The sequence below is a fragment of the Staphylococcus lugdunensis genome (assembly GCF_001558775.1).
Lineage (GTDB): Bacteria > Bacillota > Bacilli > Staphylococcales > Staphylococcaceae > Staphylococcus > Staphylococcus lugdunensis.
This window is the reverse complement of record NZ_CP014022.1, coordinates 57,672-115,342: the sequence shown is the minus strand read 5'-3', so window position 1 is coordinate 115,342 and position 57,671 is coordinate 57,672. Positions and strand designations below refer to the sequence as shown.

Below are 57,671 nucleotides of genomic sequence, written 5' to 3'. Positions count from 1 at the left end.
CTCTGCAAAGGCGTTCCATTTTCTTTTAACTACCTTTAGTTCTCCCTTCATTTGAAAATTAAAATACGCAAAAAACTGACGACAAGTTCTAAGTTTTGTCGTCAGTTTAAAATAATATCTATTGAATATATGAATAATTTTATACTTCGTTATTACTATAATTATCTGTAAAAGTTACTTTGAATGTTGATCCTTTATTCGGTTCACTCTTGACACTAATAACACCATGGTGTGCTTCAACAATATGCTTCGTAATTGATAAACCTAAGCCTGTACCACCTGAATCTCGACTTCTTGCTTTATCAACACGGTAAAAGCGTTCGAAAATATGCTTTTGTTCTTCTTTACTAATACCAATACCAAAATCTTGTATTTCTAAATATACTTTTGATTGTTGACGATAAACTCGCACAATAACTCGATTATTCTCCAAAGAATAGTTAATAGCATTTGATAGCAAGTTCGTAATGACTTGTGCAATTTTATTTTTATTCGCTTTGAAAATAATATCTGGGCTAATTTCATCTATAATTTCGATATTTTTGTCTTTCGCCTGATTTTGTAAGTTATCTACAGTATTGTGTGCAAGTTCCGATAAATTGACATACGCTGTCTCTAATTCACGTTGTTGTTCTATATGTGACAAATCTAATAAATCCATAACTAAAGACTCGATTCGATTAGATTCTTTTAAAATAATATTTAAAAACATATCTAAAGATGCCACGTCATCTTTTGCACCTTCTATCAATGTTTCAGCAAAACCTTTAATAGAAGTGATTGGAGTCTTAAGCTCATGTGATACATTAGCAACAAATTCTCGTCTTAAATTTTCCAATTTCTTTAAGTTAGTTATATCATGTAAAACAACTACCATACCTTGCAAATGTTTTTTAGATTTTGACAGAATTGGCACGCAAGAAACATCAAAATATTTATGATGTACATTATTGATATTAACTTCAACTTGATTATACATGCTTTTTTCGGTTTTAAATGCTTCTAGAATCAGTTGTTTTATCTTATCATCAATAAAATCATTATAATCCTTGTTTTCAACCTTTTCTTCTAAACCAAAAACTTCATAATATGAATGATTGGCTACAACAATTTCACCATACTTATCAATCATTAATACAGAACTTGGTATATTTTCTAATGTAGTTTTTAAACGGTTTGATTGGATTTTTTGTTTATTATTTAATTTTTGTAAACGGCGTGCAAGTTCATTTGTTGTAACAAACAATGCCTTTGTTTCTTTGACGTTACTTTCAGGTACTCGAACATGATAATATCCATCAGCGAGTAACGAGGTCGCATATGTAACTTCGTTAATCGGTCTAATATATGTACGTTTAATACTTCTAACTGCTAAATAAATTGCGATAAGTACAACAACACCAATTAACGCTATATATTTCCAAAGCTCTTTCTGTAAATTAACCATCTCATCATCTATTCCACTAATGTATATAGCCTCATTGCTAAATTTATTTTTAAAAGTATAGTGGTAACCCTCATCAGCGCGGTCATAAATAATATTAGATGGATTGGCTGCATTATCAATTGCAGGGTTAATATCATAATGGCTTTTTGTTTCAAATATAATTTTATTTCCCTCTGTTATTTTGACAGAAATGTTTTCATTTTTTGCGATATTTTTAATTTCTTCAGTTTTACCTTGTTCTTCTAATTTTGAATAGTTTTCAGTTTTCTTAGTTAAATCAGCAACTTTTTTGTCCGTGAGCGTCTGATATATTGAATGATGCATAATAGCGCCTAATCCGATAAAACTTATTATTGTTATTGTACATAATAGTAAGAGTAACCGTTGATGAAATTTAAGCATTAAGCTTTAGGACGCTCCAATTTATAACCTAAACCTCTAACCGTCTTAATCAATTTTGGTTGTTTAGGATTTTCTTCTAATTTATCTCTTAAATGACTAATATGTACATCCACAATTCTAGAATCACCAGCAAATTCATAATTCCAAACTGAATTAAGCATGTGTTCTCTAGTAATAACTCTTCCTTGTCGTTCAATAAGGTAGAGTAAAAGTTCAAATTCTTTAGGTGTCAGTTCTAATAATTCATCATCTTTATAAACTTCAAAAAATTCTGGACGAATGCGTATATTTTCAATTAAAATATCTTCTTCGTTTGCTGCATCATTTGCAGATTCATTAACAAACTGAGAACGTCTTAAAATTGCTTTAACCCTTGCAACTACTTCTCTAGGTGAAAACGGTTTTGTCATATAATCATCAGCGCCTAATTCCAAGCCTAAAACACGATCGAATTCATCATCTTTAGCTGTTAACATTAAAATAGGAACTAAGTTTTTGTCTGAACGAATCGTCTTACATACTTCAATTCCATCTTTTTTAGGTAACATAACATCCAGTACAATTAAATCTGGTTGTACTTTTTCTACCTTTTCTAGTGCTTCTTCACCGTCATATGCGACTTCGACGATATATCCTGCCGTTTCTAAGTTGTATTTTAGTAATGTTACGATTGATTGCTCGTCATCTACCACTAAAATTTTTTGTGACATGATGTGCCTCCTATATTGTAATTGCATTTTCACATTCATTATAACTGAAGTTTAAAAAAAAATAACATATCAAACATTAACTTTACATAATTTTTACATTAATTTAAATATAACCTAATATTAAGAGATTATGTACCCATTTAAAAGATAAAATCGAAATCCATTTTATAAATGAATTTCGATTCATATCTACAAACCAAGTCTTATTTTAAATTTTTAATTAATTCATCAGCAAATTCAGAAGTTGAAACTTCTGTTGCACCATCCATTAAGCGAGCAAAATCATATGTTACTATTTTTGAAGCGATAGTTGACTCAATGGCATCTGTAATTTTATCAGCTGCTTCTTGCCAGCCAAGATGTTCTAACATTAAGACAGAACTTAATAATTCAGATGATGGATTAACTTTATTTAATCCTGCATATTTAGGGGCAGTACCATGTGTAGCCTCAAATATAGCATGTCCAGTTTCATAGTTGATATTAGCACCTGGTGCAATACCAATACCACCAACTTGTGCTGCTAAGGCGTCTGAAATATAATCTCCATTTAAATTCATAGTAGCAACAACATCATGCTCTGCAGGACGCGTTAATATTTGTTGTAAGAAAATATCCGCAATAGAATCTTTAATGATAATCTTACCTTGTTGTTCAGCTCTTTCTTGAGCTTTATTGGCAGCCTCTTTACCATCATTTTCTACAATCTCATCATATTGCTGCCAAGTAAATACTTTATCAGCAAATTCATTATGCGCTAAATCATAACCCCATTGTTTAAATGAACCTTCAGTAAATTTCATAATATTACCTTTATGAACTAATGTGACAGATTTACGACCATTATCAATGGCATATTGTATAGCGGCTCTGACCAAACGCTCAGTACCTTCTTTTGATACAGGTTTAATACCAATTCCAGATGTTTCAGGAAATCTAATGTTCGATGCACCCATTTCATTTTGTAAGAAATCAATCACTTTCTTAACTTCTTCAGTACCTTCTTTAAATTCGATTCCAGCGTATATATCTTCTGTGTTTTCTCTAAAAATCACCATATCTACATCTTGTGGTCGTTTTACTGGAGATGGTACACCTTTAAACCAACGAACTGGGCGGAGACATGTAAATAAATCAAGTTGTTGACGTAAAGCTACATTAAGTGAACGAATACCTCCACCAATTGGTGTTGTTAATGGTCCTTTAACAGCTATTAAATATTCTTCTATCGTTTTTAAAGTTTCGCTAGGTAGCCATTCTCCTGTTTCGTCATAAGCCTTTTGCCCAGCTAATACTTCTTTCCACACAATTTGTTTTTCACCGTTATAAGCTTTCTCAACTGCGGCATCAATCACGCGGCTAGCTGCTTTCCATATATCTGGTCCAATACCATCCCCAATAATAAATGGAATAATAGGTTCATTTGGAACTTGTAACCCATCTTGTGTTTTAACAATTTTTTCTGCTGACATAATTTGAACCTCCATTATAAAAATTCACATTAGTAATTAATTAACTGCTATCTTTCTTCAATAGGGATATATTTTCGATCTTTCTCACCAATATATTTAGCTCGCGGTCTCATAATACGATTATCTCTATATTGTTCTAAAATATGAGCTGTCCATCCAGCTGTACGGCTGACAGCAAATATTGGCGTAAATAAATCATGTGGGATATCCATACTATGATAAACAGTAGCACTAAAGAAATCGACATTAGGAATAAGCCCTTTTTCTTCCTTCATTCGTTTTTCAATAGCAATTGAAATATCATATAATTCACTTCTTCCAGTTTCTGAAGTGATTTTTCGGCTCATTTCTCTGAGATATTTCGCACGTGGGTCGCCTTCTTTATATACACGATGGCCAAATCCCATTATTTTTTCCTTATTTGCAAATTTTTCATCTAAATAATCGTCAACCTGGTCTACAGACTTTACTTCAGATAACATGTTCATTACTCGTTCGTTCGCTCCACCATGCAAAGGCCCTTTTAAAGAACCAACGGCTGCTACAATACCAGAGTACATATCTGATAAAGAAGAAACTGCACAGCGAGCTGTAAATGCAGATGCATTTAATTCGTGATCCGCATGTAAAACTAACGCTTTATTAAACGCCTCAACTTCAATATCTGTAGGTAACTCTCCTCGTAGCATATATAAAAAATTCCCCGCATAATTTAATTCTGCTTTCGGTTTAAGCGGTTCTTTACCGTCTCTTACTCGAGCGAATGCTGTCACTAATGATGCTACTTTTGCTTGAATACGTATAGATCTTTCAAGAATTTTTTCTTCACTTTCTCCTTCAGCATTCGGATCAAAATGTGCAATGTATGAAACTGATGTACGTAAAGCTGTCATAGGATGAACATTATCAGTTACATATTCCTCAAAATGTTTATAAACTCGAGGATTTAATGTCATATAATAGTTTAATTTCTTCTTTAAATCTGCCAATTCCTCTTCAGTTGGTAAACGATAATTTTTTAATAAAAAGACGATTTCTTCAAATTCAGCATTTTCTGCTAAATCATCAATATCGTATCCTGCATAAGTTAATTGACTTCCAATAATTGAGCTGATTTTTGTTTCAGCTGCAATAACCCCTTCTAAACCCTTTTTTAATTCTGCCATATGAAATTCCCCTTTTCTTTTATAATGGCTTTCAACTAATATTATAGCTAATCAATTTTCATTTGTGAACGCTTATTCTTTATACATGTAAACGTGTAAAGATAATAGTTAACAAACTATTAATACTCTTATACCCCAAAATCAGCGCTGTTATAACAATTCTATACAAATTTATGTTGTTCATTAGTCTGATTTTATTGAATATTTCAATTTTTTATTATATTTGATAACAATTTGTTAACACGATTTTAAGGAAAATTTTATAAAATTTATGAAAAATAATTGTCGAATGAAGTTTATAAGTGCATAATAATAATATCTAAATGTAAGGGAGTTGTCTTATGGAGGATAAATTACAAAGAGAATTGAGTAACCGTCACGTGCAATTAATCGCCATTGGTGGTGCAATTGGTACTGGATTATTCTTAGGTGCCGGACAAACGATTGCAATGACAGGTCCATCCATCTTATTAACGTACATCCTCATTGGATTTATGTTATTCATGTTTATGAGAGGCTTAGGGGAAATTATTATTCAAAATACTGAATTTAAGTCTTTTGCTGATGTAACTAATAAATATATTGGACCTTTCGCTGGTTTCGTGACTGGTTGGACTTATTGGTTCTGTTGGATTATTACGGGGATGGCTGAAGTAACTGCGGTAGCAAAATACGTAAGTTTTTGGTTTCCGCAAATTCCAAACTGGGTCAGTGCACTTTTCTGTGTACTCATATTAATGACGTTCAATCTTTTGAGTGCAAGATTATTTGGTGAATTAGAATTTTGGTTTGCCATTATTAAAATTGCAACAATTGTCGGGTTAATTGTCGTTGGTCTAGTGATGATACTTATGGCTTACAAAACGCAATTTGGATCTGCTAGTTTTGCTAACTTATATCAAAACGGTATTTTTCCGAAAGGTGCATCTGGATTCTTTATGTCATTCCAAATGGCATTGTTCTCTTTCGTAGGTATCGAAATGATTGGTGTTACAGCCGGTGAAACAAAAGATCCACAAAAAACTATACCTAAAGCAATCAACTCTGTACCATTACGTATTTTAGTCTTTTACGTCGGTGCATTAGCAGTTATTATGTCAATTATACCTTGGGATAAAGTTAGTCCTGACGATAGTCCATTTGTTAGACTATTCGCGTTAATCGGTATACCATTCGCTGCAGGACTCATTAATTTTGTTGTTCTAACAGCTGCTGCGTCATCTTGTAATAGTGGTATTTTCTCAAATAGTCGTATGTTATTTGGACTTGCCGATCAACAACAAGCACCACCTATTTTTAGAAGTACTAATAAACAAGGTGTGCCACATATTGCTATTATTGGTTCATCTGTATTTTTATTAGTTGCAGCACTATTGAACTATATTTTCCCAGATGCAACTTTAGTATTCACGTATGTTACGACTATTTCAACTGTATTATTTCTTGTAGTTTGGGGACTTATTCTCTGGGCATATATCAATTATAGTAGAAGAAATCCAGAGCTACATAAACAGTCGACATATAAATTACCAGGCGGCAAATACATGGGATATATCATTCTATTATTCTTTGTTTTTGTTTTTGCATTGCTATTTGTAAATGTTGAAACAAGAAGAGCGATTTACTTTACGCCCGTTTGGTTTATTATTTTAGGACTTATGTATTATAGATATAAACAAATGGCGAAGAAAACTAAATAATAACCAAATATAAAGATTTGTAAATAAGTTATTTAACATTTAAAAACAACTTAAATGTTAATTTGCAGCTAGGATTCGGTTATTTAAATCTCAATTATTGACAGATTGGGATGTAAATCCCAAAATAAAAGCATAAAGATGATTGGAAATTAAAAATCATCTTTATGCTTTTTTAATATTCAATATTTCATATTATTATTTTGCTTGGTGAAATTTTTTTCGTATTTTTCTTTGTTGGGGACCACCCCACCTTGCTTTGCTTGATAAAATGTTTTTTGCATTTCTCTTTATTGGCACCCCGTCTTCAGCTTGTTAAAGACATTTATATCTCAGCCCGTTATTTCTTATACTATTTATCTCTATCATGCTCTATTTATTGTAAATCAAAACCACCCGTGTGAACGGGTGGTTTGTTCTGCGGCTATAAGCCTTTCATACTGGCCAGTCCTAAAAGGGCACTGATAAGTCAGCCAACTGCACTACTATTCCAGCAACCCTAAAGGGTTACTATTTTTTCTTTCTTTTTTTAATTTCTTCTCCTGTAAACGGATTTAGGTATTCTTCCATTGAGATTTGATCTGCAACGATATCCTCTTGTAATTGGTTTCGTATATAATTTTCAATTACTTTTTTGTTTCTACCTACAGTATCTACATAATATCCTTTGCACCAAAACTTTCTATTTCCATATCTATATTTCAAGTTGGCATGTCTATCAAATATCATTAAACTACTTTTTCCTTTTAAATAGCCAACAAATGATGATACACCTATTTTTGGCGGAATACTAACTAACATGTGAATATGATCTTTACATGCCTCTGCTTCAATTATCTCTACGCCTTTTCTTTCGCACAATTGACGCAAAATCATTCCAATATCTTTTTTTATTTTTCCATATATCACTTGTCTTCTGTATTTAGGAGCAAAGACGATATGATACTTACAATTCCATTTTGTATGTGCTAAACTGTTTGTGTCGGATGACATTAAATAGCATCTCCTCGTGTTGATTATTTTGGTTGGCTGACCAATATTAATTCTAGTACGAAGAGATGCATTTTTTGTGACAATGGTAGAACCTTTTCTGAACCATACGCATAGCGTATGGTTTTCTTTTTACAAAAAAGGAGCGGGACTGAATTCATCGTCCCGCCCCGGCAAGGTTGCTAGGATTGAAAAAAGCTTGGTATAAGCGTATTTTCAACCCAGTCAATTACTGCCAATATATAGTCCATAGTCTAAAATATAATTATATCCCAGACTCTATTACTATTTAATGTTTAAGTTATTAAAGTACGTTTGCATAGCCTTCAAAGATTTTTCCTTGTGCAGCATCAACTGTAATTAATATACCATCTTTAATTTCTTTAGTAGCATGTTCTACGCCAACAATCGTTGGAATGCCTTTTTCTAAACCAACAATAGCACTTGGAGAAGTAATACCGTTTTCTTCAGTGATTAAGCCAGCTGCTTTTTCAATGTATGGTACTAAAGTTTCATCAACTGAAGTAGTAATAATAATTGAATTGCTTAAGTCTTTTCCTTCTAAATCGCTGGCATCATCTGCAACAACAGATTGACCTACAACTGATTCACGGCCAACACCTTGACCTTTTGCAATTTCATCACCAACAAGATGTAACTTCATCATATTAGTTGTACCTTTTTCACCAGTTGGAACACCAGCAGTAATAATGATTAAATCCCCATTTGTTACGCGTCCTGTTTCAACAGCAGTTGCGACAGAGTTATTTAATAAATCATCAGTGGTTTTACGACCTTTTTTAATAACTGGATATGCACCCCAAACAAGTGCTAATTGGCGAGCTGTATGTGCACTTGGTGTAACAGCAATGATATCTGAATGTGGTCGATATTTAGAAATTGTTACTGCAGTCGAACCACTTTCAGTAGCTGCAACGATAGCTTTAACGTTTAAATTAAGAGCTGTATGTGCTACAGAAACCCCAATCGCGTTAACAAATGATGTTTCAACTAGTTTTGTACGATCTGATAATAATTTTTTGTAGTCTTGCGCAGCTTCAGCAGATACAGCAATATTTCTCATTGTTTTCACTGCTTCTTCTGGGTATAAACCAGCAGCTGTTTCACCTGATAACATTACGGCATCCGTTCCATCATAAATGGCATTAGCTACGTCACTTGCTTCAGCACGAGTTGCACGTGGATTACGTTGCATAGAGTCTAACATTTGCGTAGCAGTAATAACAGGTTTTCCTAATTTATTACATTTTCTAATTAAATCTTTTTGAACAATTGGTACAGATTCTGGTGGAATTTCAACACCCATGTCTCCACGTGCTACCATTAATCCGTCAGATACTTCTAATATTTCTTCAATATTGTCAATACCTTCTTGGTTTTCGATTTTAGGGAAGATTGTAATATTATGATTGTTTTCTCTTTCTAAAATTTCACGAATATCTAAAACATCGCTTGGACGTCGAACAAAACTTGCAGCGATATAATCGACATCTTCTTTAATTCCAAATAAAATATCATCTGCATCTTTATCTGTAATACCAGGTAAGTTTACTCTGACACCAGGGAGATTGACACCTTTTTTATTTTTTAATTCACCTGTATTTAAAATTTCACATCTAACTTCGCCGTTAGCTTTATCTATTTCCTTAACTTCAAGTTCAACTAAGCCATCGTCTAATAAAATGTATGAACCTACTTGAACATCATTAATTAAATTTTCATAAGTTACTGAAAATTTTTCTGGTGTTCCTTCTACTTGAGTCATACTCACAATAACTTCTTTGCCTTTTTCTAACATAATTAGGCCATCTTTCATGTCATGAGTACGAATTTCAGGACCCTTAGTATCAAGTAAGATTCCAATTGTTTTCCCAAGTTTTTTCGCTACTTTTCGAATCGTATCAATTCGTGCTTTATGTTCTTCATGACTGCCATGAGAAAAATTCAAACGGGCAACATTCATGCCAGCTTTCATTAATTTTTCTAACATTTCTTCTGATTCAGATGCAGGTCCTATTGTACATACTATTTTAGTCTTTCTCATTCTAATTGCCTCCTAAATTAAATAGATAGCTTTTTAGCTAGTTCATAAATATCATTGTTAAATTTATGATCTGAAATTTTGAAAATCTCATCGAATGGCGTAGCTGTAAGTTGGTTATGCGTAATACCTACGCCAAGACCAGATTTACCTTGAATTAACAAATCAACTGCATGACCGCCTAACCTTGATGCGAGTACTCGGTCAGTGCCTGAGGGACTTCCACCACGTTGAATGTGACCTAATACTGAAACACGTGTGTCAACGTTTATATATTTCATTAATTCATCCGCACATTCTTGGCCACTCATACAACCTTCAGCAACCATTACAATTGAATGTTTCTTACCACGTTTAATACCACTCTCTATTTTTTCGGCAACGTCTTTAATTTCTGTTTTAACTTCTGGCACCATAATCGTTTCGGCACCTACTGATAGACCAGCCCACAAAGCTAGATCTCCACAATCACGTCCCATTACTTCTACAATAAATGTTCGAGCATGGCTAGAAGCTGTATCCCTTATTTTATCGACACATTCAATGATTGTATTTAATGCTGTGTCAAAACCGATTGTAAAATCAGTACCATTAATATCGTTATCAATCGTACCTGGAACACCTATAGTTTGAATTTCAGGACATTCTTCGCTAATACGTTGTGCGCCTCGATAACTACCATCGCCACCAACGACAACCAGACCTTCAATCCCTCTCTTTCGAAGATTATCTATCCCAACTTTACGATGCTCTGCTTCTTTAAATTGAGGACATCTCGCTGAGTATAAAAATGTACCTCCACGTTGTATGGTATCCCCTACAGAGCCAAGTTCTAATTTATGGATATTATCATCTAGTAAACCTTGGTAACCTTGATAAATGCCATAAACCTCGATGTTGTTGTAAATCGCTGTACGAACAACTGCTCTTACTGCAGCGTTCATACCTGGTGAGTCACCACCGCTAGTTAATACTGCAATTTTTTTCATGACGACATACCTTTCTTAACTAGATTTCTCTTTAACTCTAAATTACCACACTTTTTGGGGTCATTCCATCAATATTATTAAGGTTTATTGATGTAAACGTTTTAATTGTTAAGTTTATATTAAAAGAGTGAAATGGTAACCATTTCACTCTTTTACACTTAATTAATCAACAAATGAACCAATATGTCTGAATTTATTGTATCGGTCTTCTGCTAATTGTTTTTTATTTAATTTTGACAATTCAGCAAGTTCGTTTTCAAATGCCGCTTTAATATGTTGTGCTTGAATCTCAATATCTCTATGTGCACCACCTAAAGGTTCTTCAATAACATTATCAATAATCTTTAATTGTAATAAATCATTAGCGGTAATTTTCATCGTTTCAGCTGCCATCTTAGCTAAACTACTATCTTTCCAAAGTAATGCTGCAGCGCCTTCTGGTGATATTACAGAATATGTACTATTTTCCAGCATTAAAATGCGATTGGCTACACCAATTCCTAGTGCACCACCGCTACCACCTTCACCTATAACAATAGCAATGACAGGGACTGATAATGATGCCATTTCGATTAAATTTTTCGCTATAGATTCACTTTGCCCACGTTCTTCTGCTGCCTTTCCTGGATAAGCACCTTTCGTATCAATAAATGTAAAGATAGGACGATTAAATTTCTCAGCCTGTTTCATTAATCGTAACGCTTTGCGATAACCTTCTGGGTGAGCCATTCCAAAATTACGATAAATATTATCTTTCGTATCTTTACCGCGTTGTTGACCAATCACAGTTACTGGCATTTCATTTAAGTACGCAATGCCTCCTACCATAGCAGGATCATCACGAAAGTTTCGATCACCGTGAAATTCTATAAATGCATCAAAGATATGTGGAATATAATCCAATAAAGTAGGTCTCTCTTGTAAACGAGCAATTTGAACTCGATCCCAAGGTTTCAAATTTGTATAAATCTTTTTAGTTTCTCTTTTTAATGAAGCCTCTAATAAATCAATTTCATCTTGTAAATCCACATCATTTTTTTGTTGAGATTCTTTTAATGATTCAATTTTGTTCTTTATATCATATAGTGGTTTTTCAAAGTCAAGCATCCTAATTCACCTCTTGATGCATTTTTAAGATTTGGGCTAATGTTTCTTTCATGTCTTTACGATGAACGACTTTATCAAGTTGTCCATGTTCTAATAAAAACTCAGCCGTTTGAAAATCTTCAGGTAATTTTTCATTAATTGTTTGTTCGATAACACGTCGTCCTGCAAATCCAATTAATGCTTTTGGCTCACTCAAGTTGATATCACCAACCGAAGCAAAACTTGCGGAAACCCCACCTGTTGTAGGATGAGTTAAATATGAAATATAGAGTAAACCTGCGTCAGAATGACGTTTTAATGATACGCTTGTTTTACCCATTTGCATTAAAGAAATAATGCCCTCTTGCATCCTTGCTCCACCACTTGCAGAGAATAAGATAAAAGGTAATCGATGTTCAGTACAATAATCAATAATGCGACATATTTTTTCACCTACTACCGATCCCATACTCCCCATACGAAACCTTGAATCCATTACAGCAATACCAAATGGTAGATTTTCTAATGTTGCAATGCCAGTGACAACTGCTTCCTGTAAATCTGTCTTTTGTTGATCTTTTTCAATTTTTTCTTCGTAACCTGGAAAATCTAAAGGATTTGCTGATGTCATGCCTTTATCAAATTCTTGAAAACTACCTTCATCAGAGACAGCTTCAATACGTTTATAAGCTGTCAAAGCAATGTGATGGTCACAATTGAAACAGACATTTAAATTTTCCGCTAGTTCTTTTGTATACATAATCTTTTTACATTTAGGACACTTGGTCATAATACCCGCTGGCACATCATTTTGCTTGGAATCCTGTACTGTTAAATATTTCTTTTTCTTACTACTTCTGTTAAAAAAATCTTTAAACATGCATAAACCTCCACGTCACTAAACATCTAAAGCACTATATTATATTTAAAGTTATCTGATATATCTTTAATATCTTATGTTTACTTGCTTATTGTATATCTGTTAGTTTCATCGTTTTATCATAAATTGCTTGTGGTTCAACTTCAATTCGAGCTACACCAGTTTCCATTGCAGCTCTTGCAACTTCTCTAGCAACAGATGGTGCTACACGCTTATCAAATGGATCAGGAATACAATAATCAGGTCTTAATTCATCTGGTTGAATAAGATTCGCAATTGCTTCTACTGCAGCTTTTTTCATTTCTTCATTTATATGCGTTGCTTCAACTTCTAATGCGCCACGGAATATTCCAGGAAAAGCAAGTACATTATTGATTTGATTTGGAAAATCCGACCGACCTGTACCAATAACCTTTGCTCCTGCTTCTTTGGCATCTTCCGGTTTAATCTCAGGATTGGGATTAGCCATAGCAAAAATTATGGCATCTTTAGACATTGATTGTACCATTTCCTTAGTTAATAAATCGGCAATTGATACACCTATAAAAACATCTGCCTCTTTAATAACATCTTGTAAGCTTCCTTCTATTTTATCTTTATTTGTAAATTTAGCAACAAATGATTTTGTTTCATTCATTCCATATGGTCGATCTTCATATATTGCACCTTTAGAATCACACATAATCATATGACGTACGCCATATGCATCCAATAATTTACAAATAGCAATGCCAGCTGCGCCAGCACCATTTAATACTATTTTAATATCAGATAGTGGCTTGTCTACAATTCTTAATGCATTTATAAGTCCAGCCAGAGTAACGATAGCAGTACCGTGTTGATCATCATGGAATACAGGTATATTGGTTTCTTTCTTTAAGCGCTCTTCAATTTCAAAACAACGTGGAGCTGATATATCTTCTAAATTAATGCCTCCATAGTTCGGTGAGATTAATTTGACTGTTTGGATTATTTCTTCAGTGTCAGTAGTATCTAAAGCAATTGGTACACCATTAATACCTGCAAAACTTTTAAATAGTACCGCTTTGCCTTCCATAACAGGAATGCTCGCAGCTGCTCCTATATTACCTAGTCCTAATACAGCTGTACCATCTGTAACCACTGCTACAGTATTTCTCTTAATAGTATAATCATAAACCGTTCTAGGATCTTCGTGTATTTCTTTACAAGGTTCAGCAACACCTGGAGAATAAGCTAAGCTTAATTCTTTTTTATTCGTTACTTTAACGTTGGGTGTAACTTGCAATTTACCTTGATTTTCTTTATGCATCTGTAAAGCGTCATCTCTTAAAGACATTACATCAACCCCTATTCATTTTTTGGATACTTATAATGAAGATGTTGAGACAAAACCACGATTAATCAAACACTCGACCTCTTCTTACGTATAGAAACAAATCATAATTCTAACCATCATTTTATGTATATAAAAATAGTAAACTCATGATTGTTTACATTTAATCATCAGTTTACTATATCATAATTTAATGTTTGTTAAAAGTTATATAATTCTTATGTCTTCTGGCTTATAGTTATCTATAAGCTGTTCGATTTTACCTTGTTCACGCTCAATGTAGCCAACATTTTGCATTTGTTTCGTAGTTTCATCAAAATAGTTCACATCAATACTTTTAAAAGATTTCTCAGTTTGTAACTGTTGTTTTAATCGTTGTTTATCATTGATATGGCGCAATACAATTTGCTTCGCATGGCTAATCTTGTGCTGCTGATAGTCTTCTAAGTAAGTAATTTGCTGAATAACTAATTGCTGCTTCTGATTACGTTGTTCAAACTTCCCACTGACAATATACATTTCATTTTCTTGTATCTGATTACCATATTGACGGTATTGCTCTGGAAAAATCACACCATCAATAACTTTAATACCATCATTTACAACAACAAAAGCCATTTGTTGGCCTTTCTTCGTCCTTATCTGTTTGATTTGATCGAACTGCACAAGAATAGGTTGATGATTAGCAGCATTAGCCAATGTATAAATTCCTAAGAACTGTTTGCGATGAAACATTTTTTCAACTGGATGTTTTGAAATATAAAACCCAAGATATTCTTTTTCATACGTGCTTAACTGTAAATCATTCAATTCTTCTCGTTCCTCAATCTCATCTTTAGGGGTCATACCCGCAATGTCAAAAATATCTAAACCAACATGTGTAATATCATCGACTGCTTCATCTATCATTTGAAGTGATGTTGCGCGATTGTGCCCCAGCGAATCAAATGCCCCAACTAAAATTAAAGACTCTAAAAGTTTACGTGTTTTTATACGTTTGGGTATGCGTTTAGAAAAATCTTTAAAACTTTTAAAATTTCCTTGTTCTTTTCTATTATTTACGATTGTTTTCACGCTTTGATAGCCTACACCTTTAATTGCACCTAAAGATAGGTAAATACCTTGTGGTGTTGCTTTATAAAACCAATGACTATGATTAATATGTGGTGGTAAAATTGCAATTCCCTGTATCTTTGCTTCTTCAATAATTGCCGCTGTTTTTTGCTCATTTCCTACAACATTACTTAAAATATTAGCGTAAAAGTAATGTGGATAGTGTACTTTTAAATACGACATGATATAAGCTATTTTAGAATAACTAACTGCATGCGCTCTAGGGAAACCATAATCAGCAAATTTTAAAATTAAATCAAAGATTTGTTTACTTATTTGTTCTTCATAGCCATTTCTTTGGGCGCCTTCAACAAAATGTTGTCGTTCATTTTCTAATACAGCACGATTTTTCTTGCTCATTGCACGTCTTAATATATCCGCTTCTCCATAACTGAAGCCAGCAAATCGACTAGCAATTTGCATAATCTGCTCTTGATAAATGATAACACCATATGTACTTTTTAAAATGGACTCTAAATCTGGATGTAAGTATGCTACCTTTGATGGTTCGTGACGTCGTGTAATATATGTGGGTATTTCTTCCATTGGACCCGGACGATATAAAGAAGTTACTGCAACAATATCTTCAAAGTGTTGCGGTTTCAAGCGCTGTAACACGTGACGGACGCCTTCTGATTCTAGTTGGAAAATACCTGTTGTTTCACCTTGTGATAACAGTGCAAATACTTTAGGATCATCGAAAGGTATTGCTTCAATATCGATTTCAACATTTAAATCATATTTAACTTGTGTCACTATTTGATGGATAATAGATAGATTACGCAATCCTAAAAAGTCAATTTTTAATAATCCTAAACGTTCTGCTTCTGTCATTGTCCATTGAGTCAATAATCCTGTATCACCTATTGTTAAAGGAACGAAATTAAATAAAGGTTGGTCGTTAATAATAATTCCTGCAGCATGTGTAGATGTATGACGCGGTAATCCTTCTAATTTCTTACATAGTTCAAACCATTTTTCATGTCGATAATTGCGATGAACAAAGTCTTTGAATTTATCATTGTCATAGGCTTGATTTAACGTAATACCTAATTGATGAGGAATAAGTTTTGATATTTCAGCAAGTGTAATTTCATCAAATCCCATAATTCGACCTACATCTCTTGCAACAGCCCTTGCCAATAGATGTCCAAAGGTAACAATTCCTGACACATGATATTCGCCATATTTTTGTTGCACATACTCAATGACGCGCTCACGTCTCGTGTCTTCAAAATCAATATCAATATCTGGCATCGTAACACGTTCAGGATTTAAAAATCGCTCAAACAGCAAATTATATTTTATAGGATCAATCGTTGTTATTCCCAATAAATAGCTAACTAATGATCCTGCAGAAGACCCACGGCCCGGTCCTACCATTACATCATGGGTTTTGGCATAATGAATTAAGTCACTAACAATTAGAAAATAGTCTTCAAATCCCATATTTGTAATGATTTTAAATTCATGATTCAGTCTGTCTATATAATTTTTTTGATTTAATTGTAATGTTTTTAAACGCTGCACAAGCTGTTTCCATAGGTATGCTTTAGAACTACTATTATCTGGTGTTTTAAATTGTGGCAACAATGATTGATGATATTGTATTTCTGCATTACACTTTTCAGCTAATGCTTGCGTTTGTGCCCACTCCTCTTGTGAAACTGTCAATTCGTCTAGCTCACTAGCTTCAAGGAAATGTTCATTTAAATTATCCATCTCATTAACTAAATCTAACTTTTCATTCAATTTAATAGCCTGAAGGGCGGCAATGGTATCTGCATCATTATCATTTAAATAACGTGCAGTTCGTAACCAGACTCGTGGCAATCCAAAATCATTTTTGCTATCACTATTTACATATATAAACTCATCATTTAAAAATTTTTCTAATATATGTTCGTGCTTTTGTTCTACTTGTTTAAAAACAATAGCAATGTTGCTTTGGTATTTAGTAATCCATTCAAATGGCACCAATGATTTATCTTTCATTTTGATAGCTGAAGATAACTGGTACATCGCTGTTAATCCTTCATTATTTAACGCATAAAGTACAGCTTCTACAGAAGATAATCCATCAGTAATATAGACAGTCATCCCAAAGATAGGTTTAATATTGGCAGACACACACGCGTCATAAAATTTTGGATAGCCATATAACACATTGGTATCAGTAATAGCTAATGCTGTATAACCTTGCTTTGAAGCTTTAGCCACAACATCTTCAATTTTTAAACTTGAATTCAACAAATCATATGACGTATGAATATTAAGATGTACAACCAATATTAACACTCCTTTCTTTTTAAACAGTTAGCTTTTGACGTAACAATCGTGCAAGTTGTTCAAATTCTTCCCAAGAATATACAGAGGCACCTGATGCATTGGGATGTCCACCACCATCAAATTGAGCGGCTACATCATTAATTGTGATACCTTTTGACCGTATTCGACAACGAATCTGTTCACCCTCATCGACTGCAAATACCCAAATTTTCAATCCTTTAATATCAGCTACTGTATTTACAAACTGTGATGCTTCATTCGGTTTAATATGATATTGCTCAAGTACATCATTTGTAATCTTGATCTGGCAAAATGCATCATCATCTTTAAGTTGGAAATTTTGTAAAACATAACCTTGAAACGGCATTAATTTCGGATCTTTCTCAGATAATTTATTCAACTCTGCATTATGATTAAATGGGAAAGTTAATAAAAAACTAGCTACTTTCATTGTATGAGGCGTTGTATTATTAAATAAGAAACGACCCGTATCACCAACAATACCTAAATACAATACCCGCGCTATTTTAGAAGACATTAAATAATTGTCATTAAAATGTGCAATCATATCATAAATAATCTCACTTGTAGACGAAGCTTTGTCGTTTACATAGTTGATGTCCCCATATTGATCTACTGGTGGATGGTGATCTATTTTAATCAAAGACTTACCTAAATTATATCGTAAATCATCAATTCTTGGTGCATTTGCTGTATCGCAAATAATGACAAGTGCATCTTGATAATCTCTATCTGAGATTGAATCTAAATCCCCTATAAATGACAATGATGGCTCAGCTTCTCCAGTAGCAAAAATGCGCTTATCAGGAAACTTAGCTTGCAAATAATACTTTAAGCCTAGTTGTGAACCATAAGCATCTGGATCTGGCCTTACATGACGGTGTATAATGATTGTCTTCGCACGTTCTATTTCATCCATAATTTGATTCCATATTTTTTCCATAATCCAACTCCCCTAATTAGATAATATCTTCAAACATTTGACACATTATCATACCTTTAGCAACTTTTTGATTATTACAATTCATCGCTACTTCAAGTTTTGCAAAATTCCGTCCAACATCTAATATATCGTATTTAACTTCAATTGAAGATTCGATTGTAACAGTTTTAATATATATAATATTTAAACTTTCAATCATCACATCGACTTTTTTATATTTTCTCATTTTATATTGCACTGTTTCTTCTATAATTGCTACAAAGACCGCTTTGCTTAATGTACCATATTGATTAGTTAGTAATGGTGATACTTCAACAGCAATTGACTCTGGAGTAACTGCAATATGTTTAGCAATTTGGTCGTTGATTGTCTCACCAATTTGTGGTTGCCGTCCTAATAATTGCATGGATTTCAAAACATCTTCTCTTGTGATAACACCTAATATTTTCTTGTTAGTTGTAGTTACTGGAAGTATTTCAATTCCTTCCCAAATCATCATATGTGCACAGCTCGCCACAGTCGTTGATAATTCAACATTTATAGGTGGTTTTGTCATCACACTTTGTATGACATCATCATGGTCCATATCGATGGTTTCTTTGCTCGTAATAATGCCTACTAGTTTCCAATTTTGATCCACAACAGGAAAACGACTATGGCCAGTAGTCTTTGCTTTTTCTTTATACTCTTTTAGACCCATGTGCGAAAAAATTACGGTCGTTTCATTAACTGGTTTAACAATATCTTCAACAATCAAAATTTCTTTACGAATAATTTGATTAAACATGGCCCTGTTAATAATATTTGCAACTAAAAATGTATCATAGTTTGACGATAAAATAGGTAATTGATGCTCATTAGCGTAATTTATTATTCTTTTTGACGTCTTAAAGCCACCGGTAATTAAAACAGCACATCCTCTTTTCAACGCTTCAAATTGTGCATCTTCTCTGTTTCCAACAATAAGTAGTGTCTGTTTACTAATATATTTTATCAAATCTCTAATTTCCATTGCACCAATCGCAAATTTTGACACTGTTTTGTGCAGTCCTTGTCTACCACCTATAACTTCGCCGTCAATCATCTTAACGATTTCGCTGAAAGTTAAGTTTTCAATTTCATCACGCTTCTTCTTTTCAACTCGAACTGTGCCTACACGATCTATCGTCGTCACTAAGCCAAGTTGTCCAGCATCCTTAATCGCTCGATAAGCCGTGCCTTCTGATACTTCTAACACTTTAGCAATTTTTCTGACCGAAATTCTTTGACCTACTGATAAGGCTTCGATATAAGCTAAAATTTGTTCATGTTTAGTCATTTTAATACCTCTACTATTTTTGGACATTGTTATATGTATTATAACTTTTTAAAGCTAAAAAATCGATTTAATATCACAAAAAATAAAGCCTTTTAATTAAAATGCTCACCTTATTCTTTAATTACATATTATTCATTACTTATAAAGTTATTTTATTTTGAATAAAGTTTATTTTTCACACAATTATTATTGGAAAACAAGCATAATTCTACTACAATAAGGGTGAGGAGGGATGTATCTATGTATAAAAATATTTTATTGGGTGTAGATATTCAACTTAAAAACGAAAAAGCATTAAAAGAAGTGTCCAAATTAGCTGGTAAAGATACTGTGGTTACTATTTTAAACGCTATTGGAGAACAAGATGCTCAAGCATCTATAAGAGCTGGTGTTCATCTTGATAAGCTATGCGAAGATCGTGACAAAGGTCTTGCAAAAACAAGAAAAATACTTGATGACTACGGTATTAAATATGACCAAATTATTGTGCGTGGCAGTGCAAAAGAAGAATTACTTAAACACGCAAATAGTGGCAAATACGATATCGTTGTTTTAAGTAACCGCAAAGCTGAAGAACAAAAGAAATTTGTTCTCGGTAGTGTCAGTCATAAGGTAGCTAAGCGCGCACACATCCCTGTATTAATCGTTAAATAGTTTCAATTCTGTATGAATATTAAAAAGGACTCAGTTATCACTAAGGTTTCTGAGTCCTTAAACTTTTACACTAATTCTATCTTAAAACTTAACCGCTTCACCTGGTTCAAGTATTTGTACATCACCATATGTTACAGCTTCTTTAAATTCTTGTGGATTTTGTTCAATTAATGGGAATGTATTGTAGTGTATTGGTACAGAAATTTTGGGTTGAATAAATTCATTAATCGCATAGCTTGCATCATCAATCCCCATTGTGTAATTATCACCTATTGGAATGAAGCAAACATCTACAGGATGACGTTGTGCAATCAACTTCATATCGCTGAATAGACCTGTATCTCCTGTATGATAAATTGTCTTACCTTCTATTTCAATAATTACACCCATCGGCATACCCAAGTAGATTGGAATTCCGTCCTCATTTGTTAGGCTTGAACTATGGAAGGCTTGGACATATTTCACAGTTCCAAATTCGAATTCTGCCTTTCCTCCAATATTCATACCGCGAACATTTTCTACACCTTTGTTTGTAGTTAAATAACCCTCTAATTCTGCTGAACCAATCACCGTAGCATGATTACGATTTGCTAATTCAACCGTATCACCAAAATGATCTTCGTGTGCATGAGTTAATATAATATAATCAACCTCTAACGTTTGTTCATCTAAGTCACACTTGTCATTACCTGAAATAAAAGGATCGATAATAACTTTTTTACCGTTGCTCTCAAAATAAACTGTTGATTGTCCGTGAAATGAAAGTTTCATCATATTTCCTCCTTAAAACTTCTGTAATTTAGTTATACCCTACATATTACAATTTTAACAATAAATTATAAGTTAAAGATAGGATTCATTAATGAGTATATTTTGAAAAATAACCTAAATAGCCGTATTATGGATTTAAGATGATTTAGGAGGTAAACACATGACAAACACAGATACAATCATTGAAACGTTAAAGGATCAGCAAGCTGACGCTGCATGGATTACAACACCACTTAATATCTTTTATTTTACTGGTTATCGTAGTGAACCACATGAACGATTATTTGCTCTGCTAATTAAAAAAAATGGAGAACAAATATTATACTGTCCTAAAATGGAAGTTGAAGAAGTAAAAGCATCTCCCTTTGAAGGTAAAATCATTGGCTATCTAGATACTGAAAATCCATTTAATTTAGTGACACAAACATTTAATAAAATGTTGATAGAAAGTGAGCATTTAACTGTTAAACGACAACGTGAATTGGCACAAGGCTTTAACGTAAAATCATTTGATGACATTGATTTTACTATTAAACAGTTAAGAAATATTAAATCAGCTTCTGAAATTGAAAACATCAAAAAAGCGGCCCAACTCGCTGATAAATGTATAGAAATTGGTGTTTCTTTCTTAAGAGTTGGTGTAAAAGAACGCGATGTTGTAAATCATATTGAAAATGAAATTAAAAAATATGGTGTTTCTGAAATGAGTTTTGATACCATGGTATTATTTGGAGACCATGCTGCATCACCTCATGGCACACCAGGAGATCGTGAGTTACAAGACAATGAATATGTCCTCTTTGATTTAGGTGTAATCGTTAACCACTATTGCAGTGATATGACTCGAACTGTGAAATTCGGTACACCTGAAAATCAAGCACAGGAAATATATGATATTGTATTAAAAGCAGAAACAACTGCAATTAAAGCTATTAAGCCAGGTGTAAAGCTTAAAGCAATTGATAAAATAGCACGAGATATTATTTCTGAGGCAGGTTATGGAGAATATTTCCCACATCGTTTGGGACATGGACTTGGATTAGAAGAGCATGAATATCAAGATGTTTCTAGTACAAATGAAAACGTATTAGAAGCTGGAATGGTCATAACAATTGAGCCTGGCATTTATGTACCTAACGTAGCAGGAGTGAGAATTGAAGACGATATTCTAGTTACTGAAAATGGTTATGAAATACTTACGCGTTATGATAAATAAAATATTGCTATACTAAAACGTCCGGATAACTTTAATCCGGACGTTTTTCACCTCAATTATTTTTCTTTAAGCGCATCTTCAACTGAAAGGTATTCTAAATTAAATGCTTCAGCAACACCTTTATTTGTAACATGACCTTTATACGTATTTAAACCTTGAGACAATGGATGGTTAGCTTTAAATGCTTCTTTATACCCCTTATTAGCTAGTAATTGTGCGTATGGTAGTGTTGCATTATTCAATGCAATCGTAGATGTGCGTGGTACTGCTCCAGGCATATTCGCAACTGCATAGTGCACCACGCCATGTTTAATATACGTAGGATCATCATGTGTCGTAATTTTATCTGTCGTTTCGAAGATACCACCTTGGTCTATGGCAATATCAACTACGACCGCGCCATCTTTCATTTGTTTAATCATATCTTCTGTAACAAGATTTGGTGCTTTAGCTCCTGGAATAAGTACTGCACCAATAACTAAGTCACTTTCTTTCACTGCATTTTCAATATTAAGTGGGTTTGACATAATAGTATGAATACGACCATCAAATAAATCATCAAGTTCCTGTAATCGCTTAGGATTTACATCTAAAATTGTTACATCTGCACCTAAACCAAGTGCAATCTTAGCAGCATTTGTACCAGCTTGTCCTCCACCAATGATTGATACACGTGCTTTAGGTACCCCTGGAACACCACCTAGCAAGATGCCCATTCCGCCTTTAACTTTTTGTAAAAATTCTGCACCAATTTGAGCTGACATTCGACCTGCAACTTCACTCATTGGTGTAAGCAATGGTAATGAACGATCTGGTAATTGCACTGTTTCATATGCTATCCCAACCACTTTATTATCGATAAGTGCCTGTGTTAATTTTTCTTCATTAGCCAGATGTAAGTAAGTAAATAAAATAAGACCTTCTTTAAAATATTGATATTCTGATTCCAATGGTTCTTTTACTTTGATAACCATTTCAACATCCCAAACATCAGATGCATCATTTATAATTTTGGCACCTGCTTGTTCATAATCAATATCTTCAAAAAATGAGCCCATACCAGCGTTAGTTTCAACAAGAACTTCATGCCCTTGCTCAACTAAAGCATGCACACCGCTGGGTGATAAGCCCACTCTGTTTTCATTGTTTTTTATTTCTTTTGGAATCCCTATTTTCATTCCTTCCACCTCCATCCATATCGTAACGCTATCACTATGAAAGCGCAATCAAAATATACACAAAATTGTAAAACTATATTAATTTAATATTCTGTAAATTGTGGTAAAATAAAATTAAGAAAAGCGAAAGGGGCAACCGCAATGTTAACTTATAAAAATATTCTAATCGCAGTAGATGGATCACATGAAGCTGAATGGGCTTTTAACAAAGCTGTAGATGTTGCAAAACGTAATGAGGCTAAATTAACGATTGTTAACATCATTGATTCAAGAACGTATTCTTCATATGAAGTGTATGATGCTCAGTTTACTGAGAAATCTAAAAACTTCTCAGAGGATTTACTGAGAGGCTATAAAGAAGTTGCTACAAAAGCAGGTGTTCCAACAGTTGAAACGCGTTTGGAATTCGGTTCACCAAAAGCTATTATTCCAAAAAAACTAGCATCTGAATTACATGCAGATTTAATTATGTGCGGTACATCAGGTCTTAATGCAGTTGAACGATTTATCGTTGGCTCTGTTTCAGAAGCTATTGTACGTCATGCACCATGTGACGTATTAGTGGTTCGTACTGAAGAAATCCCAGAAGATTTCCAACCACAAGTGGCTACAGCAGAACTTCGTAAGCAATATCAAGCGTAATTAAATCACTTTTATTTATATTATATTGACGAGGCAAAGACATAAATGTCTTTGCCCTTTTTTGTTACTATATTAAACGATACTAAGACATAGCTAAGTGCTTTTAAGTTCGAATTCCATAGGCGACATACTCACATGAGAAAACAGAACAAGGAGTCCAAAGCACAGTAAAGCTGGTTAAACCTTTTTTAGCAAAGCAAGTTGGGTAGCTGAAGTTCTCACCTATGTATGAGAAACAACAATTCACAATATTGAGTATAAAAGAAACACAAAGCTAATTTATGTCAAACCTGTAATACACCCTTATAATTAAAGGAGACGTCCCTATTTCAGAAACGTCTCCTTTTTAACTTTAAATTATTATAAATCGCCAAATTTAACTGTGTCTCTTGCAATCATAACTTCTTCATTTGTTGGAATAACTAAGACTTTTACTGGTGAATGTGGGTAATTGATAAAGGCTTCTTTACCACGTAATCCTTCATTCTTCTTAGGATCCCAATATACGCCCATAAATTCTAAGCCCTCAAGAACTTTTGCACGAACAACATCAGAGTTTTCTCCAACACCAGCTGTGAATACAATGACATCAACCCCATGCATTCTTGTAGCGTACGAACCAATGTATTTATGAATTCTCTCTGCAAAGACATCTAAAGCAATTTGTGCACGTTTATTACCTTCTTGAGCATCTCCTTCAAGGTCACGCAAGTCACTTGAAGTACCAGAAATACCTAATAAACCAGATTCTTTATTCAATACATTTAGAACTTCTTCAGCTGATTTATTTGTTTTTTCCATAATAAAAGGAATAAGTGCTGGGTCAATATTTCCTGAACGTGTACCCATAGTCACACCAGCTAAAGGTGTGAAGCCCATAGAAGTATCAATAGATTCTCCACCATCAATAGCTGCAATTGAGGCACCATTACCAATATGACATGTAATAATACGTAATTCTTCAATTGGTTTACCTAATAACTCTGCAGCACGTTGTGAGACATACTTATGACTCGTACCATGGAAACCATATTTACGAATGCCATAATCTTCGTAATATTGATAAGGTAAGCTATATAAATAAGCTTGTTCTGGCATTGTTTGATGGAATGAAGTATCAAATACTGCCACATGTGGAATATTAGGTAATAATTTTTTAAATGCTCTAATTCCCATCAAATTAGCTGGGTTGTGAAGCGGTGCTAATTCAGATAATGATTCAATTTGTTTCTCTACTTCATCAGTTACAAGAGCTGATGTTGGGAACAATTCACCACCATGAACAACACGGTGACCAGTTCCTTCAATATCATTGATATTTTCGATGAAGCCATGTTTTTCAAAACTATCTAACATGATATTAACTGCTTCTTCATGATCTTTAATATCTCTTACTTCTTTTACTTTTTCATCATTTACTTCTACAGTAAAAATTGAATCCTTTAATCCAATACGTTCAATTAAACCTTTTGTTACTAATTTTTCTTCAGGCATTCTAATCAATTGAAATTTCAAAGAAGAACTACCAGCGTTAATCGCCAAAATTAATTTCGACATTTGTCCTTGGCCTCCATTTTTTATAATAGTATCCTATACTATTTAACCATTAATACAGTAGTAATTCAAGAGTAATACAGTTTAATTTTCTGGATGATTTGTTACTAACCAATCATTCAATTCAGCAATAAATGATTGAAATTGATGTGGATTCTTAAAATCAGGTATATTAGCCAATAAAACTTCAACCGATTTAGTCACATGTGGTTTTTTCTTTTGTAAAATTAAAATAGATTTGCGCGCATGTTCACTTTTAAACAGTGTTTTAGGTAAGTTTAAAAATGCTTGCATTTCTGTTTCTGTAGCAATAAAATTCTGCAGCTGTTGTACCCTATCCCCTTCAAATATAGAGCTAGGTACTACTAAAAATGCATAACCACCTTGACGTAAAGCTGTTACACTCTGTTCAATCAATAAATGATGCGAAAAACTATGTCCTTCTTTAAATCCTAAAACCATATCTTTACTCCGTTCGTCAACAGGATAATATCCAATAGGAAAATCTCCAATCACAACGTCGGCTTCTTCTAAAGGTAGTGGCATGATAGCATCTTGAGGATATACATCAAAAGGTATTTCTAAAAAGTTCGCTAAATGGACACTTACTCTTGATAACACGGGATCAACTTCAATAAGATGATGCATGAGCATCGATTCTTTCAATACTTCATTTACTGTTGCGCTTAAATGGCCAGCACCACTTGCCATATCAACAACATGTAATTCTTGCGATTTTGCCATAAACTTTTGAACTAAAAATCCCAAAATCAATCCTATTGAGTCAGGGGTGATTTGATGATTGGCCTGTATTGTTTCTTCCTGTAATAAACTTAAATAGGCAAATTGAAAGGCTTTACGACGATCTTGTAATGTAGCTTGTTCAAGTAAATCTCGACGCTGTTGATACACATATTCCATCGCTAATCCTAGATTTTCGATAAAGCTTTGTCCATTTTCTTTATTCAAGCTCTTAGCCTTTTCATCAAGCGTTTTAAATAACGTTTCCATGATGGTTTCTTGTTCTTGCATGATAACGAGACTTCCTTTCTCATAAAAAATGTCCACATTATTTCTTGAGAAGTCAATATCTTTATGTTCTCATCGATTGAAATAACTGTGGACACATCAATTTAATATTATTAACAGATTATATTTGTTGATATGCTTCTAATGCAGCATCAAAGTTTGGAAAATCAGTGTTTTCACTTACAATTTCTTTATATACAACTTTATTATTTTTATCTAAGACGAATACTGCTCGATTTAATAATCGCATTTCTTCGATAACTACACCAAAATTTTTACCGAATGAAAGTTCTTTATGGTCACTTAACATAATGACATTATCTAAACCATTCGCTGCACACCATCTCTTTTGTGCAAAAGGTAAATCTACAGAAATCGTTAATACAACACCGTCTTCTTTCGCTGCTTCTTCATTAAATTTACGCGTTTGTTGATCGCAAACACCAGTATCTATAGAAGGAACCACACTAATTAATTTCTTTTGTCCTTGATAAGTATCTAATGTTACCTCACTTAAATCATTAGCCAATACTGTGAAATTCGGCGCTTGATCTCCTTGTTGTACTTCTGAACCTAATAAATGAATAGGTTGGTTATTGAATGTGACTTCAGCCATAATCGATGACCTCCTAATAATGTTATATACTTCATATATGTCATCATACGCCATACATAATTACAAAATCAATCATTTAATCTATAAAGAAAGTACTATTTTTTCTTATAACCAATCTCTGACATAATCAAAAATATTTTTTAATATTAACATTGAAGTGACAGTGACAAATAATAATTTTATATATCCTACACCCTTGGCAATCGCAAAGCGCGCACCAACATATGATCCAACAATCATGCTTATAGCCATAATGAAACCAATCATATAATCAACATGCCCCAAAATCATAAACAAGATAAGTGCACCTATATTTGACGCAAAATTCAAAACTTTAGCATTTCCAGCTGCACTTAAAAAATCAAAACCAAATAGCAATAATACAAACAGCATAAATGAACCCGTACCTCCACCCAAAAAACCATCATAAAAACCAATAATAAGCATGAGTGTTACAAAAATTATTGCTTTTACAGGCGTTAATTTAGTAAAAGTACGTACACTTCCCCAATCTTTTTTCACTAGTGTATATACCATTACTAATGTCAATATGATAATAATTAATGGTTTAAGTACTTCTGCCGGCAGAAAGATAGCTAAACTAGCCCCTCCAGCTGCAAATATGAATACAAATGGAAAGAGCTTGAGAACGATGTTCAAATCCACATGTCCGGACCGAATAAATTTAATCGTACTCGTCAAGGATCCAAAACTGCTAGCAAGTTTATTTGTACCTAATGCTAATGCAGGTGGTAAACCAATTGCCAACAAAGCGGGCGTTGATATTAAGCCACCCCCACCTACAACAGCATCAATGAATGCAGCTAAAAAGCCAAATAAAATGATAATTAAAACAATGTAAATATTTATATCCATCACAGCATCCCCTTACACTTAATAACTATCAAAGATACTAAAATAATTCATTTATTAAAGCAGCTGTGTCTTCATCTTTTTTGCTTTTATAATTTTTATCTATTGTTAATGTTTCAATCTGTTCTACCGCTTGTTGTATCAAACTATCAAAATCAAACACACGCTCATATTTTTCAACCTTATCAAAATCTGGTTCTGTTACAGGATTTTTTGGTGTAAAAATAGTACAACAATCTTCAAACGGTTGAATTGATACGTCATATGTACCAATCTTGCGTGCCATTTTAACAATTTCTTCTTTATCAAGTGTCAATAGAGGACGTAATACAGGTGTAGAAGTAACATGATTAATAGCATACATACTTTTCAATGTTTGACTTGCTACTTGTCCTAGATTTTCTCCATTAACAATCGCATGTGCACCTATTTCATGAACAACTTTGTCAGCAATACGCATCATCATACGACGCGTAGATGTCATTGTGTATCTTGGGTGAACAACTTTGTTGATTTGTTTTTGTAAATTTGTAAATGGAACAATATGCAATTTAATTGGACCTACACGTTGAGACATAATGCGTGTAAGTTCAATGACTTTTTCTTTGGCTTTTTCACTTGTAAATGGTGGGCTATGGAAATGTATGGCTTCAATGGTTACACCACGACGCATTACTTCAATTCCTGCAACCGGTGAGTCAATACCTCCTGATAACATTAATAATGTTTTGCCACCTGTACCAACTGGCAACCCACCAGCGCCTTCAAAGATTTCATGATATACATAAATCGCGTCTTTTCTAACTTCAACACGTAGTTCATAGTCTGGTTGTTTTACGTTCACTGTAAGTCCAGGAACATTTTCAATAACAGCGCCACCCACTATACGTTGTAATTCATAAGTATCTAATGGAAAAGTTTTATCTGAGCGTTTAACATCAATTTTAAAAGAAGCATTTGTGTTAAAATTTAATGCTAATTTGATACAAAGTTGATTGATTTCATCAACAGTTTTGCCAGTTTTTAATACTGGACTTACTGATTTAATACCGTAAATTTGAGTTAAGCGCTGGATGACTTCATTACAATCCGTTTCTTCTTCTAAATCTATGTACATGCGATCTCTTTTTCCCATGACATGCGTGCCATTGATTGATTTTAATGCTTTATTCACATTGTCCTTTAAGCAGTTGACAAACTTTTTACGGTTAGCCCCTTTTAAAGTGAGCTCACCATACCTAACTAAAATATGATCATAATTCATTACTTTAATAACTCCTTCACTTCTCCATATATTTCATTAAATGCTTTTTTGAATGTATCTATATCTTCTTGGCTTGTAGTATCACCAAAGGATATTCTAATGCTTCCTTCAATGCGTTTATCTGACAATCCCATAGCTAACAATACTTCATTAAGTTTTTCTCTTTTAGAAGAGCAAGCACTCGTTGTTGAAACCATAACATCCAGTTTAGAAAATGCATTGACAAGTACTTCTCCTTTAACGCCTGGAAATGCGATATTAACAATGTGTGGTGCAGCATTTTCTGGCGAGTTTAAGTATACACCTGGATAATTTTTTAACATATCTACAATTTGCTGTTTAAATGATGCAAATTTTTCATACCGTGATAACAAGTGTTCATTAGCTAATTTTAACGCTTTGACCAAAGATACATCCATAGGCAAGTTAACAGTTCCACTACGTACACCATACTCTTGACCGCCACCTTGAATAATCGGTGTGAGCTTTCTCACATTATCTATGAGAAGTAAACCTTGTCCCTTTAAGCCATTAAATTTATGACCACTCAGACTCATGCTATTGATTCCTTCTATTAACAGAGGTATTTTACCAAATGCCTGTACAGCATCTACATGAAAATGCGCTTTAGGATAGTGCTTTAATAAATCTACAATAGCTTGTATAGGTTGAATTTGTCCCATAATATTATTAACATGCATACACGTTACAAGACCAACATCTTCGGACATTAATTGTTTTAAATGTTCCACATCTATTATTCCTTGCGAAGTAACATTTACATATTTTAATGTAAAACCTTCTTGTTCTAAACTACGCATTACTTCTAACACTGAAGGATGTTCTAAAACGGATGTTATAATGACATTAGCTGTATCTCTTTTTTTATAAGCGATACCTTTTAATGCGATATTGTTTGATTCAGTTGCGCCACTAGTGAATAGAACATCAAATTGCGGACAATTCATGATTTGTGTTACTTGCTTTTTCGCTTGTTGCAATATTTGCGCTGCTTGTAACCCAGCATAATGTGGGCTATTCGGATTATAATATAATGACTGATTCACCTTTACAAAAGAATCTATTACGTCTAGATTGGCTTTCGTTGTTGCCGCATTATCAAGATAAATCAAAACCAACACTCTCTTTCATTTAACTGTATTCTATTAAAACCATTATCTGCTATTTTTATAAAAATTAATACTCAAGCATTATACTATTTTTTTGAAAAATTAAAAGTAAATTTCTTCATTTGTCTCTTTTAAGATTCTACTGCCCAATTGAATTCGTAGAGCAGAGTGCAATTTAATTTTATTACGGAGTCAATATAGTATAAGTAGGCTGGAACATAATCAAATGTCCCAGCCTATTTTATGCATTTCTATTGTATAGTGCAATTATTCTTTTGTCATTTGTTCTTCTATATATTTTGTTATACCTGGTTCAACTTTCTCAAGTGCTTGTTCAGCAAGCTCAATTGATCGTTTATAACGATTGTTTTTAAATAGGCGTTCTGCTTCGTTTAGACTCTTATCTAAACTGTTATCATCTTTGCGATAGCGATTACCGTATTGTATTAATCGTTCAGCATAAACTGCATTTACTAATACATCATTAGCCTCGTCTTCAAACGTATTCATTTGAATTACAATTTTAGCAACTTTATCCTTTAATTGTTTGACATGAATAGGTTTGGTACTAAACTGTTCATTTACAGCTCTAACTTCGTGATCGATCTCATTTTTCATAATGATAAATCGTTCTGGTACACTTGTTAGATTAGATGCAAGCAATCGACGATATACTTCTTCTTTTTTAGACTGTACACGTAAAAGATTATCTTCAGCATCTGCTTCATCTTCTCGTAATTGAATTAAATGATTTTGTAATTTTTCTTGATCCTCGTTTATTTCTGCAACATGATCGTCTAAATACTCTAAGTTGTCTTTAACTTCACTATAACGGACCGCTGACTTAGACATTTCTTGTAATATTTCATCGTAAACTGCAATTAGATTTTGAATTTCATTTTCATGCTGTCTCACGCTATGAACATCGCTCTCATTAATGAAATAATTTTCTTTAACATAATCTATTTCAGTTTTAAGTGTATAATTCATTTCTTTCGCTCTAAATAATGCGTCAGTAATGTCCTCTTTAGACTCTTCAACTTCATTTTTGGCTTTAACTTCATATTCAATTAAATCATACATTTCATCTAATTTATCATTAATGGCGTCTAATTTTTCATTTGCAGCTTCTAATTCTAATCGACTAATCATTGGCTCAACAAAACTTAATTCCGTTTTCAAACTTTGTAGCGTGCCATCAATTTTGACATGGTCTAAATCAAAACCATCAACTTTTAAGTCGCGACAGCCATATTTTAAATCTTGGAATTGTCCTGGTAATTCCTTTTGGGCTTCACGAATTAATTCCGGAATTTCTTCCATATATGTTTTAAGTTGTGTCATTGTTTCATTTAAGCCAGCAATGTGATTATGTGCTTGAACATAATTACCTTCTGCTTTAAGTGTTTCAAATTGATCAAGTTGCGGTTCGAATTGTTCAATTTGTTGTTCTAAAGGTGCAGCTGCTTCACCATATTGATGTCTATTAGCCAACACATCACGTTTCATTTCACGGTAATTTGTTTTACATTGTTGATAAATACTATCACTATCTTTATGTAAAGCTACAATTTCATCAACTTCTTTTAATTGTGACTGATACCCTTCTTCATAATGATCCATTAATTCATTGGCATCATCGATATCATTCTGAGCTGCTGAAAATTTAAATTTATCAAGCTGTTCTTCAGCACTTTGTAGTTTTTCTTCTACTGGTGCTAAATAATTAGTTGTGTTATCCATTGTAGCTTTTTTCAATGCATCATATTTCGTTTTTGTTTCACCTTTCAAGTTTAGCTTTGTTAATTTTTCTAGATTGCTTTCATAAGGTAACTGTTGAATTTCAACTTTACGTTCTTCAGCATTAGAAATTAAAGTTCGCTTGTTTGAGCGCAAAAAGAACATAATTCCTATAGCAATCAATAAAATGATGAAAATTGCTAAAATAATGTATAAGACCATCTCATTCTCCTCCTAATTTATCACATTTTATTATAACGTAATTTGCCCTGTGATTTAAGTGAAAAATAGATGAATTGCCGAATTTATTTTTACCTATTATAATATGAAGAAAAATGAGCGAGGTAATTTAATGACTGGTACAACATCTACAAATTATAATTTACTTTCAAAACAACTTCAGAGTTTAATAGAAGATGAAACTAATTTAATCGCTATATTAAGTAACACATCTGCTTTATTAAATGATAATCTCGACCAAATAAATTGGGTTGGTTTTTATTTAATAGACAATCAAGAACTAATATTAGGACCATTTCAAGGTCATCCAGCGTGTGTTCACATCGCTATTGGAAATGGTGTGTGCGGCACTGCTGTTGCACAAAAACAAACACAGTGCATTGCGGACGTCCATCAATTTCCGGGACATATCGCTTGTGATGCACAAAGTAAATCTGAAATAGTCATACCTTTACATCAAAACAATGAAATTATTGGTGTATTAGATATTGATTCTCCTATTAACAGTCGTTTTACAGAGGAAGATCAGCGACAATTAGAAAACTTAGTATCAATTATCGAACAACAACTTTCTCTGTAGTTATATTTAAGTATTGACACTTTACCATAAAATGTTACAATAATATTTGTGTGAATTTACGAAAGTAGCAGCTATATATTATTAAGCGCTATGTTGTTCCCAAAGCGGACGTGTCGTGTAACTGTAGCTATAAGGCGAAGACACATAAAACAACATATCTTGATGAGCATATAGCACTCTTTTTTGTTTATTCATAACAACAAAAAAGAAAAGGAGGAGTCAATTTATGGCTCGATTCAGAGGTTCAAACTGGAAAAAATCTCGTCGTTTAGGTATCTCATTAAGCGGTACTGGTAAAGAATTAGAAAAACGTCCTTACGCACCAGGACAACATGGTCCAAACCAACGTAAAAAATTATCAGAATATGGTATGCAATTGCGTGAAAAACAAAAATTACGTTATTTATATGGTATGACTGAAAGACAATTCCGTAATACATTTGATATTGCTGCTAAGCAATATGGTGTACATGGTGAAAACTTCATGATTTTATTAGCTAGTCGTTTAGACGCAGTTGTTTATGCATTAGGTTTAGCCCGCACACGTCGTCAAGCTCGTCAATTAGTTGGTCATGGTCATATTGAAGTAGATGGTCGTCGTGTCGATATCCCATCATATTCATTAAAGCCTGGTCAAGTGATTACTGTACGTGAAAAATCACAAAACTTAGATATTATTAAAGAATCTGTTGAAATCAATAATTTCGTTCCTGAATACTTAGATTTTGATGCAGATAACTTAAAAGGTACTTTCGTACGCTTCCCTGAACGTAGCGAATTACCAGCAGAAATCAATGAACAATTAATCGTTGAGTACTACTCAAGATAATAAGTGTTAGACTTTAGGACATCATTCCTAAAAAATTAGCCAGTAAATGCGTATTTTGTAAATGCATTTACTGGCTTTTTTACGTTACGGATGACTGTATGGCTTCATATTCCCTGTATTATCGTATTTTTACTTACAGGTCACAATTTAAAATTATTAACGCTTTCTTTATAGTTGAAAAAGTTCATCTGGTATATCTGTAATAATGCCATCGACACCTAGTTTAATAAGTGACTGTGCAGCTTTGGCTTCATTTACAGTGTACGGCATAACTTTGAGATTAACTTGATGTGCACCATCGATAAATTTTTTAGTTACTATAGAGTAATTGGGATTAATATAGTCCGCATATTGTGAAATATCTTCAAAATTTGGTAAACGATGCCAATATTTCTTCTTACTTATCAATACACCAAGTTTGTATTCTGTCGTTTTTGTTGCTATAGATCGCACACTTTCTTCGTCAAACGATTGTAAAATCACTTGCCTTTTCGGCATATGATAGCGATCCAAAACGTCGAGTAACATATCTTCAATACCAGGATATTGTTGAGGAACTTTCAACTCTATCAATAATATTTTTGAATATTGTCGTGCTAATTGTAATATGTCTTCTAATTTAGAGATTCGGGTTCCCTTAAAGGCTTCTCCCCATTTGATTCCAAAATCAAATTGTTGTAATTGTTCATATGTATAATCTATGACTTTTCCTCGCCCATTAGAAGTGCGATCAATTGTATCATCATGTATGACCACAAGTTGCTTATCTTTAGTGTAATGGACATCAATTTCTAACATATCTATTGGTAATTCTAAAGCCGCTTTTAAGCCTATATATGAATTTTCAGGATAACGTTTTGATAAACCACGATGTGCAACGATGCTAAACGTTGAATTAGGTCTTGAAATAGTCATTAAAAGTCCCCTCCCTTGCTTTCTATTTTAAATTATCTAAACTAAAGTTAACATATCAAACATGGAGGTCAAAGTTATATGGTTAAACATGATTTTAAAGTAAAAACACATTGGACAGGAGGACGAGAAAGTATTGGTACCGTAGAAGGCGATATTTTGAATGAACGTATTTCCATTCCCTCATCTCTTGGTGGTAATGGCACCGGGACAAACCCAGATGAAATGTTAGTTTCAGCTGCCTCATCTTGTTATATCATATCACTCGCAGCCGCTTTAGAACGTGCAAGGTTTGATAACATTACTATTAAAAATGAATCTATAGGAACTGCTCAATTTAATCAAGGTAAATTTTCAATGATAAGAATTGTTCATAAACCAACAATATTTATTGATAAATTGCAAAGCAATCGTTTACAACAACGTATTTCAAAGCTAACTCAAATTGCTGATGAACATTGTATGATTTCAAATTCAATCAGAGGAAATATAGAGATTATTATTGAACCAACAATAGCAGAGAATTAACAATGCGTAGTATATTATATCAAGTGACTAAGTACAGCATTCTATGAACAAAAGTCCTGCAATGCGGAGAAAAAAGACACGAAGAAGATTTTTAAGTTGAAATCCTCTTTGTGTCTTTTGGTATTTATGTCTTAACCTGTTTCAGCATTCAAATTGAAATTAGGTACAACTATCTCTATTTTTAAATATATAATATATGAAATTGCCTTTAAAATTTTCAGAATATTTGGTAAAATTGAAAAATCATCATATTGGAGGAAGTTTTATTATGCACTATTACGAAACTTTATTATTAACACCTGGTCCTACCCCAGTACCGAAAGAAATCAATGAAGCCATTCAATTGCCTATGGTAGGTCATCGCTCGGCCGACTTTGAAAACATTGCTAAGACGGCATTTACATCTCTGAAAAAGATTTTTGGCAGTACAAATGATGTTATGGTATTAACTTCAAGTGGAACAAGCGTATTAGAAGCAAGTATGTTAAATATCGTTAATCCAGATGACCATTTTGTCGTTATTGTCTCAGGAGCTTTTGGTAATCGTTTTAAACAAATTGCAGAAACATATTATCAAAATGTACATGTTTTTAATGTAGCATGGGGAGAAGCTGTTAACATTGATGCATTTAAAAATTACTTATCTAATCTAAATGAAAAGATTACAGCTGTATTTTGTCAGTATTGTGAGACATCAACTGGTGTCTTGCATCCCGTTGGACAAATAGGATATGCAATTAAATCTTTTGATCCTGACATTTATTTTGTCGTTGATGGTGTCAGTTGCATTGGTGCTGTTGACGCAAATATGGAGCGGGACAATATCGACGTGCTAATATCAGGTAGTCAAAAAGCTATTATGCTGCCACCAGGACTTGCTTTTGTCGCATACAATGATCGAGCACTCGAAAGATTTCAAGAAGTAAAGACGCCCAGATTTTATTTAGATTTAACTAAATATCATTCATCATTAATACAACATAGCACACCTTTCACACCAAATGTAGCACTCTTTAGAGCACTTAACCGCTATAGCGCGTTAATCGAAAATGAAGGATTTGAACATGTTATTAAACGACATAATATCATTAAACAAGCTTTAAGAACAGCACTAAAGGCTTTAGATTTAGACTTATTAGTACAATCACAAGACGCCTCACCTACCGTCACTGCTTTTATACCAAAAGATAGTGCTGAGCTCAAATACATTAAAGATTCATTAAAAGCAAACTATCGTATTACAATTGCTGGTGGCCAAGGCAAACTTAAAGGTCAGATTCTGCGCATTGGTCATATGGGAAAGGTTTCACCATTTGATATTCTTTCTGTTATTGCAGCGTTAGAAACGATTTTATCTGACTATCGCAAAATGAATTATATTGGTAAAGGCATGAAAGCATATATGGAGGTAATTCATCATGAAGCATAAGATATTAGTAGCAGACCCTATATCTAAAGAAGGTCTTACGGCATTAATAAATAATCCCAACTTTCAATTAGATATTCAAACTAATTTATCAGAAAATGAATTGTGTGAAATGATTGATAGTTATGAAGCTCTAATTGTTCGTAGCCAAACACAAGTCACTGCTAAAGTATTAGAATCTGCCTCACACCTCAAAGTTGTTGCACGTGCTGGAGTTGGCGTTGACAACATTGACATAAATGCTGCTACATTAAACGGTATAATCGTGATTAATGCACCTGATGGAAATACGATTTCAGCAACTGAACATTCAGTTGCTATGCTCTTAGCAATGGCACGCAATATTCCAAATGCACATGCTTCATTACAACAAGGAGCATGGAATCGTAAAGCATTTCGTGGTGTAGAACTTTATCAAAAAACTCTGGGAGTAATTGGCACTGGGAGAATTGGTCTTGGGGTAATTAAACGTTTGCAAAGCTTTGGTATGACTGTTTTAGCATATGATCCATTTTTAACTAAAGAAAAAGCCAAAGAATTAAATATCGTTATAGCCTCACTAGATGAGATAGCTAAAAAAGCAGATTTTTTAACTGTGCATACACCTTTAACTGAGAAGACAAAAGGTATGATTGGAAAGGACTTCTTTAATAAAGCAAAATCAACATTACAAGTGATTAACGTTGCACGTGGTGGCATTATAGATGAAGCAGCTTTATTTGAAGCAATAGATAAAAAACAAATTGCCAAAGCTGCCATCGATGTCTTTGAAGAAGAACCTCCAACTAATTCACCTTTAATTAGTCACGACGATATTATTGTAACGCCTCATTTAGGTGCCTCAACTATTGAAGCCCAAACCAAAGTAGCCATTTCAGTTTCGGAAGAACTTGTAGACTATTTTGAGCAAGGATTAATTAAGCATGCGATTAACGCGCCAACATTAGATTTTTCTAATATTAGCAACACTGCTCGAGAATTCATTAAAGTTAGTGAAATTGCAGCTGAACTTGCTGTGCAATTATTTGATCACGCACCAGAAGACATTAAAATCACAGTAAGCGGAGAAATTGTTGAACCGCACGCAGATTTAATCTTGCGTTCATCCATTACACAGTTACTAAAACCGCATTTTGGCCATCGTGCAAATTTAATCAATGGTTTAGCATTATTAAAAGAACAAGAAATTAATTATCAAGTTGAAACAAGAACATCAGCTGGCTCAGCTTTTAAGAATTATGTTGAAATACTTTTGCAACATCAATCATATTCTCTAACTATTGGTGCAACCGTTATTGAAGGGTTTGGTCCAAGAATTATAAGAATTAATGATTTCTCAGTCGATTTTCAGCCTAATGCTTATCAATTAATAACTTATCACAACGATGTGCCTGGAATTGTCGGTCGAACAGGAGCGTTGCTTGGTCAAGAACAAATCAATATTGCAAGTATGTCGTTAGGTAGAAATACTGAAGGCGGACAAGCCATGATGATTATTGCTGTCGATCAACCAATCACAGACAAAGTTATTCAACATCTCAAACAAACCCAGCAATTCACAAAGATTCATGGAACAATTCTATCGATTCCTAACACAGAGTCTAAGGCATAAAGTTTTCTCCAAGAACTTAGAATAATATCATAAACTATATATACAGAAGGGACCATCAATCTCAAAATTATGAGGCTGGGACATAAATCTCAGAAAAGTAGCAGTCAGATGAATTGAATTCAACTCATTTGACTGCTTCTTTTTTATTGAATACTTCGTATTGTTGGCTCGCTTTCTTAGGAGACAGCTTCAGCCACCCCAACCTACACTACCAATAGGAACTTCAGTTTTAATATATTCAAATGATATCACCTACCATATTCATGATATTGTGGAAACCAAGCCCTAAGAAAAATTTAGTCATTTTCAATCCATTACATTTATGTCCCAGACTGTTCAAAATAATCCGTAAATAATCTATTATATATAACTTACCAATCTTTATCTATAGTAGAATGCTTCTAATTTCACCAACATGGTTGATAATAAAGTCTGCCCCATGCTGTTCTAATTCAAGACGAGCTGATTTGCCGCTCAATCCAGTTAATGTTCCAATAAACGTTGCTCCAATTTTTTTCGCACACAATAAATCTGCTAGTGAGTCTCCCACAATATAAACATCTGTACCACAAACGATATGATTTTGATTTTTGATATATTCACTGTAATGCTCACGATGATTTCCATTTAATGTTGCTATATAACTAAATGGATTCGGCTTACCTAAAGGTGCAGAAGATGGATATTGTGATTCAGCAGTTAATACCTCTGATGCGGTCACAATATGTGACTGATCAAACCATTGTAATAAACTAAATGATTTAAACGGCACAATTGTTTCTGTTCTAGGTCTGCCTGTTGCAACAGCCAATTGATAGCCTGCTGCATTTAAATCATGTAATAATTGTTGAATTTCCGCTTCAGGCCGTAATAAAATTTCTTGAAAAATAAAGCCTTTTTTAAAGGTGCTTCTTGGTTTTTTCTGTTCAATCTCTTCATATAAACTTTGTCCTAAATACCATTCTTGATAAACCTCTTGCGTAAAATGCCACAGCGTACTTTTTAAATTAAACATATCATCTTGAACGATCTCTAGCTCCTGTTGTGCATATTGCTTTAATGATTCATATATTTGAGTTTTCCCATGTGTTGTCGTTGATAAAAAATGCTTAACATTTAGTGGTGAAAGGCTCGGTTGTTGATTTAAATGTTGCTTAATAAATGCAATATTGTCTACAGTAAAATGCTGACTTGACAGCACAGCCTCTCTATCTCCTTTAGAAAGCTCCTTCAAAATATGTATAAAATGAATGCTAAAAACAATAAATAACATATCCCAATTCGAATTAAGACCCAGTGATTTAAAATGATTTAAAATCTTATCATTCTGAAATATCTCATTTCTAATTTGTTGAATTTGATCATCTGTTAAATCACTATATTGTTTAATAGGTTGAAGGCCTAAATAATCTTCACTATGTAATAATTCATCAACTGTGAGTGCTGAAACATCAAAACAACGTTCTTCACTTAAAAAAACGCCATCAACATCAAATAATATAGATTTCACTCACACCACATCCTCTCTATTACTTTTCTTAATCATACCTAATTGATATGTTTGGTGCAAATGCAAAATGCGGTTAAACAGTACGTCTATGTAGACATTTGCTTAACCGCATTTTAATGCTATTTAAATTCTACAATTGCTTTTCAATTTCATCAGCAACTTGTTGAACATGCGTTCCTACAATTACCTGCGCTGAATGGTTGCCACTCTTAGTAACACCTACTGCCCCAGCATTTTTTATTTTCTGTTCGTCTATCACTACATTATCCTTCAGTTCCATTCTAAGACGTGTCGCACAATTCGTTAATGATACAATATTATCCTTACCGCCAAGCCCTTCTAAAATCTGTTTAGCAGTATTGTAATATTTACTTTGACCCTCACCATTATCTGGAACTGCGTGATGATTGGTATCAGTTTCAGTAGGATCAGCAAGCAAATTATCCCCTCTACCAATTGTATTTAAGTTAAAGACCTGTATAACAACTCTAAAAATAACATAATATAATACAAAGAAACACACGCCTTGTACTAATAACATCAACGGATGATTTGCAACAGGATTAATTAATGATAGAGAATAGTCTATCAATCCTGCACTAAATGCAAACCCTGCAGTCCAATGAAACAATGCTGCAATAAATAGTGATAACCCAGTTAATAATGCATGAATAACAAATAAAACGGGTGCTACAAACATGAAAGCAAATTCGATAGGTTCAGTTACACCAACAAAGAATGCACCAATTGAGCTAGCTAAAAACCAAGCATACACTTGCTTTTGCTGTTTGCTTTGAGCCGTATGATAAATCGCTAAAGCAGCAGCTGGCATACCGAACATCATTACTGGGAAAAAACCTGCTTGATAACGTCCTGTAATGCCTTTTACGGCATCTTTACCACTTTGGAATTTACCAATATCATTGATGCCAATAGTATCGAACCAGAATACACTATTTAATGCATGATGTAATCCAGTTGGTATTAATAACCGATTAAAGAATCCATATAAAAATGCGCCAAATGGTCCAAACCCTGTGATTGTTTTTCCAAAAGTAACTATAGCATTATAAACAACTGGCCAAGCTACAAGAAGCACCAACACCAAAAACGTACAGAAAAATGCAGTTAATATCGGCACTAATCTACGTCCACTGAAGAAAGATAGCGCAACTGGTAATTCTGTTTCACTAAATTTATTATATGTATACGCTGCTATTAAACCGATAACAATACCAATAAAAACATTTGAATTATTCATTTGTGAAAAAGCTAAATCTAGACTATTTTCTTTAACATGTAAAACTGGAGCTATCTTGGCTGGTGACAAAACAACAGTTACTAGCAAATAACCTGTCACTGCTGCAAGCGCAACTGCCCCATCATTCTTTTTCGCCATACCAATCGCTACACCAATTGCGAATAAAATACCTAATTGTTCCAGTATGGTTGAACCAACAGTAGTAAAGAACAAAGCAACTTGTGCCCAGATATGCAACGCATTTAATGCATTACCTATTCCAGTAATAATCGCAGCAGCAGGTAATATTGCTACTGGTAACATTAGCGAGCGACCTAAATTTTGAAAAAACTTACCCATATTATCAATCCTTAATACGTATTTATTTTTATTACTTATTTATTATAATTGCCAAACAAATAAATAACCATATGCATTTTGTATTTTTATAGATTTATTTGAAAATGTTAACAAAATATTTAATATTACGAAACTTCTAATACAAAGTATATATTGCATAATCTTCATAGCTTGCACGCTTCTATTTTAGTTATGAATTTACCTTTAGCAATATTACATAGCAGTTTAATTAATCATCGTTTCATCTTTAATGTGTAAAAAGTAAAAGCGAACTTCTATTAAATTTTAATAAAAATCCGCTTTATTTCACTATATATTTTATCTTCAACCTTAAATTTGTTGGTAATATAACAATTTAATTATTTTTCATAATATAAGACATTTAACTCTTTCTGTAATTCCCCTGTTCTTTTTTCAATTTCTTTGGTAAGATATTCAATCTTTTCATTACGTTTTAATTCTTTTGGAATATCACTAAGATAAATAGGTTTTCCAAATTTAATTGTGGCACGACCAGTCAACAATCCTAAAATATGCTTTGGTCCAACGTAAGCAGCTGGTAAAATCGGCGACTTACTTAACAAAGCAATTGTAGAGGCACCTCTTTTTAATGGTGCGCCTTCTGTAGATGTTCGATGTCCTGTTGGAAAGATACCTACCGTTTTATTTTGCTTTAATAAATTAATAGGACGTTTTAATGTACTAGGACCTGGATTTTCTCTGTCTACTGGAAATGCGTTTAAAGAAGTTAAAAATTTGCCTATCCATTTATTTTTAAATAATTCTTTTTTAGCCATATAATTAATTTCATTTGGCACAAGCGCTAGCGCTAACATAATGACTTCGTTATAGCTTTCATGTGTACATGTCACAATATATTTACTATCCTTCGGTACATTTTCTTTCCCTAATACATATAAAGATTTAGCCCCTTTTACTAACAAGACATTTAATAATTTACTGATGATTTGATACATAATGGCACCTTCTTTGCTTTTATTTCAACAAATTGAATTTTATCATTATATTCTTGCCTTAACAAGCAGCGTCAAAGATACTTCTAAAGTCTGATAGTAATTTACTAGAATTATTGTTGAAAACCATACATAATAATATTATGTATGAAATAGGAGGTAGACAATGTCAATATTCAATCAACATTATAGAAATCCAAAACCTCGTTTTCCTTTGTTTAAAACAATAGTCATTGCTATTGTTGCAGGAATCATAGGTGCATTAATCGTCTTAGGTATTGGAAAAGCGCTAAATCATACTAGCTTGAATCAAAATGGTTCGCAAGTGCAAGAGGCAACAAACTCTAAAGGTGGCAATCGGCTGGATGGTAAAAGTGAAAAATACAATTCTGTCAACCAAATGATTAAAGATGTATCACCTTCAATTGTGGGTGTTATTAATATGCAAAAAGCTTCAAGTATTGATGACTTGCTGCGTGGTAAATCCACAAAATCACAAGAAGCAGGTGTTGGTTCTGGTGTAATATATCAAGTTAATAATGATTCATCTTATATTGTAACGAATAATCATGTTATTGATGGCGCGAATGAAGTTAAGGTACAATTACATAATGGTAAACAAGTTGATGCTAAACTCGTTGGTAAAGACGCGGTTTCAGATATTGCAGTTTTGAAAATCAAACAAACAAATGGAGTTAAAGCCATTAAATTTGCTAATTCTAGCAAAGTGCAGACAGGTGACTCTGTATTTGCAATGGGTAATCCTTTAGGACTTGAATTCGCTAATTCAGTTACTTCAGGTATCATTTCAGCCAACGAACGTACCATCGATGCAAATACATCGTCTGGCGGTACGAAAGTGACTGTCTTACAAACTGATGCTGCGATTAATCCAGGTAATTCTGGAGGTGCACTTGTTGATATAAACGGTAATCTTGTGGGCATAAATTCAATGAAAATTGCCGCTGAACAAGTTGAAGGTATCGGCTTTGCTATTCCTAGTAATGAAGTTAAAGTTACGATTGAACAACTTGTAAAAAACGGCAAAATCGAACGTCCTTCAATTGGTATTGGATTACTAAATTTAAGTGAAATTCCAGACTCGTATCGTGAAGAATTGCATACAAATCGAAAAGAAGGCGTATATGTGGCTAAGGTTGAACATGGAAGTACGATCAAGAAAGGTGATATTATTACAAAGATAGATAATACAACAGTTAAAGAAGATACCGATTTAAGAACGTACTTATATCAACATAAAAAACCTGGTGAAAAGGTAACTTTAACTATTATTAGAGACGGAAATACAAAAGAAATCGACGTAACATTAAAAAGTCAAAAAGCATCTCATACTTCAGAGTCATCAAGAAGTAGCCAATTTGCACAATAACTTCTTAGCATTTGAATTTAATTTATATAAAAAGGGTCTGGGACATACATCTCAGAAAAACAGCAGTAAGATCATTTTCAATTAGAAAATATCTTGCTGCTGTTCTCTATTTTCACAATACTTCGTATTGAATGGCTTCGCTTTCCTAGGGTGCCGTCTCAGCCACCCCAACTTGCTTTGTTTGGCGAAATGCTTTTCGCATTTCTCTTTGTTGGGGCCCCTGTCTTCGACTGGCACTGCTCCTTCAGGAGTCTCGCCATAAATACTACGCATTAACATGTAATTTTACCTTTAAATGCTTTAAAAAATAAGGCACTTTCGTATAATTTAATAAATACCACTAAACTAAATTAACGCGCTGTATATTATCTAATGCATAAGAGAAAAGACAATTTCTATCAAATAATTTTAATAGAAATTGTCTTTTTTACATTGTTTAAGAGCTTAATGTCCCAGACCCTTTATTCATATTCTGTTATCGATAATTCACCATAAAGTATTTCTTTTTACCACGTCTAATAATTGTAAAAGCATTTTCTATCTTATCTTCACTTGATAAATTGTAATTAACATCTTGCTGACGCTCACCATTAATATAAATTGCACCATTATTTACATCTTCACGAGCTTGTCGTTTTGATGAAGAAATCCCTGTTTCAACTAGAGCTTCAACAATATTAGTATTGTCTGCAGATAATTCTACTTGAGGAACGTCTTTAAAACCTTCTTTTAGTTCTTTAGCAGATAAAGATTTCAAGTCACCACTAAATAATGCTTGTGAAATACGTATCGCATCATCTAAAGCATCTTGGCCATGAATCAATTTAGTCACATTTTCAGCCAGTGCTTTTTGGGCTTCACGTAAATGAGGTTGTTCATCTCTTGATGCTTCTAAACGTTCTATTTCTTCTTTATTTAAGAAAGTAAAATACTTTAAGAATTTTATAACATCATCGTCAGATTGATTTATCCAGAATTGATAGAATTCATATGGACTTGTTTTATCAGCATCTAACCAAACAGCTCCAGATTCAGATTTACCAAATTTCTTACCATCTGATTTAGTAACTAAAGGAATAGTAAGCCCATACGCTTCAGTTTGACCATACATACGTCGCATTAATTCAATACCACTTGTGATATTGCCCCACTGATCAGAGCCACCTACTTGAATTTTACAATTTAAATTTTGATTTAAATGTCCAAAGTCTATGGCTTGTAATATCGTGTAAGTAAACTCTGTATAAGAAATACCATTTTCTAATCTAGATTGAATTGAATCTTTAGCGAGCATATAATTTACACCTACATGCTTACCATAGTCTCGTAAGAAACTAATCAATGAAATTTGACCTAACCAATCTTTATTATTAACTAAAACGGCACCTTTTTCAGTTCCAAATTCAAACAATTTATGCATTTGTGCATTGATACCTTGAACATTATCCTCAACTTGTTCTTCAGTTTGTAACACACGCTCTTCAGATTTACCTGATGGATCACCAATCATACCTGTACCGCCGCCAATGAGCACAATTGGTCTATGTCCATGCTGTTGGAAACGTCTCAAAGTTAAAAACGGTAACAAATGTCCAATATGTAAACTATCTGCCGTAGGGTCCGCACCACAATATAAAGATACTTGTTCTTTGTTTAATAACTCCTCAATACCTTCTTCATCAGTTTGTTGATAAATTAACCCTCTCCACTTTAAATCCTCTAATAAAGCATTTGTCATATCTGTATACCTCCTTAAAAAAATAAAAACCCCTACATTATCAAAATGTAAGGGCGCTTTTGCACGTTACCACCATACTTTAGCATCAACATGTGATACCACTCTCTTAATGATACGTTCATTAATTAAACGTTGGATATATTTTAAAAGGTGTATTCACAATTAAAAAGCGTTAGTTCACAGCACCCACTAACTCTCTGAAGACCTTTATAACTGCTACTTGTCCTTACTATCCAATATTTATGGAATTGACATAATTATAAAGAACTCTGTTTTAAAAGTCAACTTAGTAAAATATGATATACTAGACGTACTTTCAGAAAGGACGCATGTGAATGATAAAAAAATTTGTGGCATATATGCAACAGGCTTCATATTTAAAATATGAGACCAAGTATAAATTAATCAAGCATATCTTAATTACGATGTTTGCGCTACTCTGCCTTATTTTATTGATTCTTTTCATTGCAAGTATGTTTTATTTCCATCGCATTACATCACATGCGTCAGCAATGAGTGACAATGAATTAAAGAAGAAAGCCATACACTTTGCTGGAGATGAAGCGATTGATCATAAAAATAGTAATATCTTACAAGCATATGATCAGTCCCAAAATACTTTAATTGTTGGACCTAAACGTGTAAATTCAAACGTGATTGCTGCATTGACATCCTCAGAAGATACATTATTCTATCAGCATAATGGTATTTTACCAAAGGCATTAATTCGTGCAATGATTCAAGATGTTTTCAATGTGAAACAATCATCTGGAGGAAGTACAATTACACAGCAACTGATTAAAAACCAAGTATTAAGTAGTGAGAAGACGTACCGTCGTAAAGCAAACGAACTCGTATTGTCACTGCGCTTAGAAAAGATATTAACTAAAGACGAAATTGTATACACATATCTTAACGTAGTTCCTTTTGGACGAGATTATAATGGCTCTAACATCACAGGTATCGCATCTGCATCGTATAGTTTATTTGGTATCCCACCATCTAAACTTAATATTGCAGAATCTGCATACTTAATAGGCTTACTACAAAGTCCATACACTTATACACCATATGATGAAGATGGCTCAATCAAAAATAATAATCAATTTAATATAGGTATACAAAGACAACACTATGTACTAAAACGTATGCGAGTTGAAAACAAAATATCTGTAAAAGATTACCACAAAGCCTTAAATTTCGATATCAAACATCACCTATTACAACGAGATAAACAAGATGCAAGTTAAATAAAACATTTAAAATTTCCTTTGGCATCATTAAATAAACACCAAATGATATTAAAATTAATTATATATCTGCAGCTAAGCTGTCTACGTTATTTTTATGTTTATACGCTTGATTTTATTTAATGGCTCTTAATATAAGAAACATAGCAAAGAAGGCAATTTCTATTGAAACTTAATAGAAATTGCCTTCTTCAACTTGTCAGAAACCTTTAAGTCTTAAACTATTAGCACGTATCACCTAGAATAATCCAACAGCATGGCCGTCATCTGTTACGTCCATATTTAAAGCTGCAGGTTTTTTCGGTAATCCTGGCATTGTCATAATTGCACCAGTTAAAGCAACTATAAATCCAGCTCCCGTTTTAGCTTCTAACTCTCTAATTGTAATATCAAAACCAGTTGGAGCACCTAATGCTGTGGCATCATCACTAAAGGAATATTGTGTTTTTGCCATACAAATTGGATAATTGTCCCAACCATTATTTTTAAAGTCTTTTAATTGTCGTTTAGCCTTTTTACTAAATGTTACTGAAGCACCGCCATAAATATCTTTGACAATTGTTTCAATTTTTTCTTCAAGTGGTTGATTTAAATCATATAAGAATTTAAATTCTTGTGGTTGATCAATGACTTCTAATACTTGATTAGCTAGGTCTACGCCACCTTTTCCACCTTTTTCCCAAACTTCGGTAAGTGCTATTCTCACATTATTTTCTTTTGCCCATTGCTTGACATACTCTGTTTCAGCATCTGTATCATGAATGAAAGCATTTAAAGCAATGACTGGTTCAACTCCAAATTTTCTAATATTATTAACGTGACGTTCTAAGTTAACAATACCAGCTTTAACAGCTTCAACATTTTCTTCTTTCAAATCATCTTTTGCAACGCCACCATGCATTTTTAATGCACGTACAGTTGCAACTAAGACAACAGCTGATGGTTCAAATCCAGCTTCACGTGCTTTAATATCAATGAATTTTTCTGCACCTAAATCAGAACCAAAACCAGCTTCAGTGATTACAATATCAGCTAAGTCTCGAGCTGTTTCAGTAGCTAAAATAGAGTTACAACCATGAGCGATATTAGCAAAAGGTCCACCATGAACAAGTGCTGGTGTTCCTTCGATTGATTGAACTAAGTTTGGCTTAATTGCATCTTTTAAAATCATCGCTAATGCGCCTTCAACTTTTAAATCTGCTACAGTAATTGGTTTACGATCACGTGTATAACCAATTGTAATGCGACTAATTTTTGATTTTAAATCTTTGATATCACGTGCTAAACATAAAATAGCCATAATTTCTGAGGCAACTGTAATGTTAAACCCATCTTCACGTGGTACACCGTTAGTTGGACCACCTAAGCCAACATTGACATGTCGTAATGCTCGATCATTCATATCAAGAACACGCTTCCATTCAATTCTGCGTACATCAATGCCTAATTCATTGCCTTGATGAATATGATTATCAATAAATGCTGATAATGCGTTGTTTGCTGTTGTAATCGCATGGAAGTCACCATTAAAGTGTAAGTTAATATCTTCCATTGGCAGCACTTGTGCATAGCCACCACCTGTTGCACCGCCTTTAATACCAAAAGTTGGTCCAAGTGCAGGTTCACGCAACGCAACCATTACATTTTTATTTAGCTCATTAAATGCATCAGCTAAACCAACAGTAACTGTTGATTTCCCTTCACCAGCTGGCGTAGGACTCATCGCAGTAACTAATACTACTTTACCTTTTTCGCCTTTAGAATTAACTTTGTTAATATCAATCTTTGCTTTATAATGACCATATTGCTCTAACGCTTCGTCAGGAATCCCTGCTTTCTTAGCAATCTCCCCAATTGGTCTTAATGTTGATTGATTTGCAATTTCTAAATCTGATAAATGTGCCAACTACTTTCAACCCCTTGTTCTAAATAGTATATTGTAAGAGCACCCTGATTGTTTGGGTATCATAATTTCTTACATACTTAATAATAACTAACTCTGCCAATGATGTCGAATTTTTGATAGCGTTTACAATTATTTTGACTAAAAACATATGCATGTAAAATAAATATACGTATATTTTGGCTATTTATTTAGCAAATATCGCATACATATTGAAAACGCAAAATGGTAAAATATATTATCATTTTGCGTTCCAAACTATACATTCAATTGTTGATTATATAAGGAAAAGCATCTTTTATTTTAAAAATAAGTTCCTGCTATTTTTAGTCCTCCATAGTACTTAAATCACCTGCATCTAAATTAAGTTCCCATGCTTTAAGTACACGTCGCATAATTTTACCTGAACGCGTCTTAGGCAATTTATCTCTAAACTCAATTTCTCTAGGAGCAGCATGAGCTGATAGACCTTCTTTTACATATTTTTTAATATCTTCTTTTAAATCATCAGTCGGTTCATATCCTTGGCGTAAAGCAACAAATGCTTTTATAATTTCGCCACGTACTGGATCAGGCTTTCCGATGACACCAGCTTCAGCAACAGCTTCATGCTCAACTAATTTAGATTCGACTTCAAATGGTCCCACACGTTCGCCTGCTGTCATGATGACATCATCTACACGACCTTGAAACCAGAAGTACCCATCTTCATCTTTATATGCTGAATCCCCAGATATATACCAGTCTCCTATAAAATAAGAACGATATTTTTCTGGATTATCCCATATTTCATACATCATAGACGGCCACCCCTTTTTTATTGCTAAATTGCCCATACGATTAGCTGGCAATTCATTTCCCTCATCATCGATAATAGCAGCTTCCACACCAGGAATTGGTTTTCCCATAGAACCCAATTTGACATCCATTGCAGGATAATTAACAATCATATGTCCTCCTGTTTCAGTCATCCACCACGTATCAAGAACACGTTTACCATATGCTGATTTTGCCCATTTGATAACTTCTGGGTTTAATGGTTCTCCCACAGATAGAATAGATCGTAACGTTGACAGATTATATTTTTGAACAATATCATCACCAGCACTCATCAACATGCGTAACGCGGTTGGTGCCGTATACCAAATTGTAACTTTGAATGCTTCAATCATCTTATACCACTGTTCAGGCGTAAAACGTCCACCTGCTATACAATTTGTGACGCCATTTAGCCAAGGTGCAAATATACCGTAAGAAGTTCCAGTAACCCAACCAGGATCAGCTGTACACCAATATACATCGTTTTCTTGTAAATCTAATACATATTTCCCCGTTATATAATGAAGTAGCATTGCTTGTTGTACATGAAGTACGCCCTTAGGCTGTCCTGTTGAACCTGAAGTATAATGTAATATTAAACCATCGTCGCGTTGTAACCATGTGATATTAAATGATGTGCTAGCTGATTGCATTAACTTATTAAAATCTATATAGTTATCAGACACATCATCATCCACGATAATGATTTTTTTGAGATGTGGTAATTTTTCTTGTGGTATACGATGAAGTAATTTATTTGTTGTTATAACAACTTTGGCTTCACTATTCGCTAAACGATCTGTTACTGCCTTTTCCATAAAAGCCTCAAATAATGGACCAACAATTGCACCTACTTTTAATATACCTAAAAAGGCAAAATACAATTCAGGTGTTCTCGGCATAAAGATAAAAACGCGATCCCCTTTTTGCACATTTGCATGCTCTACTAATACATTCGCCGCTTGATTGGATAAGTGCTGTATATCTGAAAATGTATATTGTTCCTGACGCTCATTATCTTTATAGTTTAAAGCGATTTTGTCTCCTTTACCATCGTCTACGTGACGATCTATACATTCATATGCCATATTGATTTTCCCTGTTTTATACCATGAAAAAGCTTTTTCTACTTCATTCCAATCAAAGTTTTGATATACATCCTCATAATTGCTTAAATTATATTCTCCCGGTTCACTCTTATATACTTCTACCTTCATTTGAAATCCCCCTTATATGAAATCGCTTTCTTAGCATGTATTATACATAAATTTTTGTGTTATTCAAAATTTTTAGAGAATTTTTACATTTATATTTTTAATTTACGTCCATAGCCTTTATACTAATTATAATAAGATGTCGGAGGCGGAAATCAATGAAGCATGTCAAAACTTATGTCTTAAAAAATATCAACATACAAGATATTCATTTTGTTATTGAAGGACCTGTATCTTGCAGTTTTTTGAAAACGCTTACTTTCGATGATCAACTTGATGCTTTTCGACCTCCAAAGGAACAATTTAATGCTTTATTAGAAATTTCACGCCTGATGGAAGGTCGAGTATATATCATTAGAGAACGCACACATATCATTGGCTATGTAACCTATCACTATCCGGATGAGTTTGAGCGTTGGTCTCAAGGTCATTTACCTTATCTTATTGAATTGGGTGCCATTGAATTATGTCCAAAATATCGTCATTTACATTTGGGTGGTCTACTCATCGCAACTAGTCTTTCTAGTAATGAGTTTGAAGATTATATTGTTTTAACGACAGAATATTATTGGCATTGGGATTTAAAACAAGCAAAGTTAGATGTTTTTGAATATAAAAAAGTGATGCAAAAAATGATGGCCAAAGGTGGATTAGAAGTTTTTGCTACAGACGAACCTGAAATCACAAGTCACCCTGCCAATTGCTTGATGGCTCGCATTGGCAATCGTATCACACTCGATCAACAACAAGCATTTGATGATTTACGCTTTCAAAATCGCTTTTTCTTTTAAATTCTAATTACTAAAGGAAGTTTGATATGATGCATGATAAAAGAAAAACTGGATATGTCTATTCAGATAAATTATTAAAATATCGTTTTGATAATCATCATCCTTTTAATCAAATGAGACTTAAACTAACGACAGAATTGTTGCAGACGGCTGGCTATTTAAACAATAGTAATATTGTGGAACCACCTATTGCAACAACGAATGAACTAACCCTCGTGCATCAATACGATTACGTACAAGCAATTAAACATGCATCACATGGTATTTTAAGTAATCAAGAAGCTGATAAATATGGATTAAGTGGCGAAGATACGAATCAGTTTAATAATATGCATAGCCATAGTGCTCGAATTGTTGGCGGCGCATTAACATTAGCAGATTTGATTATGAAAGGCATTTATCATAATGGTTGTCATCTTGGTGGTGGTTTGCATCACGCTCTAGAAGGACGTGCCAATGGATTTTGTGTTTATAATGATGTCGCAATTACTGCTAAATATTTAAATCAAAAATACGGCCAGCGGGTATTAATTGTGGATACTGATGCACATCACGGAGATGGTACACAATGGCGATTTTATACTGATGAAGAAATAATGTGTTATTCCATTCATGAAACGGGAAAATTTCTATTTCCTGGCTCAGGACATTATACTGAACGTGGAGAGGATCAAGGATATGGTTACACAGTCAATCTACCTTTAGAGCCTTATACAGAAGATGCCTCATATCTTGAATGCTTGGAGCTATCACTTAATGCTATAATTGAAGCATTTAAACCAGATATAATATTGAGTGTGCATGGGGTAGATATTCATTTTCAAGATCCATTAACTCATATGAATTGTACGCTTGATGCATTGTATCAAATTCCCTATCTAATAAATGCACTTGCAGAAACATATACCGATGGCAAAATTATTATGTTTGGTGGTGGAGGTTATAATATTTGGACTGTAGTTCCAAGAGCATGGAGTCATGTTTACTTAGCATTAACAAGACAAACTAAACCTCATGGTGCTTTACCACAAACTTGGATTAATAAATGGACAAGTTATGCTCCAAAACCGTTACCACAAACTTGGAATGAAAGTCTCGAACACTATATTAATATTCCACGAAGAGAAGAAATAAGTAAGCATAATTTAGAACGTGCTTTACGTATTAAATCATGGTATCAATAGTATTTAAACAAAGAGAAACACTTTCGCATAAATACTCGTAGTTGCATTTAACGAAAGTGTTTGAAGTCTTTGTCACAGTAGAGCTGTTCATGTCGAATAAAACAATATGATTAATGGAAGCGCATACCACCATCAACTATAATTGTTTGACCAGTGATATAATCAGAATCACTGCTAGCTAAAAAGCCAACAACATTAGCTACATCTTCTGGTTTTGAAAGTCGTTTTAAAGTAATTTGATCTGAGAATTGTTTCCAACCCCACTCTTCTGGTTGATTATTTTCTTTAGCTAATTTAACAGCAATACCTTTCATCATTGGTGTTTCAACAATACCTGGAGCAAAAGCATTAACTGTAATGCCTTTTTCAGCTAAATCACGTGCTGCTACTTGTGTAAGACCACGAACTGCGAATTTCGTACTACTGTATAAAGACAAACCTGCGTTACCTTCAACACCAGCTTGTGAAGTAGCATTAATAATTTTACCGCCGTGTCCTAATTTTTCAAATTGTTCTAGTGCTGCTTGAATGCCCCAGAATACACCACCGACATTAACACCAACGACTTGATTAAATTGTTCTGGTGTAACTGTTTCGATTGGCGTCATTGGTCCTAATCCAGCATTATTAACAAGTACATTTAAATCTCCAAAATGATTTACAACCTCACCCAATACTTTAAATACTTCATCACGATTGGATACGTCAGCTTTGTATGCTGCTGCTTCTTGACCTTCTTTATTCAATTTAGCTGCTGCTTCTTGAGCGCCTTCATAATTATAGTCAACGACAGCTACGTTAAATCCATCATTAAATAAACGTTGTGCAATGGAAAAACCAATACCTTGTGCTGCGCCAGTTACGACTGCTACTTTTTTAGTATTACTCATTATCAATCACCTCATAATAATTCTTTTCAATTTTATATTAGCACTTTGTAAAATTTATAGAGTGTCTTTTTTGTGAATTTTTCGATAATTCTAATAATATTACAATTATAGCTGTATAAAACGCAAAAAAAGGTCTGAGATATTAAGTTCTTAAACAATGTAAAAAAGACAATTTCTATTATGTATTAGATAATATACAGCTTGTTATTATTTTAGGATAATAAGATGTAGCCCCACGAGGGTGTTTGAATTCATCGAATTCATTATCTGGGATTGTTTCAACAATTTCATTTACATATCGAGAAATATCATTTGTAGGAATAAGTATTGAAGTTTCCATTGGTAGTGTAAGTTGAGTCATGTTATAATCTTTATACATAAGGCACCTCGTTAATTTAGTTTAGTGAAGTTTATTAAATTATACGAAAGTGCCTTATTTTTTTAAAGTATGTTGATGTAAAATTACATATAAATGCGACGTATTTTGGCGAGACTCTTGAGGAAACAGGACGAGCTGAAGACTACAGGCTGAAGCTGTTTCCTAAGAAAGCGAGCCAACAATGCGAAGTATTGAATAAAAAGAAGCGCTCAGATGAGTTGAATTCAATTCATCTGAGCGCTATTTTTCTGAGATTTATGTCCCAGACCCTTTAGGAATTTATATCCCAAACTCGCATATATTTTATGACTAGATTATATACTATTTTTTATTTTTCCACCAAAATTATTTTGTTGTTCCTCTGTATTCAATTCTATGTGGCAAAATCACATTAGGTTCATCAATAGGCTCGTCATTCATATATTTCGTTAATAGGCGCATACCAACTGCACCAATATCATACAATGGTTGAATTACACTTGATAATTTTGGTCTAACCATCTCAACTAAACGCGTGTTGTTAAAACTTACAATTTGTAAATCTTGAGGGACTTTCACACCTTTGTCTTGAGCACTATGCAAAATTCCAATTGCTTGCTCATCACTAATGACTAAAATAGCATCCGGATGATGGCCTTGTAACTGTTCAAATGCATGTACACCTTCTTTATAACTTTCTTTTCCAGTAAGATGTAAAGCATCGTCAAGTTTAAGTTGATGCTCCCTTAGAGCCTCGCTTAAGCCATCAAGTACATCATCTTGGGCCTTTTTCGAATAATCTCCACCAACAAGCGCAAACTTAGTTGCACCATTTTGAATAAGTTGTTCTGTCACTTCTTTGGCAGCCGATTTAAAGTCAATATTAACTGATGCAATTTGATCGTCTTTTCCATTTGTTCCCGAAACAACAACGGGCACTGATGATTGACTTATTAAATCTTTTATCTCATCTGAAATCGTACCACCTAAGAATATAATACCGTCCACTTGTTTACTTAATAAATTATTGAATATCTCTTTTTCTTTTTCAGGATCATTATCTGAATTAGAAATAATAGAATGATATTTGTACATCGTTGCAATATCTTCTATACCTCGAGCCAATTGTGAATAATAAATATTTGAAATATCTGGAATAATTACACCTACTGTTGTTGTACGTTTACTAGCTAATCCGCGAGCAACTGCATTAGGTCGATAATTTAAGCGCTTTATCACTTCATTGACCTTTTTACGTGTTTCTGGTTTTACGTTTTGATTACCGTTAACCACTCTTGAAACGGTTGCCATGGATACTCTGGCTTCTCTAGCAACATCATAAATTGTAACTGTCATAGCGTCCTCCTGTAAGCGGTTTATTTATTATTATATCGTGTTTTCATTTCATTTTCAAAGTTTAACACAAAAAACTTATGTATTAAATATGTTTTAATTTCGTTCACATATCTGTAAAAAATATTTACTAATTAAAATAAATACCTGCCATAGTGATTCATTAATATGACAGGTACTTGAATTCAGCTAATAACTATTTTAACTTTTTGCTATTATATAATTCAGAAAGTGGTTTAAGTTCACTGTAAAATGCGTCAAACTCATCTAAGTCCATTTGTTGAGCACTATCACTCAATGCAACAGCAGGGTTAGGATGAACTTCGGCCATTACACCGTCAGCACCAACTGCTAATGCTGCCTTTGCAGTTGGTAACATAATGTCCTTTCTACCCGTACTATGTGTTACATCTACCATAACAGGTAAATGTGTACCTTGTTTAAGAATTGGTACTGCAGAAATATCTAATGTATTTCTTGTAGCTTTTTCATATGTGCGAATACCACGCTCACATAAAATTATATTTTTATTTCCTTGAGAGGCAATATACTCAGCAGCATATGTAAATTCTTCAATTGTTGCTGAAAGCCCTCGTTTTAGTAATATAGGTTTATTTGTACGACCAGCTTCTTTTAGTAATTCAAAATTTTGCATATTACGTGCACCAATTTGGAAAACATCTAAATAATCATCCGCAAGTTCAAAGTGAGCAGGATTAACGATTTCACTAACAATATTTAATCCAAATTTTTCTTTGACATTTTTTAATATTTTAAGCCCTTCTAAACCGAGTCCTTGGAAATCATAAGGTGATGTACGAGGTTTAAAAGCACCACCACGTATGAATTTTTCACCTTTTTGTTGAAGATTACGAGCTACAGCATCTACTTGTTCTTGTGATTCAACGGAGCATGGACCAAAAACAAATGATTTCTTACCATCTCCAATAATGCCACCATTTTTAAATGTTACAACTGTATCTTCTGGCTTTAATTTTCTTGATACATATAAATGTTTTTCATTTTCTGATTTTTGTAAATCTGTGGACGCTTTAAAAATTTCTTTAAATAACTGTTTAATTACATTATCATTAAAAGGACCTTGATTTCGATCTAATAAATCGTTTATCATCTCTTTTTCACGTTGTGGATCATAAACTCTCGTACCCTGTTTTAATTTTTCTTCACCAATTTTTTGCGCCAATTCCCCACGTTTGGACAACAAATCTAATATTTGATTATTAATCGATACAATCTCTTCTCTGTATGATTCTAATTTATTACCCATAAATACTCACCTCAAAATTCTGTTTTAACAATTAGTGTCACTTTAAAGCGATAAAATTATTAATATTAAACTCTATTTTAACAATTCTTTTTTTATTCTTCAACCTCATACGATCTATATTTTTAGAATTTTCTGATATTAATAACATAAAGTAAAAAGGTATCTCCATTATAACTTAATTATAGATGAAGATACCTTTAAATATTTAATCATTGAAAGTACGTTTATCAATTTTACTTTTAGCTTTTTCTACACGTTGTGCTTGTTTAGGTGTTGATTTACGTTCATTTTTAGTTGAATTATCCTGCTGAATCGACTTTTCTTCATGCGTAATTACGCCATTATCAAAATGTGCTGACTGATGCGTTTGTTGGTCTTTAATTTGTGCTTCTGGTTGATTTATTGAAGGCTTTGTAACTAAATTTGGAACACGTTCAACTTTCACAAATTTTAATTCTGGTTCAGTTAATAGCGCTTTTGTTTTAGCCGTAACAGAGCTATCTTGTTCCATTTTTTGAGCTTTGCCTTTTGCTGCTTGTGCTAAACGCTGTGCTTGATTATTTACCATCATCTTTTTTGTTTTATTAGAAGGCGCTTTTAATGTATCATTTGTTTCGTGTTTTATTGCTTGTTGCTGTGCTGCTATTTCTGTGGCACTCGCTTCTTTTTTATTCTCTTCTTTTGCTTCTGCTTTAGCTTGTTGAATCTCTTGTGC

Annotated in this window: 46 protein-coding genes and 1 pseudogene (1 of these 47 only partly in view); 13 read left to right on the top strand and 34 right to left on the bottom strand. The window is 33.5% G+C overall.

The window, feature by feature from the left end; translation table 11 throughout:
• Nucleotides 1–139: 139 nt before the first annotated feature.
• The 4 genes from pnpS to AL499_RS00550 all read right to left on the bottom strand — a co-directional run bounded on the left by pnpS (nucleotide 140) and on the right by AL499_RS00550 (nucleotide 5,197).
• Nucleotides 140–1,849 carry a two-component system histidine kinase PnpS gene (pnpS, locus tag AL499_RS00565; protein ID WP_002458881.1) on the bottom strand — a complete coding sequence of 570 codons (1,710 nt, stop codon included), beginning with the start codon at nucleotides 1,847–1,849 and terminating at the stop codon, nucleotides 140–142.
• Nucleotides 1,849–2,559 carry a response regulator transcription factor gene (locus AL499_RS00560; protein WP_037540804.1) on the bottom strand — a complete coding sequence of 237 codons (711 nt, stop codon included), beginning with the start codon at nucleotides 2,557–2,559 and terminating at the stop codon, nucleotides 1,849–1,851. The genes pnpS and AL499_RS00560 overlap by 1 nt, the downstream gene beginning before the upstream one ends.
• A gap of 203 nt (nucleotides 2,560–2,762) precedes the next feature.
• Nucleotides 2,763–4,031, bottom strand: a complete 1,269-nt coding sequence (gene icd / locus AL499_RS00555; RefSeq protein ID WP_002478051.1) for an NADP-dependent isocitrate dehydrogenase — start codon at nucleotides 4,029–4,031, stop codon at nucleotides 2,763–2,765.
• A gap of 47 nt (nucleotides 4,032–4,078) precedes the next feature.
• On the bottom strand, nucleotides 4,079–5,197 hold the full coding sequence (locus tag AL499_RS00550) for a citrate synthase (protein ID WP_002458878.1): 1,119 nt from the start codon (nucleotides 5,195–5,197) through the stop codon (nucleotides 4,079–4,081).
• Between the two features lie 341 nt (nucleotides 5,198–5,538).
• On the opposite strand from AL499_RS00550, the gene AL499_RS00545 reads away from it, so the two are divergent.
• On the top strand, nucleotides 5,539–6,897 hold the full coding sequence (locus AL499_RS00545; RefSeq protein ID WP_002458877.1) for an amino acid permease: 1,359 nt from the start codon (nucleotides 5,539–5,541) through the stop codon (nucleotides 6,895–6,897).
• Nucleotides 6,898–7,404: 507 nt separating this feature from the next.
• Here AL499_RS00545 and tnpA read toward each other — a convergent pair.
• The 9 genes from tnpA to AL499_RS00500 all read right to left on the bottom strand — a co-directional run bounded on the left by tnpA (nucleotide 7,405) and on the right by AL499_RS00500 (nucleotide 19,900).
• Nucleotides 7,405–7,887 (bottom strand): IS200/IS605 family transposase, encoded by a 483-nt coding sequence (tnpA, locus tag AL499_RS00540; protein ID WP_062248820.1) that lies wholly within the window; start codon nucleotides 7,885–7,887, stop codon nucleotides 7,405–7,407.
• 301 nt (nucleotides 7,888–8,188) lie between these two features.
• On the bottom strand, nucleotides 8,189–9,949 hold the full coding sequence (gene pyk / locus AL499_RS00535; protein WP_002478049.1) for a pyruvate kinase: 1,761 nt from the start codon (nucleotides 9,947–9,949) through the stop codon (nucleotides 8,189–8,191).
• Nucleotides 9,950–9,966: 17 nt separating this feature from the next.
• Nucleotides 9,967–10,935, bottom strand: coding sequence for a 6-phosphofructokinase (gene pfkA / locus AL499_RS00530; protein ID WP_002458875.1), 969 nt, complete (start codon nucleotides 10,933–10,935; stop codon nucleotides 9,967–9,969).
• 162 nt (nucleotides 10,936–11,097) lie between these two features.
• The gene (locus AL499_RS00525; RefSeq protein WP_002492588.1) at nucleotides 11,098–12,042 is read right to left on the bottom strand and encodes an acetyl-CoA carboxylase carboxyltransferase subunit alpha; all 945 of its coding nucleotides are present in this window, start codon (nucleotides 12,040–12,042) and stop codon (nucleotides 11,098–11,100) included.
• A gap of 1 nt (nucleotide 12,043) precedes the next feature.
• Complete coding sequence (gene accD / locus AL499_RS00520) at nucleotides 12,044–12,901, bottom strand: acetyl-CoA carboxylase, carboxyltransferase subunit beta (RefSeq protein ID WP_002458873.1); 858 nt, start codon at nucleotides 12,899–12,901, stop codon at nucleotides 12,044–12,046.
• An 88-nt stretch (nucleotides 12,902–12,989) separates the two neighbouring features.
• Nucleotides 12,990–14,219 carry an NADP-dependent malic enzyme gene (ystJ, locus tag AL499_RS00515; RefSeq protein WP_002458872.1) on the bottom strand — a complete coding sequence of 410 codons (1,230 nt, stop codon included), beginning with the start codon at nucleotides 14,217–14,219 and terminating at the stop codon, nucleotides 12,990–12,992.
• Nucleotides 14,220–14,423: 204 nt separating this feature from the next.
• Nucleotides 14,424–17,618, bottom strand: coding sequence for a DNA polymerase III subunit alpha (locus AL499_RS00510; RefSeq protein WP_037540548.1), 3,195 nt, complete (start codon nucleotides 17,616–17,618; stop codon nucleotides 14,424–14,426).
• 19 nt (nucleotides 17,619–17,637) lie between these two features.
• Entirely contained in the window at nucleotides 17,638–18,582 is a 945-nt protein-coding gene (locus AL499_RS00505; RefSeq protein ID WP_002492619.1) for a DHH family phosphoesterase, read from the bottom strand.
• A gap of 16 nt (nucleotides 18,583–18,598) precedes the next feature.
• Nucleotides 18,599–19,900 (bottom strand): DRTGG domain-containing protein, encoded by a 1,302-nt coding sequence (locus AL499_RS00500; RefSeq protein WP_002478044.1) that lies wholly within the window; start codon nucleotides 19,898–19,900, stop codon nucleotides 18,599–18,601.
• 240 nt (nucleotides 19,901–20,140) lie between these two features.
• On the opposite strand from AL499_RS00500, the gene AL499_RS00495 reads away from it, so the two are divergent.
• Nucleotides 20,141–20,554: a universal stress protein gene (locus tag AL499_RS00495; RefSeq protein WP_002478043.1), complete on the top strand. Its 414-nt coding sequence runs from the start codon at nucleotides 20,141–20,143 to the stop codon at nucleotides 20,552–20,554.
• 81 nt (nucleotides 20,555–20,635) lie between these two features.
• Here AL499_RS00495 and AL499_RS00490 read toward each other — a convergent pair whose 3' ends face one another.
• Entirely contained in the window at nucleotides 20,636–21,325 is a 690-nt protein-coding gene (locus AL499_RS00490) for a metal-dependent hydrolase (RefSeq protein ID WP_037540550.1), read from the bottom strand.
• A 160-nt stretch (nucleotides 21,326–21,485) separates the two neighbouring features.
• Between AL499_RS00490 and AL499_RS00485 the strand changes: the two genes are divergently transcribed.
• Nucleotides 21,486–22,541, top strand: a complete 1,056-nt coding sequence (locus tag AL499_RS00485) for a M24 family metallopeptidase (RefSeq protein ID WP_002492622.1) — start codon at nucleotides 21,486–21,488, stop codon at nucleotides 22,539–22,541.
• Between the two features lie 56 nt (nucleotides 22,542–22,597).
• On the opposite strand, the gene ald is transcribed toward AL499_RS00485, so the two are convergent.
• Nucleotides 22,598–23,719, bottom strand: a complete 1,122-nt coding sequence (gene ald / locus AL499_RS00480) for an alanine dehydrogenase (RefSeq protein ID WP_002492608.1) — start codon at nucleotides 23,717–23,719, stop codon at nucleotides 22,598–22,600.
• Nucleotides 23,720–23,860: 141 nt separating this feature from the next.
• Here ald and AL499_RS00475 point away from each other — a divergent pair, with 141 nt between their 5' ends.
• Nucleotides 23,861–24,361, top strand: a complete 501-nt coding sequence (locus AL499_RS00475) for a universal stress protein (protein ID WP_002458864.1) — start codon at nucleotides 23,861–23,863, stop codon at nucleotides 24,359–24,361.
• A 360-nt stretch (nucleotides 24,362–24,721) separates the two neighbouring features.
• Here the strand turns inward: AL499_RS00475 and AL499_RS00470 are convergent, their stop codons facing one another.
• The 7 genes from AL499_RS00470 to ezrA form a co-directional block, all read right to left on the bottom strand.
• Complete coding sequence (locus AL499_RS00470; RefSeq protein ID WP_002458863.1) at nucleotides 24,722–25,918, bottom strand: acetate kinase; 1,197 nt, start codon at nucleotides 25,916–25,918, stop codon at nucleotides 24,722–24,724.
• Nucleotides 25,919–25,999: 81 nt separating this feature from the next.
• The gene (locus AL499_RS00465; protein WP_037540552.1) at nucleotides 26,000–26,947 is read right to left on the bottom strand and encodes a class I SAM-dependent methyltransferase; all 948 of its coding nucleotides are present in this window, start codon (nucleotides 26,945–26,947) and stop codon (nucleotides 26,000–26,002) included.
• 118 nt (nucleotides 26,948–27,065) lie between these two features.
• On the bottom strand, nucleotides 27,066–27,560 hold the full coding sequence (tpx, locus tag AL499_RS00460; protein WP_002492649.1) for a thiol peroxidase: 495 nt from the start codon (nucleotides 27,558–27,560) through the stop codon (nucleotides 27,066–27,068).
• A gap of 105 nt (nucleotides 27,561–27,665) precedes the next feature.
• Nucleotides 27,666–28,436: a TSUP family transporter gene (locus AL499_RS00455; RefSeq protein ID WP_002458860.1), complete on the bottom strand. Its 771-nt coding sequence runs from the start codon at nucleotides 28,434–28,436 to the stop codon at nucleotides 27,666–27,668.
• Between the two features lie 37 nt (nucleotides 28,437–28,473).
• A complete protein-coding gene (gene thiI / locus AL499_RS00450; RefSeq protein ID WP_002478038.1) occupies nucleotides 28,474–29,697 on the bottom strand; it encodes a tRNA uracil 4-sulfurtransferase ThiI in 1,224 nt (407 codons plus the stop codon).
• Nucleotides 29,697–30,830, bottom strand: a complete 1,134-nt coding sequence (locus AL499_RS00445; RefSeq protein WP_002492654.1) for a cysteine desulfurase family protein — start codon at nucleotides 30,828–30,830, stop codon at nucleotides 29,697–29,699. The genes thiI and AL499_RS00445 overlap by 1 nt, the downstream gene beginning before the upstream one ends.
• 264 nt (nucleotides 30,831–31,094) lie before the next feature.
• Nucleotides 31,095–32,789, bottom strand: coding sequence for a septation ring formation regulator EzrA (gene ezrA / locus AL499_RS00440; RefSeq protein WP_002478036.1), 1,695 nt, complete (start codon nucleotides 32,787–32,789; stop codon nucleotides 31,095–31,097).
• A gap of 130 nt (nucleotides 32,790–32,919) precedes the next feature.
• On the opposite strand from ezrA, the gene AL499_RS00435 reads away from it, so the two are divergent.
• Both AL499_RS00435 and rpsD read left to right on the top strand, forming a co-directional pair.
• Nucleotides 32,920–33,387, top strand: a complete 468-nt coding sequence (locus AL499_RS00435; protein ID WP_037540554.1) for a GAF domain-containing protein — start codon at nucleotides 32,920–32,922, stop codon at nucleotides 33,385–33,387.
• Between the two features lie 226 nt (nucleotides 33,388–33,613).
• Entirely contained in the window at nucleotides 33,614–34,216 is a 603-nt protein-coding gene (rpsD, locus tag AL499_RS00430) for a 30S ribosomal protein S4 (RefSeq protein WP_002458855.1), read from the top strand.
• A gap of 168 nt (nucleotides 34,217–34,384) precedes the next feature.
• On the opposite strand, the gene AL499_RS00425 is transcribed toward rpsD, so the two are convergent.
• Nucleotides 34,385–35,131 (bottom strand): glycerophosphodiester phosphodiesterase, encoded by a 747-nt coding sequence (locus AL499_RS00425; RefSeq protein WP_002458854.1) that lies wholly within the window; start codon nucleotides 35,129–35,131, stop codon nucleotides 34,385–34,387.
• Between the two features lie 78 nt (nucleotides 35,132–35,209).
• On the opposite strand from AL499_RS00425, the gene AL499_RS00420 reads away from it, so the two are divergent.
• From AL499_RS00420 to serA, 3 genes are all read left to right on the top strand, one after another.
• Complete coding sequence (locus AL499_RS00420; protein WP_002458853.1) at nucleotides 35,210–35,656, top strand: SACOL1771 family peroxiredoxin; 447 nt, start codon at nucleotides 35,210–35,212, stop codon at nucleotides 35,654–35,656.
• A 268-nt stretch (nucleotides 35,657–35,924) separates the two neighbouring features.
• A complete protein-coding gene (locus AL499_RS00415) occupies nucleotides 35,925–37,085 on the top strand; it encodes a pyridoxal-phosphate-dependent aminotransferase family protein (RefSeq protein ID WP_002492640.1) in 1,161 nt (386 codons plus the stop codon).
• The gene (gene serA, locus AL499_RS00410) at nucleotides 37,075–38,694 is read left to right on the top strand and encodes a phosphoglycerate dehydrogenase (RefSeq protein ID WP_002492639.1); all 1,620 of its coding nucleotides are present in this window, start codon (nucleotides 37,075–37,077) and stop codon (nucleotides 38,692–38,694) included. The genes AL499_RS00415 and serA overlap by 11 nt, the downstream gene beginning before the upstream one ends.
• 385 nt (nucleotides 38,695–39,079) lie before the next feature.
• On the opposite strand, the gene AL499_RS00405 is transcribed toward serA, so the two are convergent.
• From AL499_RS00405 to AL499_RS00395, 3 genes are all read right to left on the bottom strand, one after another.
• A complete protein-coding gene (locus tag AL499_RS00405; protein WP_002492601.1) occupies nucleotides 39,080–40,204 on the bottom strand; it encodes an HAD family hydrolase in 1,125 nt (374 codons plus the stop codon).
• A gap of 130 nt (nucleotides 40,205–40,334) precedes the next feature.
• A complete protein-coding gene (nagE, locus tag AL499_RS00400) occupies nucleotides 40,335–41,804 on the bottom strand; it encodes an N-acetylglucosamine-specific PTS transporter subunit IIBC (protein ID WP_002492655.1) in 1,470 nt (489 codons plus the stop codon).
• A gap of 359 nt (nucleotides 41,805–42,163) precedes the next feature.
• On the bottom strand, nucleotides 42,164–42,781 hold the full coding sequence (locus AL499_RS00395; protein ID WP_002458847.1) for a lysophospholipid acyltransferase family protein: 618 nt from the start codon (nucleotides 42,779–42,781) through the stop codon (nucleotides 42,164–42,166).
• A 163-nt stretch (nucleotides 42,782–42,944) separates the two neighbouring features.
• On the opposite strand from AL499_RS00395, the gene AL499_RS00390 reads away from it, so the two are divergent.
• On the top strand, nucleotides 42,945–44,168 hold the full coding sequence (locus AL499_RS00390) for a S1C family serine protease (RefSeq protein ID WP_002492617.1): 1,224 nt from the start codon (nucleotides 42,945–42,947) through the stop codon (nucleotides 44,166–44,168).
• Between the two features lie 475 nt (nucleotides 44,169–44,643).
• Here the strand turns inward: AL499_RS00390 and tyrS are convergent, their stop codons facing one another.
• Nucleotides 44,644–45,906, bottom strand: a complete 1,263-nt coding sequence (gene tyrS / locus AL499_RS00380; RefSeq protein WP_002458844.1) for a tyrosine--tRNA ligase — start codon at nucleotides 45,904–45,906, stop codon at nucleotides 44,644–44,646.
• A 335-nt stretch (nucleotides 45,907–46,241) separates the two neighbouring features.
• Here tyrS and AL499_RS00375 point away from each other — a divergent pair, with 335 nt between their 5' ends.
• Nucleotides 46,242–47,156 carry a biosynthetic peptidoglycan transglycosylase gene (locus AL499_RS00375; protein ID WP_002492625.1) on the top strand — a complete coding sequence of 305 codons (915 nt, stop codon included), beginning with the start codon at nucleotides 46,242–46,244 and terminating at the stop codon, nucleotides 47,154–47,156.
• 238 nt (nucleotides 47,157–47,394) lie between these two features.
• Here AL499_RS00375 and AL499_RS00370 read toward each other — a convergent pair whose 3' ends face one another.
• Together AL499_RS00370 and acsA are read right to left on the bottom strand one after the other, a co-directional pair.
• On the bottom strand, nucleotides 47,395–49,062 hold the full coding sequence (locus tag AL499_RS00370; protein ID WP_002492633.1) for a formate--tetrahydrofolate ligase: 1,668 nt from the start codon (nucleotides 49,060–49,062) through the stop codon (nucleotides 47,395–47,397).
• Nucleotides 49,063–49,385: 323 nt separating this feature from the next.
• Nucleotides 49,386–51,095 (bottom strand): acetate--CoA ligase, encoded by a 1,710-nt coding sequence (gene acsA, locus AL499_RS00365; RefSeq protein WP_002492599.1) that lies wholly within the window; start codon nucleotides 51,093–51,095, stop codon nucleotides 49,386–49,388.
• Between the two features lie 155 nt (nucleotides 51,096–51,250).
• On the opposite strand from acsA, the gene AL499_RS00360 reads away from it, so the two are divergent.
• Together AL499_RS00360 and AL499_RS00355 are read left to right on the top strand one after the other, a co-directional pair.
• Complete coding sequence (locus AL499_RS00360; protein ID WP_002478025.1) at nucleotides 51,251–51,883, top strand: hypothetical protein; 633 nt, start codon at nucleotides 51,251–51,253, stop codon at nucleotides 51,881–51,883.
• A gap of 26 nt (nucleotides 51,884–51,909) precedes the next feature.
• A complete protein-coding gene (locus AL499_RS00355; protein WP_002458839.1) occupies nucleotides 51,910–53,067 on the top strand; it encodes an acetoin utilization protein AcuC in 1,158 nt (385 codons plus the stop codon).
• A gap of 110 nt (nucleotides 53,068–53,177) precedes the next feature.
• Here AL499_RS00355 and AL499_RS00350 read toward each other — a convergent pair whose 3' ends face one another.
• The 5 genes and pseudogenes from AL499_RS00350 to AL499_RS00330 form a co-directional block, all read right to left on the bottom strand.
• On the bottom strand, nucleotides 53,178–53,957 hold the full coding sequence (locus AL499_RS00350; protein WP_002458838.1) for a (S)-acetoin forming diacetyl reductase: 780 nt from the start codon (nucleotides 53,955–53,957) through the stop codon (nucleotides 53,178–53,180).
• Between the two features lie 190 nt (nucleotides 53,958–54,147).
• A pseudogene (locus AL499_RS00345) lies at nucleotides 54,148–54,336 on the bottom strand (IS5/IS1182 family transposase); the annotation flags it as partial.
• Between the two features lie 345 nt (nucleotides 54,337–54,681).
• The gene (ccpA, locus tag AL499_RS00340; protein WP_002458835.1) at nucleotides 54,682–55,671 is read right to left on the bottom strand and encodes a catabolite control protein A; all 990 of its coding nucleotides are present in this window, start codon (nucleotides 55,669–55,671) and stop codon (nucleotides 54,682–54,684) included.
• A gap of 193 nt (nucleotides 55,672–55,864) precedes the next feature.
• Nucleotides 55,865–56,956 carry a bifunctional 3-deoxy-7-phosphoheptulonate synthase/chorismate mutase gene (locus AL499_RS00335; protein ID WP_002458834.1) on the bottom strand — a complete coding sequence of 364 codons (1,092 nt, stop codon included), beginning with the start codon at nucleotides 56,954–56,956 and terminating at the stop codon, nucleotides 55,865–55,867.
• A gap of 205 nt (nucleotides 56,957–57,161) precedes the next feature.
• Nucleotides 57,162–57,671 carry the final stretch of a coiled-coil domain-containing protein gene (locus AL499_RS00330; RefSeq protein ID WP_062248817.1) on the bottom strand. The gene runs 675 nt beyond the window's last position, so 510 of the gene's 1,185 nt are visible here — the last part of the coding sequence; its start codon lies off the right edge, out of view; the stop codon is at nucleotides 57,162–57,164.

Coding starts and splice junctions, on each gene's coding strand:
- rpsD (WP_002458855.1), top strand. CDS start 33,614: ATGGCTCGATTCAGAGGTTCAAACTGGAAAAAATCTCGTCGTTTAGGT.
- pfkA (WP_002458875.1), bottom strand. CDS start 10,935: ATGAAAAAAATTGCAGTATTAACTAGCGGTGGTGACTCACCAGGTATG.
- tnpA (WP_062248820.1), bottom strand. CDS start 7,887: ATGTCATCCGACACAAACAGTTTAGCACATACAAAATGGAATTGTAAG.
- AL499_RS00485 (WP_002492622.1), top strand. CDS start 21,486: ATGACAAACACAGATACAATCATTGAAACGTTAAAGGATCAGCAAGCT.
- thiI (WP_002478038.1), bottom strand. CDS start 29,697: ATGAATTATGATCATATTTTAGTTAGGTATGGTGAGCTCACTTTAAAA.
- AL499_RS00560 (WP_037540804.1), bottom strand. CDS start 2,559: ATGTCACAAAAAATTTTAGTGGTAGATGACGAGCAATCAATCGTAACA.
- AL499_RS00435 (WP_037540554.1), top strand. CDS start 32,920: ATGACTGGTACAACATCTACAAATTATAATTTACTTTCAAAACAACTT.
- AL499_RS00425 (WP_002458854.1), bottom strand. CDS start 35,131: ATGACTATTTCAAGACCTAATTCAACGTTTAGCATCGTTGCACATCGT.
- AL499_RS00470 (WP_002458863.1), bottom strand. CDS start 25,918: ATGTCGAAATTAATTTTGGCGATTAACGCTGGTAGTTCTTCTTTGAAA.
- AL499_RS00505 (WP_002492619.1), bottom strand. CDS start 18,582: ATGGAAAAAATATGGAATCAAATTATGGATGAAATAGAACGTGCGAAG.
- AL499_RS00500 (WP_002478044.1), bottom strand. CDS start 19,900: ATGACTAAACATGAACAAATTTTAGCTTATATCGAAGCCTTATCAGTA.
- AL499_RS00395 (WP_002458847.1), bottom strand. CDS start 42,781: ATGTATCAAATCATCAGTAAATTATTAAATGTCTTGTTAGTAAAAGGG.
- ezrA (WP_002478036.1), bottom strand. CDS start 32,789: ATGGTCTTATACATTATTTTAGCAATTTTCATCATTTTATTGATTGCT.
- pnpS (WP_002458881.1), bottom strand. CDS start 1,849: ATGCTTAAATTTCATCAACGGTTACTCTTACTATTATGTACAATAACA.
- tpx (WP_002492649.1), bottom strand. CDS start 27,560: ATGGCTGAAGTCACATTCAATAACCAACCTATTCATTTATTAGGTTCA.
- AL499_RS00360 (WP_002478025.1), top strand. CDS start 51,251: ATGAAGCATGTCAAAACTTATGTCTTAAAAAATATCAACATACAAGAT.
- AL499_RS00495 (WP_002478043.1), top strand. CDS start 20,141: ATGTATAAAAATATTTTATTGGGTGTAGATATTCAACTTAAAAACGAA.
- ald (WP_002492608.1), bottom strand. CDS start 23,719: ATGAAAATAGGGATTCCAAAAGAAATAAAAAACAATGAAAACAGAGTG.
- accD (WP_002458873.1), bottom strand. CDS start 12,901: ATGTTTAAAGATTTTTTTAACAGAAGTAGTAAGAAAAAGAAATATTTA.
- AL499_RS00415 (WP_002492640.1), top strand. CDS start 35,925: ATGCACTATTACGAAACTTTATTATTAACACCTGGTCCTACCCCAGTA.
- icd (WP_002478051.1), bottom strand. CDS start 4,031: ATGTCAGCAGAAAAAATTGTTAAAACACAAGATGGGTTACAAGTTCCA.
- AL499_RS00375 (WP_002492625.1), top strand. CDS start 46,242: ATGATAAAAAAATTTGTGGCATATATGCAACAGGCTTCATATTTAAAA.
- AL499_RS00525 (WP_002492588.1), bottom strand. CDS start 12,042: ATGCTTGACTTTGAAAAACCACTATATGATATAAAGAACAAAATTGAA.
- AL499_RS00335 (WP_002458834.1), bottom strand. CDS start 56,956: ATGGGTAATAAATTAGAATCATACAGAGAAGAGATTGTATCGATTAAT.
- tyrS (WP_002458844.1), bottom strand. CDS start 45,906: ATGACAAATGCTTTATTAGAGGATTTAAAGTGGAGAGGGTTAATTTAT.
- ystJ (WP_002458872.1), bottom strand. CDS start 14,219: ATGTCTTTAAGAGATGACGCTTTACAGATGCATAAAGAAAATCAAGGT.
- AL499_RS00355 (WP_002458839.1), top strand. CDS start 51,910: ATGATGCATGATAAAAGAAAAACTGGATATGTCTATTCAGATAAATTA.
- AL499_RS00550 (WP_002458878.1), bottom strand. CDS start 5,197: ATGGCAGAATTAAAAAAGGGTTTAGAAGGGGTTATTGCAGCTGAAACA.
- ccpA (WP_002458835.1), bottom strand. CDS start 55,671: ATGACAGTTACAATTTATGATGTTGCTAGAGAAGCCAGAGTATCCATG.
- AL499_RS00420 (WP_002458853.1), top strand. CDS start 35,210: ATGGTTAAACATGATTTTAAAGTAAAAACACATTGGACAGGAGGACGA.
- AL499_RS00350 (WP_002458838.1), bottom strand. CDS start 53,957: ATGAGTAATACTAAAAAAGTAGCAGTCGTAACTGGCGCAGCACAAGGT.
- acsA (WP_002492599.1), bottom strand. CDS start 51,095: ATGAAGGTAGAAGTATATAAGAGTGAACCGGGAGAATATAATTTAAGC.
- AL499_RS00455 (WP_002458860.1), bottom strand. CDS start 28,436: ATGGATATAAATATTTACATTGTTTTAATTATCATTTTATTTGGCTTT.
- AL499_RS00545 (WP_002458877.1), top strand. CDS start 5,539: ATGGAGGATAAATTACAAAGAGAATTGAGTAACCGTCACGTGCAATTA.
- AL499_RS00390 (WP_002492617.1), top strand. CDS start 42,945: ATGTCAATATTCAATCAACATTATAGAAATCCAAAACCTCGTTTTCCT.
- nagE (WP_002492655.1), bottom strand. CDS start 41,804: ATGGGTAAGTTTTTTCAAAATTTAGGTCGCTCGCTAATGTTACCAGTA.
- pyk (WP_002478049.1), bottom strand. CDS start 9,949: ATGAGAAAGACTAAAATAGTATGTACAATAGGACCTGCATCTGAATCA.
- AL499_RS00465 (WP_037540552.1), bottom strand. CDS start 26,947: ATGCAAGAACAAGAAACCATCATGGAAACGTTATTTAAAACGCTTGAT.
- serA (WP_002492639.1), top strand. CDS start 37,075: ATGAAGCATAAGATATTAGTAGCAGACCCTATATCTAAAGAAGGTCTT.
- AL499_RS00475 (WP_002458864.1), top strand. CDS start 23,861: ATGTTAACTTATAAAAATATTCTAATCGCAGTAGATGGATCACATGAA.
- AL499_RS00490 (WP_037540550.1), bottom strand. CDS start 21,325: ATGAAACTTTCATTTCACGGACAATCAACAGTTTATTTTGAGAGCAAC.